53 protein-coding genes (2 of these 53 running past the window's edge) are annotated in these 55,156 nt (G+C 67.8%); 21 read left to right on the forward strand and 32 right to left on the reverse strand.

Annotated features, from left to right (window positions below; all coding sequences use genetic code 11):
* Window positions 1–472: the 3' portion of an alpha/beta fold hydrolase gene (locus tag QFZ65_RS00570; RefSeq protein WP_306907404.1), read on the forward strand. The gene continues 362 nt to the left of window position 1, outside the view; 472 of the gene's 834 nt are visible here — the last part of the coding sequence; its start codon lies off the left edge, out of view; it ends in the stop codon at window positions 470–472.
* A gap of 11 nt (window positions 473–483) precedes the next feature.
* On the opposite strand, the gene QFZ65_RS00575 is transcribed toward QFZ65_RS00570, so the two are convergent.
* The 15 genes from QFZ65_RS00575 to dacB form a co-directional block, all read right to left on the reverse strand.
* Window positions 484–1,983, reverse strand: coding sequence for an MDR family MFS transporter (locus QFZ65_RS00575; protein ID WP_306907406.1), 1,500 nt, complete (start codon window positions 1,981–1,983; stop codon window positions 484–486).
* Window positions 1,984–2,097: 114 nt separating this feature from the next.
* Window positions 2,098–2,997 (reverse strand): pantoate--beta-alanine ligase, encoded by a 900-nt coding sequence (panC, locus tag QFZ65_RS00580; protein ID WP_306907408.1) that lies wholly within the window; start codon window positions 2,995–2,997, stop codon window positions 2,098–2,100.
* 26 nt (window positions 2,998–3,023) lie between these two features.
* Window positions 3,024–3,932 carry a Rossmann-like and DUF2520 domain-containing protein gene (locus tag QFZ65_RS00585; protein ID WP_306907409.1) on the reverse strand — a complete coding sequence of 303 codons (909 nt, stop codon included), beginning with the start codon at window positions 3,930–3,932 and terminating at the stop codon, window positions 3,024–3,026.
* The gene (locus QFZ65_RS00590) at window positions 3,925–5,529 is read right to left on the reverse strand and encodes a PH domain-containing protein (RefSeq protein WP_373427547.1); all 1,605 of its coding nucleotides are present in this window, start codon (window positions 5,527–5,529) and stop codon (window positions 3,925–3,927) included. The genes QFZ65_RS00585 and QFZ65_RS00590 overlap by 8 nt, the downstream gene beginning before the upstream one ends.
* 10 nt (window positions 5,530–5,539) lie before the next feature.
* Window positions 5,540–6,052 (reverse strand): PH domain-containing protein, encoded by a 513-nt coding sequence (locus QFZ65_RS00595; RefSeq protein ID WP_306907411.1) that lies wholly within the window; start codon window positions 6,050–6,052, stop codon window positions 5,540–5,542.
* Entirely contained in the window at window positions 6,033–6,557 is a 525-nt protein-coding gene (locus tag QFZ65_RS00600; RefSeq protein WP_306907412.1) for a DUF3180 domain-containing protein, read from the reverse strand. Before QFZ65_RS00600 ends, QFZ65_RS00595 begins: the two co-directional genes overlap by 20 nt.
* Window positions 6,554–7,093 (reverse strand): 2-amino-4-hydroxy-6-hydroxymethyldihydropteridine diphosphokinase, encoded by a 540-nt coding sequence (gene folK / locus QFZ65_RS00605; RefSeq protein ID WP_306907413.1) that lies wholly within the window; start codon window positions 7,091–7,093, stop codon window positions 6,554–6,556. Before folK ends, QFZ65_RS00600 begins: the two co-directional genes overlap by 4 nt.
* A complete protein-coding gene (gene folB / locus QFZ65_RS00610) occupies window positions 7,090–7,449 on the reverse strand; it encodes a dihydroneopterin aldolase (protein ID WP_306907415.1) in 360 nt (119 codons plus the stop codon). Before folB ends, folK begins: the two co-directional genes overlap by 4 nt.
* A 14-nt stretch (window positions 7,450–7,463) precedes the next feature.
* On the reverse strand, window positions 7,464–8,387 hold the full coding sequence (gene folP / locus QFZ65_RS00615) for a dihydropteroate synthase (protein ID WP_306907416.1): 924 nt from the start codon (window positions 8,385–8,387) through the stop codon (window positions 7,464–7,466).
* Between the two features lie 9 nt (window positions 8,388–8,396).
* Entirely contained in the window at window positions 8,397–9,044 is a 648-nt protein-coding gene (gene folE / locus QFZ65_RS00620; protein ID WP_306907417.1) for a GTP cyclohydrolase I FolE, read from the reverse strand.
* Between the two features lie 9 nt (window positions 9,045–9,053).
* Window positions 9,054–11,123: an ATP-dependent zinc metalloprotease FtsH gene (ftsH, locus tag QFZ65_RS00625; RefSeq protein WP_306907419.1), complete on the reverse strand. Its 2,070-nt coding sequence runs from the start codon at window positions 11,121–11,123 to the stop codon at window positions 9,054–9,056.
* Between the two features lie 207 nt (window positions 11,124–11,330).
* Window positions 11,331–11,882, reverse strand: coding sequence for a hypoxanthine phosphoribosyltransferase (gene hpt / locus QFZ65_RS00630; protein WP_306907421.1), 552 nt, complete (start codon window positions 11,880–11,882; stop codon window positions 11,331–11,333).
* 29 nt (window positions 11,883–11,911) lie between these two features.
* Window positions 11,912–12,949 carry a tRNA lysidine(34) synthetase TilS gene (gene tilS, locus QFZ65_RS00635; protein WP_306912461.1) on the reverse strand — a complete coding sequence of 346 codons (1,038 nt, stop codon included), beginning with the start codon at window positions 12,947–12,949 and terminating at the stop codon, window positions 11,912–11,914.
* A gap of 98 nt (window positions 12,950–13,047) precedes the next feature.
* Entirely contained in the window at window positions 13,048–14,163 is a 1,116-nt protein-coding gene (locus tag QFZ65_RS00640; RefSeq protein ID WP_306907424.1) for a zinc-dependent metalloprotease, read from the reverse strand.
* A gap of 167 nt (window positions 14,164–14,330) precedes the next feature.
* Window positions 14,331–15,842, reverse strand: a complete 1,512-nt coding sequence (dacB, locus tag QFZ65_RS00645; RefSeq protein ID WP_306907425.1) for a D-alanyl-D-alanine carboxypeptidase/D-alanyl-D-alanine-endopeptidase — start codon at window positions 15,840–15,842, stop codon at window positions 14,331–14,333.
* A 141-nt stretch (window positions 15,843–15,983) separates the two neighbouring features.
* On the opposite strand from dacB, the gene QFZ65_RS00650 reads away from it, so the two are divergent.
* The 3 genes from QFZ65_RS00650 (at window position 15,984) to QFZ65_RS00660 (ending at window position 18,744) form a co-directional block, all read left to right on the forward strand.
* Window positions 15,984–16,475: an inorganic diphosphatase gene (locus QFZ65_RS00650; RefSeq protein ID WP_306907427.1), complete on the forward strand. Its 492-nt coding sequence runs from the start codon at window positions 15,984–15,986 to the stop codon at window positions 16,473–16,475.
* Between the two features lie 131 nt (window positions 16,476–16,606).
* Entirely contained in the window at window positions 16,607–17,932 is a 1,326-nt protein-coding gene (locus tag QFZ65_RS00655; RefSeq protein ID WP_306907430.1) for a carboxylesterase family protein, read from the forward strand.
* A gap of 56 nt (window positions 17,933–17,988) precedes the next feature.
* Complete coding sequence (locus tag QFZ65_RS00660; RefSeq protein WP_306907431.1) at window positions 17,989–18,744, forward strand: DUF429 domain-containing protein; 756 nt, start codon at window positions 17,989–17,991, stop codon at window positions 18,742–18,744.
* Window positions 18,745–18,798: 54 nt separating this feature from the next.
* On the opposite strand, the gene QFZ65_RS00665 is transcribed toward QFZ65_RS00660, so the two are convergent.
* Complete coding sequence (locus tag QFZ65_RS00665) at window positions 18,799–21,204, reverse strand: phosphoketolase (protein ID WP_373427622.1); 2,406 nt, start codon at window positions 21,202–21,204, stop codon at window positions 18,799–18,801.
* 245 nt (window positions 21,205–21,449) lie between these two features.
* On the opposite strand from QFZ65_RS00665, the gene QFZ65_RS00670 reads away from it, so the two are divergent.
* A complete protein-coding gene (locus tag QFZ65_RS00670) occupies window positions 21,450–22,049 on the forward strand; it encodes a hypothetical protein (protein WP_306907436.1) in 600 nt (199 codons plus the stop codon).
* Between the two features lie 70 nt (window positions 22,050–22,119).
* Here the strand turns inward: QFZ65_RS00670 and QFZ65_RS00675 are convergent, their stop codons facing one another.
* Together QFZ65_RS00675 and serS are read right to left on the reverse strand one after the other, a co-directional pair.
* Window positions 22,120–22,989, reverse strand: coding sequence for an HAD family hydrolase (locus QFZ65_RS00675; protein WP_306907438.1), 870 nt, complete (start codon window positions 22,987–22,989; stop codon window positions 22,120–22,122).
* 95 nt (window positions 22,990–23,084) lie between these two features.
* A complete protein-coding gene (serS, locus tag QFZ65_RS00680) occupies window positions 23,085–24,365 on the reverse strand; it encodes a serine--tRNA ligase (protein WP_306907439.1) in 1,281 nt (426 codons plus the stop codon).
* A 78-nt stretch (window positions 24,366–24,443) separates the two neighbouring features.
* Between serS and QFZ65_RS00685 the strand changes: the two genes are divergently transcribed.
* Entirely contained in the window at window positions 24,444–25,505 is a 1,062-nt protein-coding gene (locus QFZ65_RS00685) for a diacylglycerol kinase family protein (protein WP_306907440.1), read from the forward strand.
* Here the strand turns inward: QFZ65_RS00685 and QFZ65_RS00690 are convergent.
* From QFZ65_RS00690 to QFZ65_RS00700, 3 genes are all read right to left on the reverse strand, one after another.
* Window positions 25,502–25,738, reverse strand: coding sequence for a hypothetical protein (locus QFZ65_RS00690; protein WP_306907442.1), 237 nt, complete (start codon window positions 25,736–25,738; stop codon window positions 25,502–25,504). The genes QFZ65_RS00685 and QFZ65_RS00690 overlap by 4 nt on opposite strands.
* Before the next feature lie 95 nt (window positions 25,739–25,833).
* The gene (pheA, locus tag QFZ65_RS00695) at window positions 25,834–26,814 is read right to left on the reverse strand and encodes a prephenate dehydratase (protein WP_306907444.1); all 981 of its coding nucleotides are present in this window, start codon (window positions 26,812–26,814) and stop codon (window positions 25,834–25,836) included.
* A gap of 18 nt (window positions 26,815–26,832) precedes the next feature.
* On the reverse strand, window positions 26,833–27,159 hold the full coding sequence (locus QFZ65_RS00700) for a rhodanese-like domain-containing protein (protein WP_306907446.1): 327 nt from the start codon (window positions 27,157–27,159) through the stop codon (window positions 26,833–26,835).
* 330 nt (window positions 27,160–27,489) lie between these two features.
* On the opposite strand from QFZ65_RS00700, the gene QFZ65_RS00705 reads away from it, so the two are divergent.
* Both QFZ65_RS00705 and QFZ65_RS00710 read left to right on the forward strand, forming a co-directional pair.
* On the forward strand, window positions 27,490–28,602 hold the full coding sequence (locus QFZ65_RS00705) for an alcohol dehydrogenase catalytic domain-containing protein (protein WP_306907448.1): 1,113 nt from the start codon (window positions 27,490–27,492) through the stop codon (window positions 28,600–28,602).
* Between the two features lie 179 nt (window positions 28,603–28,781).
* Complete coding sequence (locus QFZ65_RS00710; protein WP_306907449.1) at window positions 28,782–30,251, forward strand: peptide MFS transporter; 1,470 nt, start codon at window positions 28,782–28,784, stop codon at window positions 30,249–30,251.
* Window positions 30,252–30,312: 61 nt separating this feature from the next.
* Here QFZ65_RS00710 and QFZ65_RS00715 read toward each other — a convergent pair whose 3' ends face one another.
* From QFZ65_RS00715 to uxaC, 4 genes are all read right to left on the reverse strand, one after another.
* Entirely contained in the window at window positions 30,313–31,290 is a 978-nt protein-coding gene (locus QFZ65_RS00715; protein WP_306907451.1) for a sugar kinase, read from the reverse strand.
* The gene (locus QFZ65_RS00720) at window positions 31,287–31,802 is read right to left on the reverse strand and encodes a bifunctional 4-hydroxy-2-oxoglutarate aldolase/2-dehydro-3-deoxy-phosphogluconate aldolase (RefSeq protein ID WP_306907452.1); all 516 of its coding nucleotides are present in this window, start codon (window positions 31,800–31,802) and stop codon (window positions 31,287–31,289) included. The genes QFZ65_RS00715 and QFZ65_RS00720 overlap by 4 nt, the downstream gene beginning before the upstream one ends.
* Complete coding sequence (locus tag QFZ65_RS00725) at window positions 31,799–33,325, reverse strand: UxaA family hydrolase (RefSeq protein WP_306907453.1); 1,527 nt, start codon at window positions 33,323–33,325, stop codon at window positions 31,799–31,801. Before QFZ65_RS00725 ends, QFZ65_RS00720 begins: the two co-directional genes overlap by 4 nt.
* 116 nt (window positions 33,326–33,441) lie before the next feature.
* Window positions 33,442–34,872, reverse strand: a complete 1,431-nt coding sequence (gene uxaC / locus QFZ65_RS00730; RefSeq protein ID WP_306907454.1) for a glucuronate isomerase — start codon at window positions 34,870–34,872, stop codon at window positions 33,442–33,444.
* Window positions 34,873–35,111: 239 nt separating this feature from the next.
* On the opposite strand from uxaC, the gene QFZ65_RS00735 reads away from it, so the two are divergent.
* From QFZ65_RS00735 to QFZ65_RS00760, 6 genes are read left to right on the forward strand one after another with little or no spacing between them, the layout of a single operon-like run.
* A complete protein-coding gene (locus tag QFZ65_RS00735) occupies window positions 35,112–36,170 on the forward strand; it encodes a LacI family DNA-binding transcriptional regulator (RefSeq protein WP_306907457.1) in 1,059 nt (352 codons plus the stop codon).
* Window positions 36,157–37,383, forward strand: coding sequence for an extracellular solute-binding protein (locus QFZ65_RS00740; RefSeq protein ID WP_306907459.1), 1,227 nt, complete (start codon window positions 36,157–36,159; stop codon window positions 37,381–37,383). Before QFZ65_RS00735 ends, QFZ65_RS00740 begins: the two co-directional genes overlap by 14 nt.
* Window positions 37,380–38,513 carry an ABC transporter ATP-binding protein gene (locus QFZ65_RS00745; RefSeq protein WP_306907461.1) on the forward strand — a complete coding sequence of 378 codons (1,134 nt, stop codon included), beginning with the start codon at window positions 37,380–37,382 and terminating at the stop codon, window positions 38,511–38,513. Before QFZ65_RS00740 ends, QFZ65_RS00745 begins: the two co-directional genes overlap by 4 nt.
* Window positions 38,510–39,433 carry an ABC transporter permease gene (locus tag QFZ65_RS00750; protein WP_306907463.1) on the forward strand — a complete coding sequence of 308 codons (924 nt, stop codon included), beginning with the start codon at window positions 38,510–38,512 and terminating at the stop codon, window positions 39,431–39,433. Before QFZ65_RS00745 ends, QFZ65_RS00750 begins: the two co-directional genes overlap by 4 nt.
* Window positions 39,433–40,311: an ABC transporter permease gene (locus QFZ65_RS00755; protein ID WP_306907465.1), complete on the forward strand. Its 879-nt coding sequence runs from the start codon at window positions 39,433–39,435 to the stop codon at window positions 40,309–40,311. The genes QFZ65_RS00750 and QFZ65_RS00755 overlap by 1 nt, the downstream gene beginning before the upstream one ends.
* Before the next feature lie 49 nt (window positions 40,312–40,360).
* Window positions 40,361–41,860, forward strand: coding sequence for a mannitol dehydrogenase family protein (locus QFZ65_RS00760; RefSeq protein ID WP_306907467.1), 1,500 nt, complete (start codon window positions 40,361–40,363; stop codon window positions 41,858–41,860).
* 66 nt (window positions 41,861–41,926) lie between these two features.
* Here QFZ65_RS00760 and QFZ65_RS00765 read toward each other — a convergent pair whose 3' ends face one another.
* Window positions 41,927–42,436, reverse strand: coding sequence for a DUF4190 domain-containing protein (locus tag QFZ65_RS00765; RefSeq protein ID WP_306907469.1), 510 nt, complete (start codon window positions 42,434–42,436; stop codon window positions 41,927–41,929).
* A 133-nt stretch (window positions 42,437–42,569) separates the two neighbouring features.
* On the opposite strand from QFZ65_RS00765, the gene pgm reads away from it, so the two are divergent.
* Window positions 42,570–44,243: a phosphoglucomutase (alpha-D-glucose-1,6-bisphosphate-dependent) gene (gene pgm / locus QFZ65_RS00770; protein ID WP_306907471.1), complete on the forward strand. Its 1,674-nt coding sequence runs from the start codon at window positions 42,570–42,572 to the stop codon at window positions 44,241–44,243.
* A 3-nt stretch (window positions 44,244–44,246) separates the two neighbouring features.
* Here pgm and QFZ65_RS00775 read toward each other — a convergent pair whose 3' ends face one another.
* On the reverse strand, window positions 44,247–45,410 hold the full coding sequence (locus QFZ65_RS00775) for a diguanylate cyclase (protein ID WP_306907473.1): 1,164 nt from the start codon (window positions 45,408–45,410) through the stop codon (window positions 44,247–44,249).
* A gap of 365 nt (window positions 45,411–45,775) precedes the next feature.
* Window positions 45,776–46,381 carry a malonic semialdehyde reductase gene (locus QFZ65_RS00780; protein WP_306907475.1) on the reverse strand — a complete coding sequence of 202 codons (606 nt, stop codon included), beginning with the start codon at window positions 46,379–46,381 and terminating at the stop codon, window positions 45,776–45,778.
* Between the two features lie 207 nt (window positions 46,382–46,588).
* Here QFZ65_RS00780 and QFZ65_RS00785 point away from each other — a divergent pair, with 207 nt between their 5' ends.
* Complete coding sequence (locus tag QFZ65_RS00785) at window positions 46,589–47,944, forward strand: uracil-xanthine permease family protein (protein WP_306907476.1); 1,356 nt, start codon at window positions 46,589–46,591, stop codon at window positions 47,942–47,944.
* 123 nt (window positions 47,945–48,067) lie between these two features.
* Here the strand turns inward: QFZ65_RS00785 and QFZ65_RS00790 are convergent, their stop codons facing one another.
* The gene (locus QFZ65_RS00790) at window positions 48,068–48,484 is read right to left on the reverse strand and encodes a hypothetical protein (RefSeq protein WP_306907478.1); all 417 of its coding nucleotides are present in this window, start codon (window positions 48,482–48,484) and stop codon (window positions 48,068–48,070) included.
* Window positions 48,485–48,562: 78 nt separating this feature from the next.
* Window positions 48,563–49,462, reverse strand: coding sequence for an SDR family oxidoreductase (locus tag QFZ65_RS00795; RefSeq protein ID WP_306907480.1), 900 nt, complete (start codon window positions 49,460–49,462; stop codon window positions 48,563–48,565).
* A 214-nt stretch (window positions 49,463–49,676) separates the two neighbouring features.
* Here QFZ65_RS00795 and QFZ65_RS00800 point away from each other — a divergent pair, with 214 nt between their 5' ends.
* Both QFZ65_RS00800 and QFZ65_RS00805 read left to right on the forward strand, forming a co-directional pair.
* The gene (locus tag QFZ65_RS00800; protein WP_306907482.1) at window positions 49,677–50,177 is read left to right on the forward strand and encodes a DUF6328 family protein; all 501 of its coding nucleotides are present in this window, start codon (window positions 49,677–49,679) and stop codon (window positions 50,175–50,177) included.
* Window positions 50,174–50,884, forward strand: a complete 711-nt coding sequence (locus QFZ65_RS00805; protein ID WP_373427548.1) for a DUF6766 family protein — start codon at window positions 50,174–50,176, stop codon at window positions 50,882–50,884. Before QFZ65_RS00800 ends, QFZ65_RS00805 begins: the two co-directional genes overlap by 4 nt.
* A gap of 4 nt (window positions 50,885–50,888) precedes the next feature.
* On the opposite strand, the gene QFZ65_RS00810 is transcribed toward QFZ65_RS00805, so the two are convergent.
* On the reverse strand, window positions 50,889–52,013 hold the full coding sequence (locus QFZ65_RS00810; protein WP_306907484.1) for a glycerate kinase: 1,125 nt from the start codon (window positions 52,011–52,013) through the stop codon (window positions 50,889–50,891).
* A 96-nt stretch (window positions 52,014–52,109) separates the two neighbouring features.
* Here QFZ65_RS00810 and QFZ65_RS00815 point away from each other — a divergent pair, with 96 nt between their 5' ends.
* The 3 genes from QFZ65_RS00815 to QFZ65_RS00825 all read left to right on the forward strand — a co-directional run bounded on the left by QFZ65_RS00815 (window position 52,110) and on the right by QFZ65_RS00825 (window position 54,352).
* Window positions 52,110–52,889, forward strand: coding sequence for a histidine phosphatase family protein (locus tag QFZ65_RS00815; protein WP_306907486.1), 780 nt, complete (start codon window positions 52,110–52,112; stop codon window positions 52,887–52,889).
* Entirely contained in the window at window positions 52,867–53,784 is a 918-nt protein-coding gene (locus tag QFZ65_RS00820; protein WP_306907487.1) for an NAD(P)H-hydrate dehydratase, read from the forward strand. The genes QFZ65_RS00815 and QFZ65_RS00820 overlap by 23 nt, the downstream gene beginning before the upstream one ends.
* Before the next feature lie 112 nt (window positions 53,785–53,896).
* Window positions 53,897–54,352: a hypothetical protein gene (locus QFZ65_RS00825; protein ID WP_306907489.1), complete on the forward strand. Its 456-nt coding sequence runs from the start codon at window positions 53,897–53,899 to the stop codon at window positions 54,350–54,352.
* Window positions 54,353–54,382: 30 nt separating this feature from the next.
* On the opposite strand, the gene QFZ65_RS00830 is transcribed toward QFZ65_RS00825, so the two are convergent.
* On the reverse strand, window positions 54,383–55,156 hold the 3' portion of the coding sequence (locus QFZ65_RS00830; protein ID WP_306907491.1) for a glycerophosphodiester phosphodiesterase. The gene runs 27 nt beyond the window's last position; only the last 774 of its 801 coding nucleotides appear in the window; its start codon lies off the right edge, out of view; the stop codon is at window positions 54,383–54,385.

The following is a 55,156-nucleotide window of genomic DNA, read 5'->3' on the forward strand; positions in this document are numbered from 1 at the left end:
GTTCGACCCCGCCGTTTCCGTCAACCACAGCGTCACGGCGGACTGGACCCCGGAGTATGAGCGGGCGACGGCCGCGGGCGACGACGACCGTGCCCTGGCCGTCCTGCTCAGGGGCCTCGAGACCGGCAGCGCCCTGTCCCGGATGCCGCTGTCCATGCTGACCCTGGCCAACAAACTCTCCGCCGGCACCCCGATCGGCAAGCAGATGCGCGAGCTCATGCAAACCGGCGTCCGCGAGATTAAGGCGATCATCGCCGCAGACATGCCTGCCGAGCCGTTCCTCGAACTCCCCCTCGAGACGCTGATCATCGTGGGCGAGAGGAGCCCGGCGTACTTCGGCGTTGCGTGCGCCCAGATCCACGACGTCCTCTCCGGCTCGAGCTACACCATCCTGCCCGGCATGGGCCACGACGGCGTCAACAAGGCACCGGACAAGCTGATCACGGAACTGAGCGAGTTCTTCGCGGGCTAGTGCACCGCCGGCTAGTGGACTTGGGCCGGGTGCTCCGCTGCGGCGGTCTTGCGCATCAGGGCGGACAGTACGACGGCGGCCACGGCAATCGCCGCCGCTGTCAGGAACGCGGCGTGCATGCCTGCGACCATGCCCGAGCTGGCGGCGACCACCGCGTAGATGGACACCAGCAGAGCCGTGCCGGCAGCACCGGCGACCTGCTGTAGCGTGCTCATGATGGCCGAACCGTGCGAGTAGAGGTGCGGGGGCAGCGGGTTCAGTCCGGTGGTGAACGCAGGGGTGAAGAGCAGCGCCAGCCCCAGGCCCAGGCCCACATGCAGTGCCACGATCCAGGCCACCGGCGTACTCGCGTCCAGCAGGGCGAACTGGAACAGGGACAGCACCAGCAAAACCGATCCTGCCAGGGTCAGCGGCAGCGGTCCCACCTTGTCGAAGGCGCGGCCGATGAACGGGCCCAGCAGGCCCATGGCCAGTCCGCCGGGAAGCAGCACCAGGCCCGTCTCGAGTGACTTCAGTCCGCGGACTTCCTGCAGGTACAGCGGCAACAGGATCACGGCGCCGAACAGGGCGATCATGGCGACGACCAGCAGCAGGACCGAGACGGTGAACATGCGGAAGTTGAAGGCGCGCAGGTCCAGCAGGGGCGCCGAGGACTTCTGCAGGCGCAGCTGGCGGAAGACGAAGGCCACCATGGCTGCCGCTCCCACAACCAACGCGACCACGGCCGGCGAGCCGGGCCCGCCCTGGCCTCCGCCGATCTGGCTGAGGCCGTAGACCAGGCCACCGAAGGCCGGAACAGTCAGGACTACGGACAGGGCGTCCAGCCGGCTCTTCTCCGTTTCCCCGACGTTGGTCAGGTACCGGGCACCGATGGCGAGGGCCGCCAACGCAATCGGCAGCACGAACACGAACATGAAGCGCCAGGAAAAGTGCTCGAGGATGGCGCCGGAGACCGTGGGGCCCATTGCCGGTGCCACCGAGATGGCGATGCTGACGTTGCCCATCACGGCACCGCGGCGGGCGATCGGGACCAGGGTGAGGATCGTGGTCATCAGCAGCGGCAGCATGATGGCGGTGCCCCCGGCCTGGACAATCCGGGCGAGGAGCAGGATCTCAAAGCCCGGGGCCAGGGCCGCGAGCAGCGTTCCGCCGGCGAAGAGGCCCATGGCCAGCAGGAAGACGGCCCTGGTGGACAGCCGCTGCAGGATGAACCCCGTGGTGGGAATGACCACGGCCATGGTGAGCATGAAGCCGGTGGAGAGCCACTGTACGGTGGGCGCGTCCACGCGCAGGTCCACCATCAGCCGCTGCAGCGCCACGTTCATGATGGTCTCGTTGAGGATGACGACGAACGTAGCCACCAGCAGCGTGACAATGATGGTCACTGATTCACGGGACATCTTGTCGGCGGGCCTGCCCGCTGCGGGCGCCGCCGGGGAGGCGCCCGCGGCCGGTATCTGGGCGGCCGGGGCCGGTTCCCGGGAGGTTTTGGAGGAGACGTTTGATGGCATGGGGTTCCCTTAGGAAGATGTGATGGGTCCGGCGGGCGCTGCCGATGCTGCTGTTGCCAACCGGCGATTCCGCGAAGTAATTCCCGCGGAATAAAACTTTCTCGTTCCGGCGGCTCAGGAATCCAGCAGGACGTTGTCTATCAGGCGCACGGCGCCCACTTTTGCGGCGATTAAGGCCAGCGCCTGGCCCCGGAAAGGCGTGTACTTGCAGTTCTCCGCCAGCGGTTCGAGGGTGAGCGGATCCACGACCTCGAAGTAGTCCAGCTGCACGAGCGGCTGCGACTCCACCAGCGCCTGGGCGGATTCAAGGTCCAGCGGCTCGCGGGCGTTGGCCTGGTCCTCGATCAGCCGCAGCGCCCGGGACAGCACCAGCGCGGCGTCGCGCTCCTGCTCTGAGAGGAAGCGGTTGCGGCTGGAGAGGGCGAGCCCGTCGGCGGACCTCACGATCGGAACCGGGACGATTTCCACCGGGAAGTTCAGGTCCGCCACCATGCGCCGGACCAGGACCAGTTGCTGGGCGTCCTTCTGGCCGAAGTACGCCCGGTAGGCGGGCAGCACTCCGCCCCGGCCCGCGCCGGGCATCCCGTAGTGCAGCAGCTTGGCCACCACGGTGAGGGCGCCGTCGAAGTGTCCGGGACGGGAGGCACCCTCCCATTTCCCGGCGAGCGGCCCGGCCGTGACCCGCACCATCGGCTCCCCGTCGGGGTAGACCTCGCCGACCTCCGGAGCGAAGACGAGGTCCACGCCTTCAGCCTCGAGGAGGGCCAGATCGGCGTCCAGGGTCCGGGGGTACCTGTCCAGGTCCACCGCCTCGCCGAACTGCAGCGGGTTGACGAAGATGCTCACCACCACCACGTCGTTCTGCGCGACGGCGGTGCGCGCCAGCTGGGCATGTCCCGCGTGCAGGGCCCCCATGGTGGGGACGAGGCCCTGCGAGCTGCCCTTCTTGAGCGCCAGCAGCCGGGCGCTTTCAGTCCGGAGCTGCGCGGATGTGGTCACCAGTTGGATCGCCAAGTCGAATCCTTTAATAAGAGTGCGTGTTAAGAGTGCGGGCCGTTCGTATCCGGGCCCTCGAGGGCCCGGCCGATGCCGTTGACCTGGTCCGGTTTCAGCATGCCCCGGTTCCCGGCCCGCCGGGCCGTTGCCCGGGCCATGGCGAGGTATGCCTCCAGAATATCGCCGCGGGAACCGGTGTCCTGCTCCCGGAGGGCCTCGGCGTGGGCCGCGACGGTGCCCACGTCACCGCGCGCCACCGGACCGGTCAGGGCGGATTCGCCCGAGGCCAGCGCGTTTTCCAGCGTCGCGCGCAGGAGCGGGCCCAGCATGCGTTCCGGAGCCTCGACGCCGACTTCGCCGAGAAGCTGCGAGGCCTGCGCCACAAGGGTGACCAGATGGTTGGACCCATGCGCGAGGGCCGCGTGGTAAAGCGTGCGGTCGGCTTCGGCAATGACGACCGGTTCGGCGCCCATCTCCACGACGAGGGCCTGCGCAATGGGGAGCATGGCGGTGTCCGCGGTGACCCCGAAGCTGCAGTCCAGCAACCTCGTGAGGTCCAAGCTCATGCCGGTGAAGGTCATCGCGGGGTGGAGCGCCAGCGGCACGGCCCCGGCGGTCCGGATGGGGTGCAGGATGCCGACGCCGAAGCGGCCCGAGGTGTGTGCAACGAGCTGCCCGGGCTGCCAGGCGCCGAGTTTCGCGAGCCCCTCCACCAGCGGGCCGAGCGCGTCGTCGGGAACCGCCAACAGGACCAGTTCGGCGCGCTCGACGATGTCCTGGATCTCCAGCACCGGGACGCCGGGCAGCAGGGTCTCCGCGCGTTCCCGGCTGGCGTCGGAGACCGCGGACACGCCGATGACCGCGTGCTCCGCGCCGCGCAGCGCGGCACCCAGGACGGCGCCGACCTTGCCGGCACCAATGATTCCGACGCCGAGGCGTCCTGGCTTAGCCATGCTGGGGGCCTTCCTTCCGGACGGGTTTTTCGATGACCGGTTCTTCAATGACTGGTTCGTCGCTGGATGTGGTGTCTGCGGGATGCGGCAGGAGCGGTGCCACCTGCTCCAGCCAGTGCTCGCTGGTCTGGTTCTTGCGTGCGGCACGGGCACGGGCCGCTTGCGCGTCAAGCAGCACCTTGCCTTCCGGGAGCCCGGCCTGGATCACTTTCGGGGAGACGGGGCCGGCCGTGGTGTGCAGGACAAGGTCCACGACGCCGAACCGCCGGGACAGCGGACCCCGCTGCAGGGCCATGGACTGCGTGCGCTGGTGCGGAACCATGACGAACTGCCGCCACCACCGTCCCGACCGGATCAGCAGCGCCGTGTCGGTGGCGGTGAAGCCGTTGCGCCGCCAACCCAGCGGGGCCAGCAGCCGCGCGCGGCGCGGAGTGGTGATAAAGCCGCCGTCGTCCGCTGTCCCCGGCGCACCGCCGGCACCGGAGGCGTCGGCCAGTCCATGCAGACCGGCGATAAAGACGCGGACCGGATCCGGGGTCCCGGGGTCCGGCAGGACCAGGGAGAGCATCTTCATCACATCATCGAGAGTGCCGACCGGCATGAGGGTGGTCCGGGACGAGCTTCCGCCGTCGGCCGGTGCCGCACCGTAACCGGCGACGTTGACCTGGATCCGGTACCAGCCGAAAACCCGCCAGAGCGGAGGCTGGCTCACCTTCATGGCCTGGATCCGGCCCGGCGGCAGGGTCTGCGCCTGGGTGTCCAGCAGGCCATACCGCAGCCGGATGCCGTCCGGGGAGATGGCGGCAGTGAAGTTGTAACCCTTGCTGAACGAGCTCCAGTACGCGGCGGCCAAGCCCAGCCCGGCCGGGATCAGGTAGAGGTAGAAGCTGTGGTTCTCTGTCACGGCCGAGAGCGCCACCGATGCCGCGGCGCCGAGCACGATTGCGACGCTTTGCTCGCTCAGCAGCAGCGAACCGACCAGGCGGGGCGGAGGTACAGTCAGCACCGTGTACTCGGGAGCCTCGGCCGGGGCGGTCCCGGGGTGCGCCGGATCGGGCACCGCTCCGGCGGCGCGCGCCAGGATGGTTGCCCTGAGCTGGCGTGCCTCGTCGATCCGCAGATACGCCAGCCGCACCGCTGACTCGCCGGCGTCGGCCACCTCGAACTTCAGTTCTGCCAGGCCGAAAATCCGCGCCAGCAGCGGCTGCACGATGTCGATCGCCTGGACCCGGTCAAGCCTCGCCTGGCGCTGCTGTTTGACGAGGAAGCCAGTGTTGACCCGCACATAGCCTTCGGCGACCTGGTAGCGGGTGAAGTACCAGCCCAGGATGTAGCCCGCCACCGTCAGGAGCAGGATGGCTGCGCCACCGAGCAGCAGCCAGGGTGCCCGGCCGGCGACCCGTTCATCGATCAGGGGACCACCCTGGAGCACCCGTTCGAAGGTGTCCCGGCCGACGAAGAACCCGATGGCGGCCAGCGCCACCCAGCCGCGCACGAAGGGCGAGGCGGGGTGCACGCGCTGCCAGCCGGTTTCGGTGCCTGCCGGCGCAGGACCGGGGGCCGCCGCGGGGGCCGCGCTGGTACTGTCCGGTTTCACGGAGCTTCCGTCACAGCCCGGCCAGCCGGGCTTCACCGCGCGCGGACAGCTGCTCACGGAGCCGTGCGCCCTCCGCGGCCGGGAGGCCGGGAATCTCGGCACTGGTTCCCCCAGAGGCGGTGTGCAGTCTTACGGTGCAGAGGCCGAGCCCGCGTTCCACCGGACCGGCGCCGATGTCCACGTACTGCATGCGCCCGTAAGGGACCACGAGGAGGCGCTGGAAGAAGATCCCGCGCCGGATCAGCAAGTCATCCTCGCGTTCGGCATAGCCGATCGCCCGGACCTGCCGCGGAATGAGCAGCAGCCGCCAGAGCGCCAGAAGGCCCGCCACCGCCGGCACGGCGGCGGCGAGCCACAGCGGGTAGCCCTGCCACCAGCCGCTGAGGACCAGGACCAGCGGCATTGAGAGGGCAGCCAGCACGAGCAGGTTTCCGAGGGCCCAGCCCGCGATCCGCACCGTGATGTAGCGCGGCGATACCGGGAGCCAGATGATGCCGGGAGGGTCAATCGCCTCGGTAGGCATATTCACCCTCCGCCTTGGGCCTGCCGCGCTTCCCCTGCACTCCCTGTCCGCCGTCGGCGTCACCGTCCTCCGGCGGAATGCGGCAGAAGCGCTCCACCACCAGGCCCACCACCACCATGATCAGGCCGCCGCCGGCCATTGCCAGGGCCTGCCAGGTCAGGTCCTCGGTGCTGCGGACGTTCCAGAGCCGCAGCTGGTCCAGGAAGATCCCGGCGTGCCAGCCCAGCAGGACGCTTCCGGTGTACGCGCAGGCCTGGGCGAGGACCAGGGTCCAGGCGGCCAGGATCGGGTTGATCATCTTCTTTTTCTTGCCGTTGCGCCAGCGCAGCACGCGGATGCCCAGCATGAGGGTCAGGACCACGATCACGCCCATGGTCACGAGCCCCGTCAGCGGCAGCACCGGGGTGGAGAGACCGTAACGGGCGGTCAGCAAGGTGGCGAGATAGCCCGCGAGGGCCACGCCCACGCCGATGACGAGGAGGAGCCAGGGGTTGATCGGCTTCATGGCCGTTCCACCGTTCCGGCGGCATCATGGACGTCCTGGAAACCGTCGAAGGGGGTCAGGCCTGCGAAGTCCGGTGCCTTGAGCGCCAGCTCGCCCACGCGTTCGCCGTTCAGTTCGGCGGCGCTGTCGATCAGGGACCACGGGTACAGCACGAACGCCCGCTCGGCCGCCCGCGGGTGGGGCAGGGTCAGTTCCGGGTCGGAGCTGACCAGGTCACCGTAGGTGATGATGTCCGCGTCCAGCGTGCGGGGGCCCCAGCGGACCTCCCGCACCCGCAGGTGCTTCTGCTCGACCGCCTGGCAGTGCCGCAGCAGGTCCAGCGGCGGCAACGTGGTTTCGACCGAGATCACCATGTTGAGGAAGTCCGGCTGGCCTGGCGGACCGCCCACCGGCTTCGTCTGGAAGAGCGGCGAGATGGCCAGGAGCCGGACCTCCGGCGGGTCGACCAGATCGGCGACGGCGGCCGAGAGGGTGTCGTTACGCTCTCCAAGGTTGCTTCCAAGCGCAATCACGGCACGGGTGAACAGCTCGTTCATGTCCGCTCCCTGCGCACGCTGACCGAGACGTCGCCGAAGTCGACCGCGATGGGGGCCTTGGGCTTGTGCACGGTGATGTCCACGGCGGCGACATCGAACCGGCGCAGCACATCGTCGGCGATCCGCACGGCCAGGGCCTCGATCAGGTTCAGCGGATCCCCCGTGATCCAGCCGCGGATGCAGTCCGCCACCTCGCCGTAGTGGGCGGTGTCGAGGACGTCGTCAGTAGCGGCCGCCTTGCTGAAATCCAGGTGCAGCACCGCGTCCACCACAAACGGCTGGCCGTCGCGGCGCTCGAAATCAAACACACCGTGATGGCCGACGGCGGTGACGCCGGTCAGCGTGATCTGGTCCATGGTCGCCGGCCGGATCAGTTGTTGCCGGGCCGGGCCGGCGCCATGCGCGCCGCGACCTTGACGGCGTCGAGGCTGGGGCCGACGTCGTGCACGCGCACCGCCCAGGCGCCGCGGAAGGCGCTGATGGCAGTCACTGCCGCGGTGGCGGCATCACGTTCGGCCGGCGGTGCGGCCTTGCCGGCAACCGTCAGCAGGCTGCCGAGGAAACGTTTGCGGGAGGCGGCTACGAGCACCCGGTGACCCAAGCCGTGCAGGACCTCCAGGTTCCGCAGCAGTTCCCAGTTCTGCTCTTCATTCTTCGCGAAACCCAGGCCCGGGTCCACGATGATCTGCTCCGGGACGGCACCGGCCGCGTACAGCCTGTCGCGAACGCCGGCCAGTTCGGCTGCCACCTCTTCAGCCACATTGCCGTAGTCGGCCAGGGAGTCCATGGTGCTGGCGTCGCCGCGGCGGTGGGTCAGGATGTAAGGGGCTTTGCTGCGGGCCACGAGCTCGGCCATCTCCGGTTCCATGGTCAGCCCTGAAACGTCGTTGATGATCGCGGCGCCGGCGTCGAGCGCCGCGGCCGCGGTGGCCGTGTGCGTTGTGTCGATGCTGACCAGGGCGCCGGCCTTGACCAGGGCCGCGATGACCGGCAGCACGCGCCGGAGTTCCTCTTCGACGCTGACTTCGTCTGCGCCGGGCCGCGTGGACTCTCCCCCGACGTCGATGATGTCCGCGCCGCCGTAGAACATCCGCAAGCCGGCGGCGATGGCGGTGTCCGTTGAGGCGTGCTGCCCGCCGTCGCTGAACGAATCGGGCGTGACATTCAGGATTCCCATCACAAGCGTGCGGTCCGTCGGCAGGTCCTTGAAGGCCGCCGCCGGACGCGCTTTGCGCAGCACAGGCAGGGGCGAGGTTGCCGGGCCGGTGCCTGGGGATGCGGCTAGGGAATCCATAGTCTGTACTTACCTTCCGATGATGAGGCTCATGGCCTCGGCACGGGTAGCCGGGTCATGCAGCTGCCCGCGCACCGCGCTGGTGACGGTCTTGGCGCCGGGCTTGCGGATGCCCCGCATCGACATGCAGAGGTGTTCGCATTCGACGACGACGATCGCGCCGCGCGGCTTGAGGTGGGTGACGAGCGCTTCGACGATCTGCGTGGTCAGCCGCTCCTGCACCTGCGGGCGGCGGGCGTACATGTCCACCAGCCGGGCCAGCTTGCTCAGGCCGGTGACCCTACCGTCGTGGGACGGGATGTAGCCAACGTGGGCCACGCCGTGGAACGGCACCAGGTGGTGCTCGCAGGTCGAGTAGAACGGGATGTCCTTGACCAGGACCAGTTCCTCGTGGTCCAGCTCGAAGGTGGTGGCGAGGATTTCGGCAGGGTCGTGGTGCAGCCCCGCGAACATTTCGTTGTAGGCCTTGGCCACCCGCTTCGGGGTGTCCAGGAGGCCGCTGCGGTCAGGGTCCTCGCCGATGGCCAGCAGGATCTCCCGCACGGCCGCCTCGATCCGTGGGCGGTCCACCTTGGTGCCGGCGTGTTTGTCGGATGCCTCCGCCGCCGAAGCGGCGGAGGCGGGTTCGTCGTCGTCGTCTTTAAAGAATGAAGTCACAGAAGAAGCCTAGCCGGGACGGCCGTCCGGTCCGAGATCCATTCCCGGACCCTGGAAAGGCTCCTGCCCGCTGGGAACACCCTGGGCGTGCGGCGGCAGGGCGTCCAGCGGTTCCTCGAGCCGGGCCTCCGTGGCCTCCTCCTGGGCTTCACGCTCGGCCTTTTCGCGGCGGGACTCCACCGGGCCGGCCTCCAGGACGGGGCGGGTCTCCTTGGAGAGCCAGACCTCACGGAAGTCGCGTTTGCGGATATTGCTGAAGACCTGGGCGATTTCGGCCTGGTTCAGCGTTTCGCGTTCAAGCAGCTCCAGCGCGAGCTCATCGAGCACGTCCCGGTTTTCGGTGAGGATGGCGTAGGCCTCGTCATGCGCCCCGTCGATCAGGCGGCGGACTTCCTCGTCGACGATGTAGGCGATCTGGTCGGAGTAGTTGCGCTCGTGTCCGGCGTCGCGGCCCAGGAAGGGCTCGCCGCCGCCCTGGCCGAGGCGCACGGAGCCGACGCGTTCGCTCATGCCGAACTCGGTGACCATCTTGCGGGCGATGCCGGTGGCCTTTTCGATGTCGTTGGAGGCGCCGGTGGACGGATCGTGGAAGACGAGTTCTTCCGCCACGCGGCCGCCCATGGCGTAGGCCATCTGGTCGAGGAGTTCGTTGCGGGTTACGGAGTACTTGTCGTTCTCCGGCACCACCATCGTGTACCCGAGGGCGCGGCCGCGGGGCAGGATGGTGATCTTGGTGACCGGCGCGGAGTTGCGCAGGGCCGCTGCGACCAGGGCGTGGCCGCCCTCGTGGTAGGCGGTGACCTTGCGTTCGTGTTCCTTCATGACCCGGCTGCGCTTCTGCGGTCCGGCCATGACCCGGTCGATGGCTTCGTCCAGCGCGCGGTCGTCAATCAGGTTCGCGTTGGAGCGGGCGGTCAGCAGGGCGGCCTCGTTAAGCACGTTGGCCAGGTCGGCGCCGGTGTAACCCGGCGTCTTCTTGGCGACGGCCTTCAGGTCGACGCCGGAAGCCATCGGCTTGCCCTTCGCGTGGACCTTCAGGATCTGCTCGCGGCCGATCAGGTCGGGCGCCTCGACGCCGATCTGGCGGTCGAAGCGGCCCGGGCGGAGCAGGGCGGGGTCCAGCACGTCGGGGCGGTTGGTGGCGGCGATCAGGATGACGTTGGTCTTGACGTCGAAGCCGTCCATCTCAACCAGCAGCTGGTTGAGGGTCTGCTCGCGTTCGTCGTTGCCGCCGCCGATGCCGGCACCGCGGTGGCGGCCGACGGCGTCGATCTCGTCCACGAAGATGATGGCGGGCGCGTTGGACTTGGCCTGTTCGAACAGGTCGCGGACACGGGAGGCGCCCACGCCGACGAACATTTCGACGAAGTCCGAGCCGGAGATGGAGAAGAACGGCACGCCGGCCTCACCGGCGACGGCGCGGGCCAGCAGGGTCTTGCCGGTCCCGGGCGGACCGTAGAGGAGCACGCCCTTGGGGATTTTGGCGCCGACGGCCTGGAACTTGGCCGGCTCGGCGAGGAATTCTTTGATTTCTTCGAGCTCTTCGACTGCTTCGTCGGATCCGGCCACGTCGGTGAAGGTGACTTGGGGCATGTCCTTATTAACCAGTTTGGCCTTGGACTTGCCGAACTGCATCACCTTGGATCCGCCGCCCTGCATGCGCGAAAGCAGGAACCAGAACAGCACGCCGAGCAGCAGGACCGGGATCAGGAGGGAGAAGAGCCCGGAGAACCAGTTGTTTTCGAGCGGCTGGTCGGTGAAGCCGCTCGGTGGCTGGGCATCCGTGACCGCCTTGACGACGTCGTCGGCGCGGGCGTTGACGTAGTAGAACTGGACGTTCTTACCCTTGTCCTGGCCGTCGATCTGCAGGTTGTCCTTCAGGACCAGGTCCACACGGTTTTCCGCGTCAAAAATCTTCGCCTGTTCGATCTTGCCGCCGTCGTTCAGCAGCGCCAGACCCCTGTCCGTGTCGATCCGGGCGGAGCCGCCGGGGGCCAGGGTGGCAAAGGCCAGCAGGAGCATGCCGATAACAACGACAATCCAGATGCCGGGGCCCTTGAAGAAACTCTTAGCTTTCATCTGTTCGGGGCTTGCCCCGTCCCTCCTGGTAGTGCTGCACGGGCGACCGATCTGCGCGCGTGTGGTCCTGCGTCAGCTTCTAGCTATACACCGTCCCCGTTGCTCACGCACGATGCACACCAAAAGTTCCCTGTGGGCGTAGCGGCGCCGCCCTGCGGCCTTGGCGCGGCAGGGCCAAGCGCGCGCCTTGCGGGCGCGGGCGCCGTCCTACTCGTAGACGTGGGGCGCGAGCGTTCCGACGAAGTCGAGGTTGCGGTACTTCTCGGCGTAGTCCAGGCCGTAGCCGACCACGAATTCGTTGGGGATGTCGTAGCCGACGTACTTGACGTCGATCTTGACCTTGGCTGCCGTGGGCTTGCGGAAGGCGGTGCAGATTTCCACCGAGGCCGTGCCGCGTGATTCGAGGTTGGTCTTGAGCCAGGACAGCGTGAGGCCCGAGTCGATGATGTCCTCGACGATCAACACGTCTTTGCCCATCAGGTCGGTGTCGAGGTCCTTGAGGATGCGGACGACGCCGGAGGACTGGGTCCCGGACCCGTAGGAGGAGACGGCCATCCAGTCCATCGACACGTGGCTGTGCAGGGCGCGGGCCAGGTCAGCCATGACCATGACGGCACCCTTGAGCACGCCGACGATCAGCAGGTCGCGGCCTTCGTAGTCCTTGTCGATCTGGGCAGCGAGTTCGGTGATCCGTGACTGGATCTGCTCCTTGGAGTACAGAACGTGCTTGAGGTCTGCCTGGACGTCGGTTGAATCCACCAATAACTCCTGTGTAGATGCGGGGGCAACTATGTTTGGGGCCGTTTTTGAGGCCGGAATACAAGCTTCCCACAGCGGGCGCCCTCGCGGGGAACATCGGCAGGAGCGGACCCGCCCTCGGCCAGCAGCTCGGCGAGGGACAGGCGGTAGACGTTCACGCCGCCCGGCAGCTGCACCGGACCGGCCGATCCTTGGCGGCGCAGCAGTGCTTCCGCGGCCAGCAACCGTTGGTAACTCGGCTGCTGGCCTCCGACGGCGGCGGCCGCCTTGGCGATCACCCGGAACCTCACGGCCGGGGCCAGCCCACGCAGGGACGTCTCCGGGAGGCTGATTTCGTCTCCGGACTGCTGCCGCAGACGGCCAAAGGCGTCCTCCGCCACTGCCTCGAGGTAGTCGGCATCGAGCTGCAGGATGGCCGCGGTCCGGGCGAGTGATTCCGCGACGCCCGGTCCCAGCTTCTCCTCCAGCATCGGCAGCACCTCAACCCGGGTCCGCGATCTGGCAAAGGCGGGGTCGGCGTTGCTTGGATCGTGCCACGGTTCCAGGCCCTCGACGTCGCAGATCTCCAGGGTGTCGGCGCGCCGGAGCCCCAGAAACGGCCGGAACAGGCGCCCGCGGTCGGGCCGCATCCCCGCCAGGGACCGGGTGCCGGAGCCGCGTGCAAGTCCCAGCAGGACCTGCTCGGCCTGGTCGTCAAGGGTGTGGCCGAGGAGGATAACGCCGGCATCGAGCTCATCGGCCGCCGCTTCGAGCGCGGCGTGCCGGGCCTCCCGGGCGGCCGCTTCGGGGCCCATGCCGGTGGCCGCGACGTCGACCGTCCTGATCAGGACCGGCGCGATTCCCAGCTGGCCCAGGGTGGCCGCAGTTTTCTCGGCGATCTCTGCCGAGCCGTGCTGCAGCTGGTGGTCGACGACGACAGCGCCCACCGAGACGGGGTGCCCGTCGACATGCCCCCGGCGGGCGAAGTACGCGGCGACGGCGGCCAGGGCCAGTGAGTCCGGTCCGCCGCTGCAGGCAACCAGAACACGTTCGGGGTAGCCTGCGCCGGCCAGGGCGTCCTGCAGCATTTTCCGCGCGGTGCCGACCACCGGCACCAGGCGCCCGGGCCGGCGTCGTCCGGTTGATGCCGTTCCCGTCGGGACCGCTCCCGTTGGTGCCGCCACGTCTACTGGAGCCCCATCCGTTCGAGCCACAGCTTCGAATCGTGGATTTCCGGCTCCGTGGGCAGCTGCTCCGCGGAATCCCAGACCCTGTTGAAGCCTTCCATCCCGGCCACGGCCACGACTTCCCGGACAAACTTCGCGCCGTCGCTGTATTGGCGCATCTTCGCGTCCAGGCCGAGGAGGTTGCGGATGAACTTCTCGATCACGCCCCGGTCCTTGTCCCGGGCGTTGAAGCGTTGCCGGATCGTCTTGACGGACGGCACGATGCTGGCGTCGACGGCGTCCATCACCACGTTCGCGTGGCCCTCCAGCAGGCTCATCAGCGCAGTCAGCCGGGAGAGCGCGGCCTTTTCCTCCGGGTTCTGCAGCAGGTCCAGAATGGCCCCGCGGCTGGGGCCGGTGCCGGCTGTAGAGCGGTCCCGCAGCGACTTCGCCGCAGCGGTGGCACGCTCCATCAGGGAATCGACGTTGCCGAGCAGTTGGCCGCTGAGGTTTTCTATTTCGGCCAGCATGTGGTGGCGCAGCCAGGGCGCCGCCGCGAACTGCACCCGGTGGGTTTGCTCGTGCAGGCACACCCAGAGCCGGAAGTCCTGCGGCTCGACGTTCAGTTCACGTTCCACCGAGATGATGTTCGGTGCCACGAGCAGGAGCCGCCCGGCAGGAGGGGCGGAGGAGTTCTCGGCGAGGGCGGAGAACGGATCGTACTGGCCGAGGACCTTGCTGGAGAGGAACGCCAGGATGGCCCCGAGCTGGCTGCCGGTGATGGCGCCGCTGACGGCGATCGCTCCGGGGTTCATTGAGCCGTGCCGGCCCTCGAGCAGTTTTTCCATGGCCGGTTCGAGCATGACGGCGAAACTCTGCGTGTTGGCCTTGGCCCAGGAGGCCCGGTCCACCACGAGGACGGAGGAGTCCCGCAGATCCCGGGCCGCTTCAAGGCCGGTGATGTCGTGGACGTGCGGCACCGAAATGTCCGCCGCCAGGCGCAGGCTCTCTACCGCGGCACCGATTTCGGCCGACCCCAGCGTGGGGCCTGGGGGCGTCAGCCGTGCCGCGGTGGAAGCGGCAAGCTCCCAGTTGATCAGGGCTTGGGCAGACATCTCGCTCGCAGAGGACTCCATAAGGTCCATCACATCACAGGCGCCTGACTGTCCGCCTTAAATTCGTCGGGCGGCGAACGGACAAGGAACTACTAGACGCTTCCAAACACCGAGTGGGCAGGGAACCATCGAAAACGGCGCGGCCTGCCCACGACGGAAGCGGGGAACCGTCGAAACGGCGGGTCGGGTCAGCGGCAGCCGCACCCGGCGAGCACCGAGGCCGTCCGGTCCAGGACCGCCTTGTTCGCGGCCCCCGGAGTAAGGCCGTTGCCGATGAACGAGAACACGAGCAGCCGGCCGTCGGCGTCCACCACGTAACCGCTGAGGGCGAGGACGGTGTTCAGCGTGCCCGTCTTAGCCCGGACCAGCCCGGCTCCCCGCGCCGCCGGGCCGTCCAGGTAGCGGTCCCCGAGCGTTCCGGTGAGCCCTGCGATGGGGAATCCGGCCAGGGCGGCCCGGAGCCTGGGATCGGTTCCCGAGGTGATGCTGCGGACCACCTCGGCCAGCAGGCGGGCGGAGACCTGGTCGCCCAACGTCAGGCCGGACACATCAGCGGCACGCAGCATGGCCGTCCCGACGCCCAGGTCCTCGAGCTGCTGCAGCACGGCCGCGACAGCGCCGTCGTTGCTGGCCGGTTTGCCGCTGGCCAGGGCGGTCATCCTTCCGATGACTTCGGCAAGGTAGTTGTCCGAGGTCTGCAGCAGCAGGTCCACTTGCTGGGCGACCGTGGCCGATTGGACCTCCGCCAGTACCTTGGCGCCCGGCGCGGCACCATCGCCTGCGCCGACCACGCCGGCTGCGCCGGAACCCCGGGCGACGCCGGGTGCCACCGTGAGCCCGGCCCGTGCTCCCGCCGCCGCGAGTTGCGCCGAGAACGTCTCGGCCGCGTGCAGGGCGGCGTCCTGCGGGCGGGGGCCGGTGGTCTTGGCGGGGTCGAACCGGGCCGAGTTCAGGGCCAGCGGGAACAGCGGGGCGGTTTCACCGGCTGCGACATCCTGCAGGCTCCAGGCCGGATTGAGGGCGGGGCCGGTGAAGAGCGAGTCATCCAACAGCACCGTCACGGGTCCGGAGATGCCGTCCTGCTGCAGGGCGCGGACAGTCGACTGCGCCAGGGTCGCCAGTCCCGCGTGGCCTAGGACGGCATCCGGCGCGGATTCGCCGGCGCCGAGAAGGACATCTCCCCCGCCGGTGAGGACCACCGTTCCGGGCGCGGAACTGGCCAGGACCCTGGTGCTGAATCGCCGGTCCGGGCCAAGGGCGCGCAGTGCCGCGGCAGCCGTCAGAAGCTTCATGTTGGATGCGGGAACCATGGCCTCGTCGGCGCCGCGGTCAAACAGCAGCTTTCCAGTGGCGGCGTCCTGCACCACCCCCGCGAAGGTTCCCGCGCCGTCCGCCTTGAGGGTTTCATTCAATTGCGCCGTGAGGACACCGGTTTCCGGGACGGGAGCGGCATCGCTGAGCGGTTGGATCCCGGCGGGATTGCCAGTCCGGTGGGCCAGGGTGGAAGGAAGCTGCTGCCACGGCGGAACGGGCGGCTCCTCCTCGCCGGACCGGCTGCCGCCGGAAAGGGCGGGGGCGATGACCAGGCCTGCGGGAACGGCGAGCGCGAGCAGCAGAAGCGTCAGGAACAGCAGCGGCAGGACCCGCCGCGGCCGGCCGGCCGCCTGCTCGGTGCCTGCACCGCTGGTTTTGCGTTTCATGCTGCTGTGGGTCCTTCGGTCCTGAAATGTCCCTATAAGTTCCTGAAACCAGGGCCTCTCGCTATATCCTCAATAGTAGTCGGCGGCACCTTCAGTCCTTTCTGTGTGCCGCGCACCCCAGAATCCGTCGAGGAGCATTCCATGAAGCATGACGTGACCATCGAGATCCCCAAGGGATCTCGCGTCAAGTACGAAGTCGACCACGAAACCGGCCGCGTCCGCCTGGACCGCGTCCTGTTCACCTCCATGCAGTACCCCACCCACTACGGGTTCTTCGAGAACACGCTGGGTGAGGACGGCGACCCGCTGGACGCTCTGGTTCTCCTCCAGGACTTCGACCTGCACCCCGGCGTGATCGTTGAAGCCCGCCCCATCGGCGTGTTCAACATGACGGACGACGGCGGCGGGGATGCCAAGGTCCTCTGCGTCCCGGCCGACGCCCGCTTCGACCACATCAACGAGATCAGCGACGTCAGCGAATTCCTGATCAAGGAAATCGAGCACTTCTTCACCCGTTACAAGGACCTGGAGCCGGGCAAGTGGGTCAAGGCCGAGGGCTGGGGCGACCGCGCCGCCGCCGAGGCCGAACTCGAGGCTTCCATCAAGCGCTACGTGCCCTCAGCAGGACACTGATTCCTTTTCCTACACCCCGGGCTTACCGGGGAGGGAAGTAGTACGACGGCGGGTGCCCGGTTCGGAAGAACCGCGCACCCGCCGTCGTCGTTTGTCATTGGAGCCCCGAGAATCTGTGAAATCGTTGCCCTATGAACGCCGAGCCTGACTTCAACCCGCCCTGCGGCCCGATCCGCGGATGGCGGGACGGCGACGTGCTCCGCGCCACCGGAATCCCCTACGCCACCGCGGGGTGGTTCCAGGCACCGGCGAGCGCGCCTGACTGGACCGCGCCGTTCAGCGCCACGTCGCTGTCCCCGGCCTGCCCGCAGGCACCCGTGCCGTTCCTGGATGACGTACTGGGCACCCGTTACGGCGAGCTGCCCGGCAGCGAGGACTGCCAGTGCCTCTCCATCACCCTCCCGGTGGACCTGTCGGACAACGAACGCGTCCCCGTCATGGTGTGGCTGCACGGCGGCTCCTATACTTCCGGCTCCGGGGACCTGGCGATCTTCGATGCCAAGGCCCTGGTGGCCGAAAACCGGGTCATCGTGGTTTCCGTGACGTACCGCCTGGGCCTTTTCGGCTACCTCGCCGCGGGCACCGGCCGTCCGGCCAACCTCGGCCTCCTGGACCAGCTCGAAGCGTTCCGCTGGGTCCAGCGCAACATCGGCGCCTTCGGCGGCGATCCGGACAACGTCACGGCGTTCGGGCAGTCCGCGGGCGGTGACGCCGTCGCGCACCTGATGGCGACGCCCGAGGCCCCCGCCCTCTTCCAGCGCGCCATCATCCAGAGCGCACCCCTGGGCATCGCCAGGGGCAGGGACAAGATGAACGCCGCCATGGGCATCGCGGCGGAAAGCGTCACCGAGAACACGCCCGCCATGGACGTCGTCGCGGTCGAGGACACCGTTGCACAGGCGGCCCGCAAGTTCGGGCTGATGGCGGCCATGCCGTTCGGCACGCAGTATGGACACGCGCCGCTGCCGGCAGAAGCCGGAATCGATGCCGCCTGGGATGCCGTGGCCCCGGAAATCGAGGTCCTGATCGGGCACACGTCCGATGAAGCGCGCCTGTTCATGCCACGGAGCCGCTTTGTCGGCCGCCTGGCCACGGTCCCCGTCCTTGGCACCGCCGTCGTGAAAGCCCTCAACTGGGCCGTGACGGAAGCCGTCTATGGGAAATCCGCCCGGAGGTTTGCCCGCCGGCACGCTCGGGCCGGGGGCACGGCGTACAGCTACGTGTTGACCTGGGGTGCGCCGGGAAACTTCTACCGGGCCGCGCACACCGTGGATCTGCCGCTGCTGTTCGGCGACCAGCGAACCTGGGAAGGAGCCGGGCTGCTCGAGGGTGCCACGTGGGAGGAAATCAATGCCCGGGGCCGGGCCCTCCGTGCGGTCTGGGCGCGGTTCGCGTCCGGCGAGGGCCTGGAGGGACAGGGCGGGATCCCCGGCGCACTCAAGTACCGTGCGGTCTGAGTGGGCGGACGCTACATTGCTCGCATGCTTCTGACCCCGTTCCCGGGCGAACTCCCGTGAGGACTCTGGGCGTTGACCTGGCCGCCGCCACCAAGAAAACCGCGGTGGCCGTCCTGGAATGGACGGGCACGGCTGCGCGTTTGGAGCACCTGGCCCTGGACGTGGACGACGACGAAATCCTCCGGCTCTTCGGCAGCGCCGGCATGACAGGCGTCGACTGCCCCGTCGGCTGGCCGGACGCCTTCCTCCCCTTCCTGGCCGGGCACCTGAACTTCGATGCGCACCCCGTGCTGGACCATGACGGGATCGCGGGCCGCCGACTGCTGGCCTACCGGGACACGGACAGATTCGTCACCGCCCGTACCGGCCTGATTCCGCTTAGCGTGTCCGCCGACAGGCTGGCCCATCCGGCGATGCGCTGCGCCGTACTCCAGGCGAAGATCGCCCGGGACGTGGGACCGCAGCCCAGGGACGGCAGCGGCCGGCTGGCCGAGGTCTACCCCGCCGCTTCACTGAAGTTGTGGGGTTTGCTGGCGCGCGGCTATAAGGGCCGGGGCGCAACGGAAGCGGAGCGGCTGGCCCTGCTCCTCGACGGCCTGGCGCGGGCAGCACCCTGGCTGGATCTGGCCGGATCCGCAGACCGGCTGGCCGCCTCAGACGATTTGTTCGACGCCCTTATCGCCTCCCTCACCGCGAGGGCGGTCGCACTGGGAAGGACCCTGCGGCCCGAAGTCAGCCACGCCAAGGCCGCGCTCTCCGAGGGCTGGATCCATCTGCCTGCGGGAGGCCTGTCCGAGCTCAACGGCGTCTAGCGGCCGGCACGGCTACGCCCCGACTACGCCCCGGACTCGGACCGGCCGGCACGGCTACTCGGAATGCAGCGACCATGTCCGTATTTCTGCTGCGTCCTCGCCGTGCTCCCGGGTGTGGGCCCGGGCGCGTATCCGGCTGTCCTGGAGCGCCTGCCGCAGCAGCGAATGCTTCTCGGCGAACCCGGGAACCCGGTCGATCGCGTCGATAGCAAGCTGGAAGCGGTCGATGCCGTTGAGCATGGCCATGTCGAAGGGAGTGGTGGTGGTGCCCTCCTCCTTATAGCCGCGCACGTGGAGGCCCTCCCGGTTGGTCCTGCGGTAGGTGAGCCGGTGGATCAGGGCGGGATAACCGTGGTACGCGAAAATCACGGGCTTGTCCGCCGTGAAGATGCCGTCGAAGTCCCGGGACGACAGGCCATGCGGGTGTTCGCTGGCATCCTGCAGGCGCATCAGGTCCACGATATTGACCACGCGGACCTTCAGACCGGGTGCTCCCTGCTTCAACAGTTCCGCGGCGGCGACGGTTTCGACGGTGGGGACGTCGCCCGCGCAGGCCAGGACGACGTCGGGTTCCTCCCCGGGCACCTCCGAGCCGGCGAACCGCCAGATCCCGAGTCCGCGCTGGCAGTGCTCTGAGGCCTCCGCCGGGCCAAGCCAGGCGGGCGAAGGCTGCTTGCCGCTGACAACGATGTTGACGTAGTCGCGGGAGTTGAGGCAGTGCTCCATCACTGCGAGCAGCGTGTTGGCATCCGGCGGCAGGTACACCCGGATGACCTCCGCCTTTTTGTTGACCGCGTGGTCGATGAAGCCGGGATCCTGGTGCGAGAAGCCGTTGTGGTCCTGCTGCCAGACGTGGGATGACAACAGGTAGTTCAGCGAGGCCACCGGCCGCCGCCAGGGCAGCTCGCGGGAGACCTTGAGCCATTTGGCGTGCTGGTTGAACATGGAGTCCACGATGTGGATGAACGCCTCGTAACAGTTGAAGACGCCGTGGCGTCCCGTCAGGAGGTAACCCTCCAGCCAGCCCTGGCAGAGGTGCTCGCTGAGGACCTCCATCACCCGGCCGGCGCGGGCAAGGTGCTCGTCCAGATGGTCGATCCGGTACTGCCACACCTTGTCCGTGACCTCGTACACGTCCTGCAGGCGGTTGGAGGCGGTCTCATCCGGGCCGAACAGCCGGAACGTCTCCGGGTTCAGGCTGATTAGGTCGCGGAGCCAGGAGCCCAGGGTGATCATAGGGCTGATGCGTTCGGCGCCGGGCTCCGGGACGTCGACGGCGTGCCGGGCGTAAGCGGGCTGCTTAAGAGGGCGCAGCAGCAGCCCGCCGTTGGCGTGCGGCGTCGCGCTCATCCGCAGCCCGCCGTCCGGAGCGTTGACGGCGATGTCCGGGTTCAGCCTGCCCTGTTCATCGAAGAGCTCCTCGGGCCGGTAGGACTTCAGCCATTGCTCCAACTGGGCAAGATGTTCCGTGTTGGTGCGGACCTCGTTTAGCGGAACCTGGTGGCTGCGCCATGTTCCTTCCACCTGCTGCCCGTCGACCTTTTTCGGTCCGGTCCAGCCCTTGGGTGAACGCAGCACGATCATGGGCCAGCGCGCCGCGCCGTCCCCCGCGCCGCCTTGAGTGTCGCCGCTGGCACCGCCGGTGCCCCCGGCACCGCCGTCGCTCCGGCGCTCTGCCTGGATCGCCCCGATTTCCGCCAGGCACTCGTCCAGGGCTTCGGCGAAAGCCCTGTGCGCGGCCGCGGTGTCGTCCGGGTCGGACACGGTCACGAAGTGCGGTTCATGCCCGTAGCCGCGCAACAGCTGCTCCAGCTGGGCTTCGGGCATGCGGGCCAGGATGGTGGGGTTCGCTATCTTGTAGCCGTTCAGGTGCAGGATGGGCAGCACCGCGCCGTCCGCTGCCGGGTCCAGGAAGTTGTGCGAGTGCCAGCTTGCGGCCAGCGGACCCGTTTCCGCTTCGCCGTCTCCGATCACCACCGCGGCGACCAGCCCGGGGTTGTCGAAAACAGCCCCGTAGGCGTGCGCCAGCGAATAGCCGAGCTCGCCTCCTTCGTTAATGGAACCCGGGCTTTCGGGCGCGGCATGGCTGGGGATCCCGCCGGGGTAGGAGAACTGCCGGAACAGCTCCGCCATGCCGTCCTCGTCCTGGCCCACCCCGCCGTAAATCTCCGAATAAGTACCTTCAAGCCACGCGTTGGCCACGACGGCGGGCCCGCCGTGGCCCGGTCCGGCGATGAAGAGCATCTCCTGCCGGTCACGGCGGATGGCGCGGTTCAGGTGGGCGTAAATGAAGTTCAGCCCGGGCGTCGTGCCCCAGTGGCCGAGCAGCCGTGACTTGGTGTCCGCAGCACTGAGGGGTTCCCGCAGCAGCGGGTTGGAACGGAGGTAGATCTGCCCGACGGACAGGTAGTTGGCGGCCCGCCACCAGCGGTCCACCAGCTCGAGCGCGGCGTCGTCCAGGGAACCCGGGGACGGGGCGCTCTGCTGCCCTTCCCCGCCGCCGGCCTGTCCCGGCCGGCCATCCTTTCCCAGGTTCTTTTCCGTTTCGCTGGTCACGTCGCTGGTCACGGCTGTCCTCGCTTTCCTCCGCCCCCGGCGGCGGCGTGTCCTCCATCGCAACACGTCCCCGGACGCGACACAAGCCCGCGGCGGCTCCCCCGGACCCCGTTTGCCTCCGGATTACCAGCGGGTAGTGTTTGATCAGTATGTTCACGCTGACCATCAACCAAACCGACAGCCGGCGCGACGGCGACCGCGTGCCGCAGCTCCTCAAGGACCTGCGGCACATTCCGGCGCGCCTCGATTTCGACCGCTCGGTGGAGGACGAGGTGCAGGGCATTGTCGACTCGGCGCACCAGGCCGTCGAGGCGGCGATGATCGCGCTGCGCAGCGGCAGCTGGTACGTCGGGATCGGCGTCGGCCCCGTAAACGAACCGCTGCCGAACCAGATCAAGGACGCTTCCGGTCACGGCCTGGTCTACGCCCGGCGCGCGGTGGACCGGCTGCGCAGCGGCAAGGACCGGGTCCCGGTGGCCGTCGAGGGCCCGCTGGCTGACCTCGCCGCCGAATCAGAGGCCGTGCTGCGGCTGCTGGGCCACATCGTCCACGACCGGAGCCAGGCCGAATGGCGGGTCCTGGACCTGCTGACCCCGGGCGTCCGCGGGCAGCAAAAGGCCGTCGCAGAGGAACTCGGCATCACCACCCAGGCGGTCAGCAAGGCCGTTGCCCGGGCGCAGTGGAACGAGGAGCATGCGGCGCGGCCCGCGGCGGCCCGCCTGCTGGGCTTGATCCTCGAGGTCCGCTAGTCCTTCGCGCACGCCAAGCGCGCGTCCCGGCGCCGGAAGGGAAGCCCGGCGAGGGAAGCCGGCGCCCTTATTACTGCAGGAGGCTCCGCAACACGTGGGCGGCGCCGTCGTCGTACACGGAATGGGTGACTTCGTCCGCGGCGGCGATGACTTCCTCCGGCGCCTGGCCCATGGCCACGCCCCGGGCGGCCCAGGTGAGCATCTCGATGTCGTTGCGGCCGTCGCCGACGGCGACCGTGCGGTCCGCCTCGATGTCCAAGGTGCTGCGGAGGTGCTCCAAAGCGGTGGCCTTGGTGACGCCGGCGGCGGCAATGTCCAGCCAGGCCGTCCAGCCGACCGAGTAGGTCACGCCGGCCAGGCCGATGTGGCGGATGGCTGTGTTGAATTCCTCGGGTGTGTTCTCCGCGCTGAACACCACCACGCGAACGGCGGTGGCCTCCAGCATGGTCTGGAAGTCGACGCCGACTGCCTCCACGCCGAAGCTGGCGTCCTGGAACCGTTCGGTGGAGAGGAAGTTTCCTTCTTCATCCTCAAGGGCGTACTTGGCCGAAGGAAGCCGCTTCCGCAACGCGCGGAGCACGGGGCCCGGGTCGAAGGTGGCCTTGTGAATGACCTCATAGCCTTCGGCCAGGCTGGAGTCGAGCCGCAGGGTGACCCCGCCGTTCGAGCAGACGGCATAGCCGTTGTCGATGCCGATGTGCTCGATGATCGGCAGCGTGGCGTTGAGCGAACGTCCCGTGGCGATGGTGACGTGGTGGCCTGCAGCCACGACATCCTGGGCCGCTTCCCGGACGGGAACCGACATGTGGCCGTCGTGGTCGACGAGGGTGCCGTCGACGTCGAGCGCGACCATCAGCTTGTGGCCGTTGGTTGAGTTGTTCTGTTCTTGTTCTCGCCGGTCATCGTTGCCGGCGACTGAGGCTTCAGTCAATGTTGTCATCTTTCTAGTAGAGCAGACGCCTCCGGGGCCCGCTAGGATCCACGCCACAGGCACGGTGAATGGATCGTGAACGTTCCGCGGCGGTTCCGCCGCTCCTAGAGGACGGGGAGGACCGTCATCCCGCCGAGGTACTTCTGCAGCGCCGCGGGGACGTTGACCGAGCCGTCCGGGTTCTGGTGGTGTTCGAGGATGGCCACGATCCAGCGGGTGGTTGCCAGGGTTCCGTTGAGCGTGGCGACGGCGCGGGTGCCTTTGGGCACGCCCTCCTCGTTGACGACGCGTTCGCGGATGTTGAGCCGGCGCGCCTGGAACGTCGTGCAGTTGGAGGTTGAGGTCAGTTCGCGGTAGGCGCCCTGGGTGGGGACCCAGGCCTCGCAGTCGAACTTCCGGGCAGCGGAATTGCCCAGGTCGCCGGCGGCGGTGTCGATCACGCGGTACGGCAGCTCGCACTTGGCCAGCATGTCCTCTTCCCAGGCCAGCAGGCGGGCGTGCTCCGCGGCCGCCTCTTCCACGGTGGTGTAGACAAACATCTCCACCTTGTTGAACTGGTGGACGCGGATGATGCCGCGGGTGTCCTTGCCGTGCGAGCCGGCTTCCCGCCGGTAGCAGGAGCTCTGCCCGGCAAAACGGATCGGCCCGGCGGAGAGGTCAAGGATCTCATCCGCGTGGTAACCGGCCAGGGGCACTTCCGAGGTGCCCACCAGGTAAAGGTCGTCCTCGGCGAGGCGGTAGATCTCGGCGTCGTGCTTTACATCAAAACCGGTGCCCTGCATCGTTTCCGGCCGGACGAGGGTGGGGGTGATCATCGGAATGAACCCGGCGTCGATAGCCTGCTCCATGGCCATCTGCAGCAGCGCCATTTCCAGCCGGGCTCCGACGCCGCGCAGGAAGTAGAACCGCGAGCCGGACACTTTGGCGCCGCGCTCCATATCAATGGCGCCGATCAGCTCGCCGATCTCCAGGTGGTCCTTGGGCTTGAAGTCGGGAAATTCGCGGGGCGCGCCCACCGTCTTCAGGACGACGTAGTCATCCTCGCCGCCCGCGGGGACGCCGTCCTCGATGAGGTTCGGGATCGCCCGGACCAGCCCTTCCTGTCGGGCCTGTGCAACGTCGGCCTCGGCGGAGGCTGCTTTTACTGCTGCCGCCAGGACCTTGACCTCCGCCAGCAGGGCCTGTTTCTCCTCGCCCTTGGCTTGGGCCACCTTCTTGCCGAAGACGTTCTGCTCAGCCCGCAGGTCCTCGAAGTGGATCAGGGCGGCGCGCCGGGAGGAGTCCGCGGCGATGATCGCGTCCACCACGGATTCATCGGCGCCGCGGGCGCGCTGGCTGGCACGGAACTTGTCCGGATTTTCGCTGAGGTCTTTTACGTCGATCACCAGACAAGACTAACCAATCCGGTACACATTACTTGGCAATCAGGCCGGAGGGCAGCGGCGGGTTAGTGTTGGAGCACAATGCGCGACTGGCTGCTGTACCTCATCATTGCTGGAGTCCTGGCGTTCGCCTTCTCCAGCTGGTGGGGGGTGCGCAGGCTCAAGGCCAGGCACACCCGCAGCGCGGTTTGGGAGCAAACCCACAGCCCCGGCATGGGCGAGCAAAAAGTGGCGGTCGTATTGAACCCCATCAAGGCCAAATCCGCCGAGGCCCGGGTCCTGATCGAAAATGCGTGCGCCGCAGCCGGCTGGGAACCTCCGCGCTTTTTCGAGACGACGGCGGAGGACCCCGGGTTCTCGCAGGTCAGGGCAGCGGCGGACCTCGGGGCCGACGTCGTGCTGGTGGGCGGCGGCGACGGGACGGTACGCGTGGCGGCCGAGTACCTCTCCACCACGGACATCGCCATGGGACTGATTCCGCTCGGCACGGGCAACCTCCTGGCGCGCAACATCCACCTGGACGTGAACGACCTGTCCGGCAACGTGCAGACCGCCCTCTTCGGCCACCAGCGGTTCATCGATACGGCGCGGATGCGGGTGGCCAACTCGCGGACGGGGAAGTCGGCGGAACATACCTTCTTGGTGATCGCCGGAATCGGTATGGACGCCGAGATCGTGGGCGACACCAACGACGGCCTGAAGAAGGCCGTGGGCTGGCTCGCCTATACCGAGGCCGGAGTGCGCCACCTTCCCGGGCGCCGGAAGAAGGTTTCCATCGCCCTCGATGACCAGCCGGAACAGGGCCGGAAAATCCGCAGCGTGCTCTTCGCCAACTGCGGGCTGATTCCCGGCGGGATCGACTTCATCCCGGGGGCCATGATCGACGACGGAATGCTGGACGTGGTGGTGATGAGCCCGCGCAGCGCAATTGGCTGGCTGGCGATGTATACGAAAATCGTGCTCAAGCACAAGCGGAACCTGCCGGTGATGACCTACTACCGCTCCGGCAAAGTCACTATCCGGAGCGCGGAACCGATGGCCACCCAGATCGACGGCGATCCTTCGGGCGAGGCAACTACCGTGACGGTGCAGGTGGCACCGGGTTCACTGCTGGTGCGGGTCAAGGACGGCGCGGGAGACTAGGCGCTGGCTTTCTTTTTCGATTCAGCCCTTGCAGCATCTGCGGACTTCTTGGCCTCCGCGGCGGCCTTGGCGGCGCGGGCCTCGGACTGCTCGCGGATCATGGCCTGCTCTTCCTCGAAGCGCAGCCGGTCAGCACGGTCGGCGTCGTCGCCGTCCCAGTCCTGGTTATCAGCCCTCGGCTTGGGGTTCACAATCATTCCCTGGCCGTCGTTTTCGGTGCTGGTACCTGACATGACCTGCTCCCTCCGTTAGGGGACTTCCCCCAATATGGATCAGGCAAGCATACGCACTGTTGGGTAGGCGTGGAAGTGCCCGGAGGGGCATTCGGCTACGCTCTGGGCGAAGCGTTGCCGGTATATTCCGGAACCACAGATGCTCCCCCAAGAATATCTTTTACCCATGCATGTGCGGCCCGGAATGCCTGATCGGAGGTGTGCGGGGACACGGCTGTCCGTTGCCCGTCCGCCCGGCCGTAGGAACCAAGGAACCGGGTCGCCGGGCTGATCCGGTGCAGCCCCGCAAGTGCATCTGCGACCCTGGCATCGGCCACGTGGCCGTCCGCGTCGATACTGAAGAAGTAGTGCCCAAGGTACTGGCCGGTGGGCCGGGATTCGATGCGGCTGAGGTTGACGCCCCGCGTAGCGAACTGGTCCAGGATCTCCATCAGGGCACCCGGGCGGTCCTCCGGCAGCGGCACCACGACGGTGGTCTTGTCCGCACCGGTGGGTTCCGGCAGCGACCCGGGCCGGCCCACCAGGACAAAGCGGGTCACGGCGCCCGGGTTGTCACCGATGTTCTCGGCGAGGACGGCCAGCCCGGCCTGCTCACTGGCGACGATGGGCGCGCAGATCGCGGCGTCGTAGTGCGGGTCTTCGTCAAGGAGGCCCATCGCAGCCGCGGCCGTCGAGGAGCCGGGGATGTATTCCGCATTGGGAATATTGGCGTCGACCCAGAGCCGGCATTGCGCCCAGGCGTGGCCGTGGGTGGAGATGCGGCGGACGTCCTCGATGCGGATGCCGGGGCGTGCCACCAGCACGAAGCTGATCGGGACCAGGGCCTCGCGGAGGATGCGCAGCTCCTGGCCCGTGGCAATCGCGTCGAGGGTTGCCGTGACGCCGCCTTCCACCGAGTTTTCGATCGGCACCATCGCCGCATCAGCCGAACCGTCCCGCACCCTGTCCAGCGCCGAGTTCACGTTGGACGCGGGGATGCGCTTCGCGTCCCGCGCATCCGGCACCTGCATCAGTGCGGCCTCGGTGAAAGTTCCCTCGGGCCCGAGGAAGGTGTAGGTAACGGGGGAAGCGGGCATCGGCTCTTCTCTCTTCGCTTACAGGACTACCGGTTTGAGCCCATTGTCGGCCACCAGGGGCTTGCCGGTTTCCAGCCACTGGTCCATCCCGCCGGCCACGTTCAGCGCGGAGTATCCCTGGCCCACCAGCCATTGGGCGGCCCGGAAGGAGCGCCCGCCGGTGCGGCAGATGACGTACAGGTCCTCGTCCGGGTCCAGTTCCTCGAGCCGGGCCGGGAGCTGGTCGAGCGGGATGTGCAGGGCGCCTTCTGCGTGGCCAGCCACCCATTCGTAGTCCTCGCGGACATCGAGGACAGTGGCCCCCTCGGGAATAGCAGACACGGTGACAGTGTCGAAGTCGCTCATGATCGTCCTTTCCGCGGAACTCTGGATCTGCCTCCAGCGTATCGCCAGCCGCGGGAAGCGCACCCCACGGGCCTGCACGTTACGCCTCCGGGATAAGAGTCCAACGGGGCATGCCCTCCCCTGGCCGCGGGCACTGGACATAGTGGCACCCAGTCCACCAGCGGGCCGGAAAAATGGACATGCTCACCCGCGGTCGGCAGGATGCCCGGGCCAGCTCCATGTCCCGGGCCCGTCACCGGGCAGTCCAGGGCAGGGGCTCTGCCAAATGGACGCTGGGACAGGTGACGACTAACGTTCACACCAACCACCAAGGGGCGACGAGAGGGATCGATGAAGATCACGGGTGCAGTTCTTGAGGAGATCGGCCGGCAGCGGCCGTTCGCGGACTCCAGGCCGATCAGCATTTCCGAGCTGGAGCTGGACGGCCCCGGACCCACGGAGATCCTCATCCGGCTCGAAGCCGCCGGCATCTGCCATTCGGACCTGAGTGTTGTGGACGGCAACCGGGTGCGCCCGGTGCCGATGCTGCTCGGCCATGAGGCGGCAGGACGCGTCGTCGAGGTCGGCTCCGCGGTCACGGACCTCCAGCCGGGCCAGCGCGTGGTCATGTCCTTCCTGCCGCGCTGCGAGGAATGCGGAAACTGCGCCGCGGACGGCCGGCTTCCGTGCACCGCAGGATCGAAAAGCAACAATGAGGGAACCCTGCTGCACGGGTCGGTCCACCTGGGCCGCGGTGGCGAAAAGGTGCACCACCACCTGGGTGTCTCAGGATTTGCCACCCATGCCGTGGTGGACCGGGCCTCGGCTGTTCCGGTCGGCGACGACATCCCGGCGGACATCGCCGCAGTACTCGGCTGCGCCGTGCTCACCGGCGGCGGCGCCGTCCTGAACGCAGCCCGCCCTGGCCCGGAGGACAGCGTCATGATCGTGGGGCTGGGCGGCGTCGGCATGGCCGCCTTGATCACTGCCATCTCCCAAGGAGTGTCCCGGATCGTCGCCGTCGACACCCTCGAGGAGAAACTCGAGCATGCCCGCCGGCTGGGCGCCCACGAGGCGTTCACCCCGCAGCAGGTCCTCGAGGACGGCATTAAGGCCCGGTACGTCATCGAATGCGCCGGCAACCCCCGCGCCTTCGAGACCGCCTTCGCCGCCACCGCCGTCGGCGGAACAACAATCACCGCCGGCCTGCCCTCGCCGGAGGCCCGGGCATCGATCTCGCCCCTGACCGTAACTGCGGAAGCGCGGACCATCGTCGGCAGCTACCTCGGCTCCGCGGTGCCGTCCCGGGACATCCCCAAGTACGCCCAGCTCTGGCGCGAAGGAAAGCTGCCGGTCGAGGAACTCATCTCCAAGCGGATCAGCCTGGCCGAGATCAATGAGGCCATGGACCAGCTCGCCGACGGAAAGGCCGTTCGCCAGGTCATCATGTTCGACGCCGAGTAGCCGGCCCAGTCACCGCCGCCCGGTTCGGTTGCCCTGTCACTTGTAGTTGCTAAACCCGGGCTGAAGCGACGCCAACTGATAGGGCAACCGGGGAAACAGGTGCGACACATTGCGGACATGACTTGCCTAGACCCTCCGCGGATGTGACAATCCCGGGCCGCGGTGTCAGCATTAAGCAAATGAGCACAACTCATTTACCCGATGCCCCCGCTAAAACGCCGGGCGATACGTCCTTTTTCGGCCACCCAAAGATGCTGGCCAGCCTTTTTTCCGTAGAAATGTGGGAGCGCTTCTCCTTCTACGGCATGCAGGGAATCCTGCTCTATTACATGTACTTCACGGCCACCGAGGGCGGCCTGGGGATTGAGCAGGGCCTCGCCGCAGGCCTGGTCGGCGCCTACGGCGGCGGCGTCTACCTCTCCACCATCCTCGGGGCCTGGCTCGCGGACCGGCTCTTCGGGTCTGAGCGCGTGCTGTTCGGCTCCGCCGTCATGATCATGGCCGGCCATGTCGCCCTTGCCCTGGTCCCGGGCATCCCGGGGCTGATTGCAGGCCTGGTGCTGGTGGGCGTGGGCTCCGGCGGGCTTAAAGCCAATGCCACGGCCCTCGTCGGCAGCCTCTACGGCGCAAAGGATGAACGCCGTGATGCCGGCTTCTCCATCTTCTACATGGGCATCAACGCTGGCGCCCTCATCGGCCCGCTCGTGACGGGCTGGCTGCAGGAAAGCCAAGGCTTCCACTGGGGCTTCGGCGCTGCCGCCGTCGGCATGGCCCTGGGTCTGGCGATCTACGCCGCGGGCCGCAAAAAGCTCCCCGAGGAAGCGCACCTGGTCCCCAACCCCCTGCCCACCGCCGAGCGCACCCGGTACGGCCTGATCTTCGCCGCCATCGCCGCCGTCATCGCCGTGCTGCTTGCCACCGGCGCCGTGCATGCAGGGAACCTGGCCATGTCCATGGCGTACGCCGCCATCGGCGCGTCCGTGCTGTACTTCGCCCTGATCTTCAGCAGCAAGAAGGTCAATGGCACCGAGCGCCGCCGCGTGGCCGCCTTCATTCCTCTGTACATCGCTTCGGCCGCCTTCTGGGCCCTGTTCCAGCAGCAGTTCACCTTCATCGCCGTCTATTCCGAGGAGAAGCTGGACCGCAACCTGTTCGGCTGGGAAATGCCCGCGGCCTGGGTGCAGTCCATCAACCCGGTGTTCATCATCATCTTCGCCGGTGTGATGGCGGCCCTGTGGACCCGGCTGGGACACAGGCAGCCCGGCTCGGCGCTGAAGTTCTCCGTCGGCCTTTTCGTGATGGGCCTGGCGTTCCTGGCTTTCATTCCCCTCGCCGGGGAGGGAAAGACCCCGCTGCTCGCGCTGGTGGGAATCCTGTTCCTGTTCACCCTGGCCGAACTGTTCCTCTCCCCGATCGGCCTGTCCGTGACCACCAAGCTGGCTCCCAAGGCGTTCCACACGCAGATGGTGGCGCTGTTCTTCCTTTCGGTGTCCCTCGGAACCACGCTGGCAGGCATCCTGTCCGGCCTGTACAACCCGAAGGACGAGCTGCCGTACTTCATCGGCATCGGCGGAACGGCCATGCTGCTCGCCGTCGGCCTCGCTGCAGCCTCGCCGGCGATCAGGAAGCTCATGGGCGGCGTGCGCTGAGCCGACGGGCATACTTCTTCGGTACCCGGGCCGACATCCGGCCCGGGTACCGAAGAAGCCTTTAGCGGCTCACAGGTTCCGCGGCATCCAGCAGCGGGAGTTCGCTGCGCCGCGGCATCCCCTCCCAGTCGCCGGATACCAGGCAGGCGTAGGCGCCGGTCTTCACCGCCGTCAGGAGGCGTTGCTGCACGGGTTCCCCGTTGAGCAGTTCCGCGAGATAGCCGCCCACGAAGGCGTCACCGGCCCCCACCGTGTCCACCGCGCGGATGGGAATGGCCGGCTGGCGGTACTCCATGCCGTCAACGAGGGCCGCGCACCCGTCCGCCCCAAGCTTGATGATGACCTGGGACGGTCCCAGCTCTGCCACCCTGCGTGCCAGCTCCCGCACATCCCCGGCTGGTCCCACGGCGATGGCGGCCTCGTCGTCGCCGGCGAAGACAACGTCAGCCTGGCTGACCAGGCGCCGGAAAACGTCCGACGCCTCTTCCTTGGACCACAGGGCGGACCGGTAGTTAAGGTCAAAGGACACCAGGGTGCCGGAGTCCTTGGCGCAGTCGACGGCGTACTGCGTTGCCTTCGCCGCCGAATCTGACAGCGCCGGCGTGATGCCGGTGATGTGCAGCAGCCGGGCCCGCGAGATCTTGTCCGCGGGGATATGCTCGGGCGCCAGCCCTGAGCCTGCGCTGCCGGAACGGTAATACCAGACCTTTGCCGTTTGGTTGGTCCGGCGTTCCTTGATCATTAGCCCTGTCGGTGCGCTTCCGTCGCGGGTGCAGACCACGTCCAGGCCCTCCGCCAACAGCTCGCGGACCACCAGGTCCCCCAGGCTGTCCGCGCCGGCGCGCCCCACCCAGGTCACGGTCGTTCCGAGCCGGCGGAGCGCGATGGCGACGTTGCTTTCCGCTCCCCCGATCCCCAGGCCCAGCGAGTCCGTGAAGGCCAGGGGGCCGGGGGTGGCGGCCTTCATCAGGGCCATGGTCTCGCCGAGCGTGACCACTTCACTGGCTCCGTCGTGGCCGTGGCCCGCCTGCGCGTTCATCCGAGCCCCCGGGCGGCGAGCGCCTCTGCCACGACGCTGCTGACCCGCACCGCCCGGGCGGTGTAGCCCGGTCCGACGGTCGAGGCCGGAAACACTTTCACGGCGGTGGCCCCGGCACGCCATCCGCTGAGCAGTTCGATGGGCGTCAAACCGCCCGGAAACACCGGGATGCCACGGGCGACGGCGGCACGGACTATGCCCGCGTCGGTCACCGGAGTGACGAGCAACCGTGCCCCGCAGTCAAGCGCCCGTTCGGCCTCCGCCGTTGTGGTGATGGTGCCGACGCCGAGTTCCACGTCGGCACCGAACTCCCCCGCGAGACGTGGCAGGAGATCAAAGACTCCCGCCGTGCTGAGCGTCAGTTCGATTGACCGCACGCCACCCTCCGCCAGGGCTGAGATGACGGGCGCATACTGGTCGGCATGCCGCGCCCGGAGTACGGCCACCACCGGGTTGCGCACGAGGATTTCGCTGGCCGAAGGCCGCGGCATGACCGCCGTGTCGGTGCTCATGTCACGGTCCCCAGCTGCCAGGGCACGAACTCCTCTTGCCCGAGGTCGAGTTCCTCGCTGACGGTCTGCTCGCCCGACGCCACCGCGAGGATCCGGGCGAAGATCTGCTCGCCCACCTCCTGGACCGTGGCGTCGCCGTCCACAATCACGCCGCAGTTCACGTCCAGGTCCTCCGGCATCCTGTTGTACAGCTCGGTGTTGGTGCCCAGCTTGATGCTGGGCACCGGCTTGCAGCCGAACACGGAGCCACGGCCGGTGGTGAAACACACCACGTTGGCGCCGCCAGCCACGATGCCGGTCACCGAGACGGGATCGTAGCCGGGAGTGTCCATGAAGACGAGACCGCGGTTTGTGATGGGTTCGGCATAACCGTAGACACCGGACAGTTCGGCCTGGCCGGCCTTGGCGACGGCGCCCAGGGACTTCTCGAGAATGGTGGTCAGGCCCCCGGCTTTGTTTCCCGGCGACGGGTTGTTGTCCAGGCTTCCTCCGCCGGTGGTGGCGTAGTCCTGCCACCACGCAAGCTGGTCCAACAGCCGCTGGCCCACCTCGGGTGCGACCGCACGCCGCGTCAGCAGGTGCTCGGCGCCGAAAACCTCGGGCGTTTCGGCCAGCACGGAAGTGCCGCCGTAGGCCACGAGCAGGTCGGAGGCGACGCCGAGGGCCGGGTTGGCGGTGATGCCCGAGTACCCGTCCGAACCGCCGCAGTTCAGGCCCAGTACCAGCTCGGAAACATCGACCGTCTCCCGCTCAAGCTCATTGATGGCCGGCAGCATTTTCTGGATCAGGGCCACACCGGCCTTGACGGTGGCCCGTACTCCGCCCGAGTCCTGGATGGTGAGCCGTTCGATGAAGCCGGCCGAAGTGTCGGCGTCGAGGAAGCGTTCCGTCTGCAGCATCTCGCATCCCAGCCCCAGCACCAGGAGCCCGGCAAAGTTGGGGTGATGGGCATAGCCGCGGAGCGTGCGGACCAGCACCTCCGCGCCGGAACTGCCGAGCACCATGCCGCAGCCGCTCCCGTGCGTGAGCGCGAAGACGCCGTCCACGTTCGGGAACGCATCCAGCGCGGCCCCGCGGAACTGGTCCGCTATCATCCGCGCCGTGCTCGCCGAGCAGTTGACCGACGTCAGGATCCCCACATAGTTGCGGGTCCCCACCTTCCCGTTGGCGCGGCGATAGCCCTTGAACGTCGGCCGCTCACCCGCCGGTGCCTGCGGAGTGATGCGGGAGGTCCCGAAGGCGTAGTCCTGCTGGACCTGGTCCATGCCGAGGTTGTGGGTATGGACATGGTCCCCGCGCCGGATCGTGGTCAGGGCCCGGCCGATCGACTGCCCGTACTTGTGCACGGATGTTCCGGCGGGCACGTCGGCGAGCGCGATCTTGTGTCCCCGGGGCACGTTGGCCCGTACCTCCAGTCCAGGTCCCGCTTCGGCCGCCAGGACCGTGCCGGCGGTGAGGTCGCGGGTGGCGACGGCGACTTCGTCGTTTGCGGCCAGCCGGAGCGTGCAGTTTTCAAGTGTCATCAGCGCAGGTGTTGTTTGCACGGTCAGGCACCCCGCCCGTGCGCCGGACAGCCGATGCGCGCGGCGCCGCCGGGCAGGACTCCGAGTGTAGGTATCGTCATGGCGTTCCTTCGGGATCAGTTGCGGGCTGCATACGACTGCAGCGGAATGTTGTAGGTGAGGTCGACGGCGGTCTCCGCCGCCTCCGCCAGGCCGAGCCGCCCTTCGGCGACGAGCCGGGCGAGGTAGCCGGCGTCGATCCGGCGGGACAGGTCGTGGCGGGCCGGAATGGAGGCGAGCGCCCGGGTGTCGTCAACGAAGCCGCTGGTGTTGTAGAACCCGGCGGTTTCGACGGCGGACTCACGGAAGCGCCGCATCTGTTCCGGGCTGTCCAGGAACCACCAGGGGGCCCCGAGTTTCATGGCCGGATAGCTGCCGGCGAGGGGCGCGAGCTCGCGGGAATAGACAGTCTCGTCGGTGGTGAAGGCGATGAAACGGAAGTCCTTGTTCATGCCGAAGCTGTCCAGCAGGGGCCGCAGGGAACGTGTGAACTCCACGCTGACCGGAATGTCGAAGCCCTTGTCGGGCCCGTAGGAGTCATAGATGCTCTGGCAGTGGTTGCGCAGCACCCCGGGGTGGAGTTGCATTACCAGGCCGTCCTCCACGGACATCCTGGCCATTTCGTACAGCATGCTGCCCGAAAAGGCCTGGGCTTCCTCAGGGGTCACTTCTCCGCGGATTGCTGCCGCAAATATGCGCTGTGCCTCCGCCTGCGGCAACGGTGTTGTGTCCGCCAGCAGGTGTCCGTGGTCGGTGGCCCGGGCACCGACGTCGACAAACGCGCCGCGGCGCTGCCGGAGGGCCGCCAGGAAGCTGCCGTAGTCCACCACTTCCACCCCGGAAACCTCGGAAAGCATCCGGATTTCGTCCTGCCACCGGGGATGGTCGACGTGCAGCAGCGAGTCCGGGCGGAACGTCGGGACGATCCGGCCAGGTCCCAACGCATCACTAAGTTTGCGGTGGGCGGACAGGTCCGACAACGCGGAATCGGTTGTGGCAAGAATTTCCACGTTGAAGCGGTCAAGAATCGACCGCGGGCGGAAGGGCTCGGTCTGGAGCAGGGCGGAGAGCTTGTCGTAGAGGACATCGGCATTCTCAGCGGACGGCTGCAGCGGCGTCTCGAAAACCACCGCGAGCTCGTGCTCCAGCCAGTAACGCGTGGGCGTCCCGCGGAACAGCTTCCAGTTCTCGCAGAAACGCCGCCAGATCAGGCGGCCGTCCTGCTCCGCCAGGGACGCGTCCTGCCGGTCGGCGACCCCGAGCTCCGCCGGCGAATAGCCCTGGGACACCAGCATCCGCACCAGATAGTGGTCCGGGATCACCAGCAGCTCCGCCGGATTTCCGAAGAACTGGTTGTCCACGAACACTTCGGCCTCGACGTGGCCGTGCATGGACACGATCGGCAGGTCGGAAACGGCGCTGTAGAGCTCCCGCGCGATGGAGCGCGTTGCGGGATCGGCAGGAAGGGCGCGGTCCGGATCGATGGCCCATGCAGTGGCGTCACTCATGAATTTGCCTCTCCTTTGAAACAAAATGCAACAACATTCAGCGTTTGAACTAAGAACAAATATGCACGGGGGCTTTTGATAAAGCAACGGAATTCCAATATTTTTCCGGAATCCCGAGCGCCAGCCGCACCGAAGTTAAATGATTTTTGGCCGACCTGTTGACAGACTGTTGCAAACGGTTGCAGGATGTGACCGACCGCACATGGCGGCGACCGACGACGATGTTAGGTGAAGTGCGCATGAAGGGATCCATTACGGTCCGGGACGTGGCGAAGGCGCTGGGCGTCTCGCCGTCGACGGTGTCACGGGCACTGTCATCCTCGGATCTCGTCGCTCCCCGCACCCGCCAGCAGATCGTCGACAAGGCCCGCGAGCTGGGCTACACCCCGAACCACGCCGCCCGCGGACTCGCCACCGGCCGGAAAGGCACCCTCGGACTGGTGGTGCCGGACCTGGAGAACCCGTACTTCGCCTCGGTCACCAAAGGGGTGCAGGCGCGGGCACTGGCGGCGGGCTACTCGGTCTTTGTGGCCGATTCCGATGAGGACAGCCGCGTGGAGCGGGAACTGGTGAGCAAACTCAAGCCGCAAGTTGACGGGCTCATCCTGTGCTCGTCGCGGATGTCCGACACGGACCTGGCATCGCTGCTGGGAGGCGCCCCGGTCCTGCTGATCAACCGCCGCATGGAGGGTCTTCCCGACATCACCGTGAACGACCAGGAGATCGTCCGCCAGGCGCTGGAGCACCTGCACGCCCTGGGACACCGGAAGGTCGGCTATGCCGGCGGCCCTACCGGTTCATGGTCGGACCAGCAACGCCGCCTCGGCATTGAGCAGGCCCTGCCGGGCCTTCCCGGCCTGGACGTCATCTCCTTGGGATCTTTCGCGCCCGTCTTCGGCGGCGGCCAGTCCGCCGCGGACCTCGCCGTCGCGGCGGGCCTCACCGCCGTCCTGGCCTACAACGACCTCATGGCCCTGGGCATCGTTGCCCGCCTGCATGCCCGGGGCATCAACGTTCCGGACCAGATGAGCGTGGTGGGCATCGACGACATCAACGCCGCAACGCTCATCTCGCCCGCACTGACCACCGTCCGCGCACCGTTGCGCAAGGTCGGCAGTGCCGCCGTCGACCGGCTGGTCGACATTCTGGATCCCCACTCGGTACCCCGCGCCGCCGGAGACCTTCCAATCGAAATCGTTGTCCGGCAATCCACATCTGTAGTTCCCTCCGCTATCCGCGAGCGTCCGTCCGGCAACGTTGCCGGACGCAATGAAAGGAAGTCCCATGCGAGCATCTAGAAGAGTCCAGTGGGCAGCAACCCTCGGCGTCGCCGGGCTGCTGGCCACAGGTTGCGGCGCCCCCGGGAGCGATAACGCCTCGGCCACGACGCTGTCCGCCGGCAGTGTTCCGGAGAAGCCCTCCAAGGCCGTCACCCTCAACATCCTCGACGTCGCCGGCAACAAGCAACTGACCGGCGCCATCTTCGACCAGTTTGCAAAGGACCACCCGGACATCATCTCCTCGGTGACCTGGGAGACGGCAGGTGCCCCGGACATGGCCGGCAAGGTTAAGGCCCAGCAGCAGGCCGGAAACCTGAAGATCGACCTCGTGCTGACCGGTACCGACGGCCTTGCCGCAGGCATCAGCGAGGGTCTTTTCGCTCCGGTGGCAAAGGATTACAAGGACCGCCTGGGCAACATGGCGAACTACCAGGAGCCCGCGGCGGCGATGCAGAAGCTGGCCGAGGACCAGGCCGTCGAACTGGTCTACTACCCCTCCGGGCCGCTGCTCGAATACAACCCGGAGAAGGTCCCGAACCCGCCCACCACGGCGGAGGAGCTCCTGGCCTGGGCCAAGGAACACCCGGGCCGCTTCGGCTACGCCCGTCCGGCCAACTCCGGCCCCGGCCGGACGTTCCTCATGGGCCTGCCCTACATCCTCGGCGACTCCGATCCGAAGGACCCGGTGAACGGCTGGAGCAGGACCTGGGATTACCTCAAGCAGCTTAACCAGAGCGTCTCCTCCTACCCGACCGGCACCGGCGTCACCATGAACAACCTGAAGAACGGCACCTGGGACATGGCCCTCACCACCACGGGCTGGGACATCAACCCCCGCGCCCTGGGCCAGGTTCCGGAGAACTTCAAGACGCAGGCGCTCAAGAACTTCACCTGGGTCACGGATGCGCAGTACGCCGCCGTTCCCAAGGGCGTTTCCGCGGACAAGATGGCGGCAATCCTGCAGGTGCTGCAGTACGCACTGACCCCGGAACAGCAGGCCAAGACGTTTGACACCGGCTACTTCTACCCCGGCCCGGCCATCAAGGACGTCACCGTTGACCTCGCTCCGCAGGCCAGCAAGGACGTCATCCAGAAGTTCGGCCGGCCCGAATACGACGCCCTCATCAAGGACAACCCCAAGGCCACCCCCATCGATGCCGCTGCACTGGTGAAGGCCTTCGACACCTGGGACACGCAGGTGGCCACCGGAAAGGTTGAGCAGAAGAAATGAGCATTCACGCCACGAGTTTTGAGACCCTCGAGCTGGAGAATGTGGCTCGGTCATTCGGCGGGCAAAACGCGCTCCGGAACCTCAACCTCTCGATCCGCAGCGGTGAGTTCATCGCGCTGCTCGGACCCTCGGGCTGCGGCAAGTCGACGGCGTTGAACTGCCTGGCGGGGCTCCTGCCGCTGACCGGCGGCCGGATCCTCATGGACGGCAAGCAGATCGACCAGCTGCCGCCCGAGAAGCGCGGCTTCGGCATGGTTTTCCAGAACTATGCCCTCTTCCCGCACCTCACCGTGGAGAAGAACATCGCGTTCGGCCTGGAAATGCGCAACGTCCCCAAGGCGGAGATCAGGAAGCGGGTGGCCGAGGCGATCGAACTGGTCCAGCTCGGGCCGCACGCGTCGAAGCTTCCCGGCCAGATGTCCGGCGGCCAGCAGCAGCGCGTGGCAATCGCCCGCGCGGTGGTGCTGCGCCCGCCGCTGGTCCTCATGGATGAGCCGCTGTCCAACCTGGACGCGAAGCTGCGCCTGGAGATGCGCACCGAGATCCGCCGCCTCCACCAGTCGCTGGGCCTCACCACCCTCTACGTGACGCACGACCAGGAGGAAGCGTTGTCGCTGGCGGACCGGCTCGTGGTCCTGCGCCTCGGCGAGGTGCAGCAGGTCGGCACGCCGCAGGAGCTCCACGAACACCCGGCCAACTGGCACGTCGCGGACTTCATGGGATACCGCAACCTGCTTGAGGGCGTCGTGGAGCGGGTCCACGGCGGCGCTGTCACCGTTTCGGTCCTCGGCACCACGGTGACCGGTTCCGCAAAGGACCCGCTCCGTGCCGGCGACGCCGTGAAGATCGGCCTGCGGCCGGAGGACTTCGACATCGCCCCGGCAGGCACGGCGCCCGCCGGCCTCGCCACCATCGACGCCACGGTTGAGGTGGTGGAATACCAGGGCCGCGAGTTCGCCGTCGAGGCGAGGTCCGACGCCGGCAAGCCCCTGCACGTGCGCACCGCGCACTATGTGGAAGCCGGCCAGCGCGTCACGCTCACGGCGTCGCAGGACCGGGTGCTGGTCTTCCCCGCCGATCTGGCGCCGGCGATGAAGGCCGCCCCTGAACTTGAGGGGGCGGCGCTGTGACCATCACCGGGCAGCGCCCGGGCCGGGCGAAGCAGGAAACAGCCAACCGGCCCGCGCTCTCCCACCGGCTGGCGGAGCGCGGGATCGACAAGCTCCTGCTCCTGCTGCTGCCTGCGTTGCTGTTCGCGCTGGTGCTGTTCGTCTACCCGTTCGTCTACGGCCTGGGCCTGTCGTTCCAGCCGAAGACCGGCGGACTGTTCGGTGCGTACGTGAAGTTCTTCACGGACCCATCGGTCCGGGGGCTGGACTCGATCTGGGTGACCCTGCAACTGGCCCTCCCGGCCGCCCTGCTGAACGTCCTGGTCTCGGTGCCGATCGCCTACAAAATGCGCGGGAAGTTCCGCGGCAAGCGGGCGCTGACCACCGTCCTGGTCATCCCGATCACACTCGGCACCGTCCTCACCGCCGAGGGCCTGCTGAACTTCTTCGGCCAGCGCGGCTGGCTGAACCGCTTCCTGGGCCTTCTGGGCTTCGAACCGCTGCAGCTGGTCCAGAACTACTGGGGCGTGCTCTGGTCGCTGATCATCTCCGGATTTCCCTTCGCATTCCTTCTGATCCTGTCCTACCTTTCCGGCATTGATCCCTCCCTTGAGGCGGCAGCCCGGACCCTGGGTGCGGACTGGAAGCAGCGCTTCCGCCGGATAACCCTGCCGCTCCTGGCGCCCGGCCTGGCGATCACGTTCTGCCTGACCTTCGTCCTGGCCTTCAGCGTCTTTCCATCGGCCATCCTCGTCGGCGACCCGTCCGGGTCCACCCGGGTCATCGCCTATGTGGCCTACAACGCCTGGGGACAGCAGTTCGACTACCCGCTCGCGTCCGCCGCGGCCATCGTCATGGGCGCCGTGGAACTGATCGTCATCGTCCTGGTGCTGATCTGGCGCTCCCGCATGTACAAAGGATCCACCGGAGGTAAGGGCTGATGAGTGTTGCACTGAAAACGAAGTCGGGCGCCGCGCCGGCCGCCGCCAAGCGGCCGCTGGCCGCCTCCCCGGGCACCTTCCTGATCTGGGGAAGCATGGCCGTCTTCCTGTTGCTGCTGCTCGGTGTTGTGTCCTCCGTTGTGGTCAACTCCTTCGCCAAGGAGTGGTTTGATACCTGGCTGCCCGCCGGCTACACGCCCGCCTGGTACGCCGACGCCTGGAAGGAGTACGACCTCGGCCAGGTCATCGGCACCACCCTGACCGTCTCCGTCGCCGTCGTCGGAATCTCGGTCCTGATCGGGGCACCGGCCTCCTACGTGCTGGCGCGGCGCAATTTCCCGGGCAAGAGCATCATGATGCTTGTCTTCCTGCTGCCGATCATGATGCCTCCCATCACCTACGGCATCCCGCTGGCGACGTTGCTGACGTACTACCACCTTGCGCCCGGCCTGACCGGCGTGATCCTGGCCAACCTGGTCCCGTCCATCCCGTTCGTCATCCTGACCATGACGCCGTTCATCGAGCAGATCAACCCGTCCATCGAGTCGGCAGCCCGGATGTGCGGGGCCAACATGCTGCGGCTCTTCACGAGGATCCTCGCTCCGCTCCTGGTACCGGGCATCCTCGCCGCCGCGGTTCTGGTCCTGGTCCGGACGGTGGGCATGTTCGAACTGACGTTCCTGACCTCGGACTCCACCTCGGACACCCTCGTCGTAGCCTTGTTCACGGCCATGACAGGGGCCGGCATCCGTGCCCAGCAGTCCGTCGACGCGATGGCAGTCGTGTACATGCTCATGATGATGGTCCTGCTGGTCGTGGCCCTCCGGTTCGTCAATCCGACCCAGCTTGTTTCCCAGGTCCGGGAAGACACCGACTGACCGCCGGGCGGCCCTCAGCGCCGCCCTCCCCGCCGCTGAAAGGCCAAGAATGTCTGCAATCACCCTTACCGGCCGCCTCTCGCTAGCCACTTTGGCTGCGACGGCGGAACGCCCCGGAGTGTCCGGCCCCGCTGTGGATCCCCGCGCCCTCAGCACCGGCATTGTCCACTTCGGGGTGGGCGCCTTCCACCGGGCGCACCAGGCCGTCTACACCGAGGACGCCGCCGCGGCCACTGGGGACACCCGGTGGGGAATCCTTGGCGTCACGGGCCGTTCGGCACGGGTGGCGGAACAGCTCGGCCCGCAGGACGGCCTCTATTCGGTGCTGACCAAGGCCCGGGACTCCGCCTCCCTGCGTGTCATGGGGTCGATGCGCAGGGTGGCGTTCCCGGGAACGGATACCGAGGATGTGTTGCGGACCCTGGCAGCGGAGAGCGTCCATCTCGCGTCCCTCACCATCACGGAAAAGGGTTACCCGCGGACGCTCCGGGGCGGGTTAGATCTCGGCAACGCGGGTGTGGCGGCCGACGTCGAGGCCCTTAAGGCCGAACTCTCGGGCCAGGGTACTGCCGGCGCTGCCCGCACGCCCCTCGGCCTGCTGGCGCGGGGGCTGGCGCGGCGCTACGCCGCCTCGGGCGCTCCGTTCGCGGTGGTGTGCTGCGACAACCTGGTGTCGAACGGCGGCGTTACCCGCGGCCTGGTCATGGCCCTGGCGGAGGCGGCGGGAGCGGAGGGGATGCTGGAATGGCTGGGCACGGCTGTCACGTTCCCCTCCACCATGGTGGACCGGATCGTCCCGGCGACAACCGAGGCGAACCGCCGGGAAGCAGAACAGGTCCTGGGGGTCCGGGACGAGGGCCTGGTGGTTGCCGAGCCTTTCGGGCAGTGGGTGATCGAGGACAATTTCGCGGGGCCGCGCCCGGCGTGGGAACGGGCCGGGGCGACGCTGACGGACGACGTCGGCGTGTTCGAGGTCGCCAAGCTGCGGATGCTCAATGCCACCCACTCCCTGCTGGCCTACCTCGGGGCCCTGCGGGGGTACCCGACGATCGCTGAGGCGGTTGCGGCCGGCGGACTGGTGGAGGAGGCACGCCGCCTGCAGCGCGACGACATCATCCCCACGCTCGATGCCCCGCCGGGAATGGACCTGGCCGAATACGGCGAATCGATCCTGGACCGGTTCGCCAATCCGAATCTTGGGCACACCACCATCCAGGTCGCCATGGACGGTTCCCAGAAGCTGCCGGTCAGGATCCTCGGGACGGTGGCGGACCGCCTCTCCGCCGGCGAAGTCCCGCGTTCCGGTGCCCTGCTTGTCGCCGCCTGGATGGTTTTCGTCTACCGGGGTCGGGACGCGAACGGCCGGCCCCTGGTTCTGGACGACCCCATGGCGGAGGCGCTGCGGGAAGCGGCGGCCGGCTCAGAAGCCGGGCTCGCCGACCGGCTGCTGGCGGTCAGGGAAATTTTCCCGGCGGAGGTCGCGGACCACACTGAGTTCCGGGCTGCCGTAACCGAGGCGGTCCGGCGGTTGCTGTCAGAGGTTCCGTAGGCCCGGAGGCACTGCCGGGTCACTGCTGGCTCACGCGCGCTCACTGCTGGCCGGCTGGGGCGCCAGCTACACGCCGTAGCCGCTGTAGCGTGCACTGCTGAACACGATCCCGAGTATCACGATGACCAGGATGGTGAGAGCGATCCCCACGTAGCCGAGCACCAGCCCGGCTATGGCCAGCCCGCGGCCTCCGGGCTCCCGCGCCAACGCCATGTGTCCCAGGATGACGGCGGCGATCTGCGGCAGCAGGAAGAACCCGAAGCCCACAAGCGCCGCGATCCCGCAGCAAAGGCTGGCGATGCTCAGGACTTTGGGCTCTGCCGGAACTCCGTAGTAGCCCGGCTGGCCGTAGGCGTTGTAGCCCGCGCGTCCCGGGCCGGGAGCGGTGTACTGCTGGCCGGCCTGCCCGTAGGGGCTGTAGCCCGGGCCGGCCTGGCCGGGCACCGGATATTGGCCCGGGTGGCCGTAGGCCGGGCCGTAGGGGCTGGGAGGCTGCTGGCCGTGCCCTTGAGAATACGACGGCGGCTGCTCACCGTGCTGCCGGTCGTCCTGGCCCGAAGTCGGCTGATCAGTCATGGAAGTCCCCTTTTTAGTCCCTCAATCCAGCGTACCGCCGCCTGTTTGGGAATGATCGGGAATTTCGGCGTCACAGGGCCCCGAATGTGGACAAATTCTGTTGTGCTCCCCTCTCGTCTGGCATGCTAATGCCATGGCTAGCCGCGCGGGCACTGTTGCCCAACCCCAAGACCTTGTTGACCTCACTGCGCTTCTGGATGCGTACTACGACGTTTCGCCGGACTTAAGTGACCCCGGGCAACGCGTAGTGTTCGGCACCTCCGGCCACCGCGGCTCCAGCCTGAAGTCTTCCTTCAACGAGCCGCACATTGTGGCCATCACCCAGGCGATCGTGGAATACCGGGCAGGCCAGGGCATCACCGGGCCCCTGTATCTGGCCAAGGACACGCATGCGCTGAGTGAACCGGCCCAGAACTCGGCCCTGGAGGTGCTCGCGGCGAACGGCGTGGACGTGCTGGTCGACGCCCGCCACGGTTACACGCCCACCCCGGCGCTCAGCCACGCCATCCTCACCCACAACAGGAATTCCGCTCCAGGGGCGCCGCAGGCCGACGGCATTGTGGTCACGCCCAGCCACAACCCGCCAGGCGACGGCGGTTTCAAGTACAACCCCCCGCACGGCGGCCCGGCCGACTCCGATGCCACCGGCTGGATCGCCAACCGCGCCAACGAACTGCTGGAGAACGGGCTGCGGGGCGTCAAGCGTATTCCGCTCGCCGAGGCCCTGAACGCCGGCACCACGGGCAAGTTCGACTTCCTCAGCAGCTACGTGGACGACCTGCCGTCGGTACTGGACCTCAACGCAATCCGCGAGGCCGGCGTCAGGATCGGCGCCGATCCGATGGGCGGGGCGTCGGTGGATTACTGGGGCGAGATCGGCGAGCGCCACCACCTGGACCTCACCGTGGTGAATCCGACGGTCGACCCGCAGTGGGCGTTCATGACGCTTGACTGGGACGAGAAGATCCGGATGGACTGCTCGTCGCCGTCGGCGATGGCATCGCTGATCAACCGCATGGCTGCTGGTGCGGACGGGTCCGCCTTGTTCGACGTCGCCACCGGCAACGACGCCGACGCCGACCGGCACGGCATCGTGACCCCGCTTGTCGACGGACACGGCGGCCTGATGAACCCCAACCACTACCTCGCCGTTGCCATTGACTACCTCTACCGCAACCGCACCGGCTGGAACCCGCAGTCCGTAATCGGCAAGACGCTGGTGTCGTCCTCCATCATCGACCGGGTGGCGGAGAACCTGGGCCGCAAGCTGGTCGAGGTCCCCGTGGGCTTCAAGTGGTTTGTCCCCGGCCTGCTGTCGGGTGAGGGGGCTTTTGGCGGCGAGGAGTCCGCCGGCGCGTCCTTTAACAAGTTGGACGGCAGCGTGTGGACCACGGACAAGGACGGAATCCTGCTGGCGTTGCTGGCCTCGGAGATCACCGCCGTGACCGGCAAGTCGCCGTCGCAACTCTACAAGGGCCTCACCGACCAGTTCGGCGATCCCGTCTACGCACGAATCGACGCCGCGGCCAGCCGGGAGCAGAAGGCAGCGCTCGGCAAGCTGTCATCCTCGGATGTCACCGCAACGGAACTGGCCGGCGAGACCATCACCGCCAAGCTGACTGAGGCGCCCGGCAACGGCGCGGCAATCGGCGGCCTGAAGGTTGTCACCGACAACGCCTGGTTCGCGGCCAGGCCTTCCGGCACCGAGGACGTCTACAAGATCTACGCCGAGTCCTTCAAGGGCCCTGAGCACCTGAAGCAGGTCCAGGCGGAGGCCAAGGCCCTCGTCGACGGCGTGATCTCCTAGCCCTCAGGCGGTCTTTTCCTCGAGGTGGCTGGCGAGCACGGAGCGGTCCCTGCCAAGCGATTTCGCCTGGTAGAGGGCCGCGTCGGCCGCGGCCACCATCTTGGACAGTTCCGCGCGCCCGTGGTTGGTGGCCGCGATGCCGTAACTGACGGTGGGAAGGCGCGGGACGCTGGCCGACGTCCGCCTCTCCAGGCGGCGGCTGATCTCGGCCGCGATTTCGCTGGCCACCTCGGGGCGGACTCCGGGGAGCAGCAGGATGAATTCCTCGCCGCCGTAACGCCCCACGAGGTCAGTGGCGCGGACCGTGGCCCTGCAGGCGTCGGCGAAAGCCTGCAGCGCCGAGTCGCCGGCCGAGTGGCCGAACTCGTCGTTGATGGCTTTGAAGTGGTCAAGATCGGCCAGTACCAGGGAGCCCGTGGTCCGGACCCTGTTCAGGCGGCGGAGCTCGTGCTCGGCGAGCTCCAGGAACGCCGCACGGTTCAACAGGCCGGTAAGGCTGTCGAACGTTGCCCTCGCCCGCAGATCCTGGTTCAGCTGCTCGTTGCTGAGTTCGGCCATGGTGAAGGACGCAACAACCAGGATTATGGCCGAGAACAGGGTCGTCGGGACCGAGCCGAACACCGAGAGGAACACCGGCCCGTCGGCCCCGTCCGCCACGAAGGCCACCAGGCGGGCCCCGTAGAACACCGCCAGGATGCCGGACCCGACGGCGAGGGTCCGGTGGGCGCGGGAAAAGTTGCTGTCGAGCAGGAAGAGTTCCCGGCAGGCGAGTCCGATCAGGACGCCCATGGATGCCAGATAGAAAGGACCTCCGGCCCAGACGTTGGTGGCCGGATGGTCCACCGCGGAGGTCAGGGCCGTGACGGCGGGCGCGGCCGCGAGAAGCCATGGCCTGGGCACCGTGGTGCGCAATGAACGGGCTCCGGCCCAGATACTGGCCGCCCCGGCTACCAGGAGGACGTTTCCGGACGGATTGGCCCATACCTGATGGACGGTGCCGTCGAAGAGGTACGCTGCGTTGCCGGCCAGGAACAGGAGCAGGGCCATGCACCACCAGCCGCTGTAGGCGGAGCGGGTCCGGCGGAACGTGATGAAGTAGAAAAGCAGAAGCAGGGTCAAGTCAACCACCGCCAAAGCGACCCGCAGGGTTGCGGTGTCAAGCATCATGTTGTGGCCCCCAGTCCGCACCCCATACCCGAAAATCGTGCACGCATCATCGCGTCAGCCAAGTATCGCACCCGCCGACGGATTCGCCGCCGCGTGCCCGCGATATGACTCCTTAATCGCCTCCGGAACGGCCGCTGCACGCACCCGTACCACCTTGCGCCAGGGGCGCTGCCGGCGGCCCTGTTTGGCGGGCCGTGTGCGGTCTAGACTGGAAGTGGTCCCGGATGCGGCCTTGCGCTCACCCGCAGAATTGCGTCCCGAGTGCCTCCGGCCTGTCCCCCATGGTGCCGGAGGCACCTCCGCGAGTCCTGCCGGTGCCGGAGGCACCTCCGCGTCAGACCGTGCGGGAGGCAGCGCCAGAAGCGTCAGACCGTGCGGACGACCTCTTCGTACGCGAATTTCGGCTTGGCCGGTCCCCACGCTTCGGCGGCGGGCTGGCCGATGTTCACCACCAGGAAGCTCTTCTGGCTGCCGTCGGGGAAAAAGGCTGCGTCAATGGCCGCGAAGTCCGCACCCGTCATGGGTCCGGCGGACAAGCCAAGCGAGCGGACGGCAAGGATGAAGTAACCGGCCTGCAGGTGGGCATTGTTGTTGCCGGTGGCTGCGGCCAGGTCCGGGGCGGCGTCGTACATTGCCTTGGGGGCGTTGTATCCGGGCAGGAAAGCGTCCCACTGCTCCTGCCACGACGTGTCGTAGCTGAGGATCGCGACGAGCGGCGCGGATTCGGTTTTGGCCCGGTTGCCGTGGGACAGGGCATTGACGAGCGTGCCGCGGGCCTGCACGGACCGGACGTACGTCACGCGCAGCGGCTGCGAATTGAACGCCGTCGGCCCGTACTTGGTGAGCTCGTAGATGGCGCGGGCCTGTTCCTCGGTGACGTCGCCGGTGAAGGCGTTGGCCGTACGGGCCTCGGCAAAAATAGCGTCCACCGCGGCGGCGTCAATTACTGCTTCCTCATGGGCGATCGTCATTGGGATCCCTTTCGCTGGCCTGCCCGGGGTGCCGGGCGATTGCACTGTCCATGGTTGCAACTTCAACGGACGCTGTCTGCTTCCCGAGACGTCCCGTGACCTCCCGCACAGCCCCGCCGTAGCCGAAGCCTGCCGGAAACAACCGCGCGGTAAGGTTGCTCCGGAAGATTCCTTCCCGCCCCACACATCCCCTGAAAGGCTCAGGCAATGAGCATGCTCGGTACCAAATGGACGCTCCACGGCAACGGCAGATCCATCCGGCCCGGCGAGGTCGTCAAGCCCGGCGAGCGGCTCGCGTGGCCCCTGACCATCGGCGTCGGCATGCAGCACGTCGTGGCCATGTTTGGCGCCACTTTCCTGGTTCCGATCATCACGGGCATGCCGCCGGCCACCACGCTGTTCTTCTCCGGCATCGGCACGCTGCTCTTCCTCGTGTTCACCAAAGGCCAGGTTCCCAGCTACCTCGGCTCCAGTTTCGCCTTCATCGCCCCGATCATGGCCACGCAGCAGCAGTTCGGCGTTGCCGGAGCCCTCGGCGGCGTGGTGCTGGCCGGCGTCGGGCTTGCCATCATCGGCGCCGTGGTGCAGAAGTTCGGCGCGGGCTGGATCAACCGCCTGATGCCGCCCATCGTCACGGGTGCCATCGTCGCGCTGATCGGGCTCAACCTCGCACCCGCGGCCAAGAACAACTTCGACGCCGCCCCGGTCACCGCCCTCATCACGCTGGCCACGATCATCCTGGTCAGCGTCGGCTTCCGCGGTATCCTCGGCCGGCTGAGCATCCTCGTCGGCGTCGTCGTCGGATACCTTGTCGCGATGATGCGCGGCGAGGTGGACTACTCCAAGATGGACGGTGCCGCGTGGATCGGGCTGCCGCACTTCCAGACGCCGGAGTTCCACCTGGGCGTCGTCGGCCTCTTCGTGCCGGTGGTACTGGTGCTTGTTGCCGAGAACATCGGCCACGTAAAGTCCGTTTCGGCCATGACCGGCCAGAACCTCGACGGCGTCTCCGGCCGTGCGCTGATGGCCGACGGTGCGGCGACGGTCCTTGCCGGCATGGGCGGCGGCTCCGGCACCACCACCTATGCGGAGAACATCGGCGTCATGGCGGCGACAAAGGTCTACTCGACCGCCGCGTACTGGGTGGCCGGCCTCTTCGCCGTGCTGCTGAGCTTCTCGCCGAAGTTCGGTGAGCTCATCGCGACCGTCCCCGCCGGTGTGCTGGGCGGCGCCGCAACCATGCTCTACGGCATGATCGGCATCCTTGGCGTGAAGATCTGGGTCCAGAACAAGGTGAACTTCTCCAACCCGGTGAACCTGACCACCGCCGCCGTCGCGCTCATTGTCGGCATCGCCGACTACACCTGGACCATCGGGGAACTGAAGTTCACCGGGATTGCCCTGGGTTCGGCGGCGGCTCTGGTGATTTACCACGGGATGAAGGCGATCGCCAACGCCCGCGGCACTGTCGCGGAGCCCGAAACCGAAGAGCCTGCGGCTGTGGCGGCAGGGAGGGCTGCGGCCAACGCAGCCGCGCGGCGCGCACCGAAGAAGCGCCGCTAGCGGCGCCGGCCCTAACATGGCCGCTGGCTCAACGAAAGGCCAGTTCAACAAAAAGGCCGGCATCCAGCCACCGGGGGGTGGCAGGATGCCGGCCTTCCGCATTGTGCGGTTGGCGACGCCGGGTCAGCCGGCGTCGAACGATGCCTCGTCGTCACCGCTGTCGTTCGGCGACTTGCTCTCCGGCAGGTCCGTGCCGGAACCGTCCGGCAGCCCGCTTGCATCCTGGCCCGGCTCCGAGGAGAACGGCCGGCCGGAATCCGGATCCTCGGTGTTGTTTTCATCGATGTCGGCCTCCGAGGAGGGCACTGCGACCTCTGGCTCCTCCGACGAGGGCTTGTCGTACGCGGTGTCCGCACCGGCGTTTTCTGAACTCATCTGTTCCTCCGTTCCTCCGGAGCTTCCCGCTCCGGGTTGTCCTGCATTGTCCTGGTCTTGCGCGCCGGACTCCTCGGCGCCCCCGCCGGGCAGTTCCTGCTCCACGCTCGGGGTCCCGTAGCCGCCGGCTTCCTCGACCGGGTCCTGCTGGTTGTCCTGACTCATGACATTCCTCCTGCTGTTGGAATCGTGGTGAACCTGACGTGCTGGATGCCCCGGCGAAGGGGCGCGGATGCGGTTGCCTCAAAGGCCCTTTCCGCCGGTGACCGGAAGCACCGCGCCGGAAATGTAGGAGCCATGGTCCGAGGCGAGCAGCACGTATGCCGGTGCCAGTTCCGCCGGCTGGCCGGCACGCTGCAGCGGGGTGTCCTGCCCGAAGCTCGGCAGCTTGTCCGGCCACTCGGTCGCCGGGATCAAAGGCGTCCAGATGGGCCCGGGCGCCACGGCGTTCACCCGGATCCCCTTTGGCCCGAGCTCCTGGGCCAGGGCCTTGGTGAAGGCGACCTGCGCCGCCTTCGTCATGGCGTAGTCGATAAGTTCCGGCGACGGGTTGAATGCCTGGATGGACGCCGTCGTGATGATCGAGGCGCCGGCTTTCAGATGCGGCACCGCCGCGCGTGCCGTCCAGATCAGCGAGTACAGGTTGGTCTGGAAGACCCGGTCGAACTCCTCGGTGGGCAACGACTCGAAGCTGTCGCGGTTTTTCTGGTACGCCGCGTTCAGGACCAGCACGTCCAGGCGGCCGAACTCCGCCACGGCGTCCGCCACGATCCTGCCGGCAAAGTCCTCGCTCCTGCCGTCGCCGGGGATCAGCAGGGCCTTACGGCCCGCCTTCCGGATCCACTCGGCGGTGTCCTGGGCGTCCTCTTCCTCTTCGGGGAGGTAGGAGATCGCGACGTCGGCGCCTTCCCGGGCGAAGGCAATGGCGACGGCCTTGCCGATTCCGGAGTCCCCGCCCGTGATCAACGCAGCCTTGCCCTGCAGCGCCTCACTGCCCCGGTAGCTTTCTTCACCATGGTCAGGGGCGGGTTCCATGGGCGCGGTAAGGCCCGGCTGTTCCTGGACCTGCTCCGGAAAGGAGCCGGAGTAATAGCCACCGCGGGGGTCCTGCGGCTGGTCCTGCTGCTTGCTCGAATCACTCATGGTCCACCTACCCAACATGTCGGTTTCAGTGATATTTCCGCGGCCTCCGGCGCGTACCGGCTCCTCGAAACTATCCCAGCGAAGTAAACAGTTCCACCCTACCTGCAAAATAATCAGCAGACTTAGTACTAACTTGTATTTAGTAAGTCTCAAGCCTAGGTTGACTCTTAAGTGCCGCCCGCAGTCCGATCCGCATTCACCGGAGGTTCACCCAGTGTCCGATCCAGCAGCTCCCGCGAGGAACGGGAGGAACGAGTCCGTCGAGGAACAGATGGACCGTAACTGGATCGAACTCCTGCAGGAACTCCGGGTTCTGCAAACAGGCGTGCAGCTCCTGGCGGGCTTCCTCCTGACCCTGCCGTTCCAGGCAAGGTTCCAAACGCTGGACGACTTCCAGGTCAATCTGTATCTCGCCAATGTGGCACTGGCTGCGCTCACGACCGCGCTGATCCTGCTGCCCGTGAGCGTGCACCGCCGCCTGTTCCGCCTGCGCCTCAAGGAGACGCTGGTGTCCAGCGCCGACCGGATCGCGAAGGTGGCCCTGGCCGGCGTCGGACTCCTCAGCGTCGGTACCTCAGCGCTGGTCTTCGATGTCACGGCCGGACGGACGGCGGGGCTTACCGCCGGAGCCGCGCTGCTGGCGGCCCTGCTGGTCCTCCTCGTCTACGTGCCCGTCAGGCTCCGTCAGCGGGCAACCCAAAGGAAAACGACATGACAAGCGCTACAAGTCACCACCGCAGCACATCTCCGGGAGGAACCATGGGCAAGTGGGTGAAGGAACACGGCCTGATGCTGGCGAACATCGGCCTCTTCCTCGTGCTCTTCGGCGGGATGGTCTTCAGTGGCGCCGCCGACTACAGCGAGGACCAGGTGACCCACGGACAATCGGCCGTTTCGGTGCTTGAGTACCTCGGGACCGGCTCGTTCCTGGAGGCGACCTTTGAAAACTGGGAGTCCGAGTTCCTGCAGATGGGCATGTACGTCATCCTGACCGTCTTCCTGTTCCAGAAGGGATCCTCGGAGTCGAAGCCGATGGACAAGGACTTCCCGCAGGACCAGGACCCGCGGGATCTACCCCTCAAGGCCAATACACCATGGCCGGTGCGGCGCGGCGGCTGGGTCCTCAAGCTCTACGAGCACTCCCTGTCGCTCATGTTCCTGCTGCTGTTCCTGATGTCCATCGCCCTCCACGCCGTGGGCGGCAGTGAAGCGTACAGCGAGGAACAGCAAAGCCACGGGCAGCCGGCGGTCACGGTGCTGCAGTACCTCGGATCCAGCCGCTTCTGGTTCGAATCCTTCCAGAACTGGCAGAGCGAGTTCCTGGCCGTCGCCGTGCTTGTGGGTGCCTCCGTCTATCTCCGCGAGAAGGGCTCTCCGGAATCCAAGCCGGTGGCCGAGCCGCACTATGAGACCGGAAGCTGAGGTTCTAGGCCCCTTCCAGAACCTGGCTGGTGGCCCGGATGAGGTACTTTGCGGCGTTCGCGACGGCGTCGGCCGGGCTTTCCGCGAGGTCCAGCAGCTGCGCGGCGGCCACCACGCCGTGCGGGGCGAGGTCCTCCGGGGTGACCAGGATGCGTCCGGCCACGACGATCACGGGGATGCCGAGCTCGCGGGCGGCATCGGCGAGCGCGATCGGCGCCTTACCCGTGAGCGACTGCGAATCCATCGAACCCTCCCCGGTGATCACCAGGTCCGTCTGGGACAGTTTTCCGGCGAGGCCGGTGAGGCCCGCCACCAGCTGGAAGCCGCCTTCCAGCCGTGCGTTGCCGAAGGCCAGGAACGACGCCGGGAACCCGCCCGCCGCGCCCGCCCCCGGGATGTTGACCTCCCGGCCGGTGGCCTGGCGCAGCACGGATGCCCAGTTGCGGAGGCCGGCGTCGAGCAGCTCCACCGCGTCCCCGTCGGCGCCCTTCTGCGGGCCGAACACGTGCGCGGCGCCGTCCTCCCCGTACAGCGGGCTCTGCACGTCCACGGCGATGCGGAACGTGACCGCAGCGAGCCGGGGATCCAGTCCGCTGACATCCACGGCGGCCACGTCGGCAAGCGAGCCGCCGCCCAGCGGCACCACGTTCCCGGCAGCGTCCAGCGGCTTGAGCCCCAGGGCACGGAGCGCTCCGCTGCCCCCGTCGCTCATGGCCGAGCCGCCCAGGCCCAGCACGATCTCGGTGGCACCGGCGTCCAAGGCGGCGGCAATCAGCTGGCCGCACCCGTAACTGTGGGCGCGAAGGGCGTTGGCCGGGGTGGGCTCCATCTGGGCCAGACCGGACGCCTGGGCGGTTTCAATGACAGCGGTGGCTGCCCCGGAGGCATCCTTGCGGATGGCCCACGCAGCGCCGACGGGAGCCAGGATGGGCCCGACGACCGCGTTGAGCCGCTCCTCGTACCCGGCCGCAACGGCTGCCTCGAGGGTTCCTTCGCCGCCGTCGGCGACCGGAAACTGGACGGTCTCGGCGTCGGGATAAACCCGCAAAGCACCTTCGGCCATGGCAGCGGCGGCTTCGAGTGCCGTGAGCGAACCTTTGAACTTGTCCGGGGCGATGAGGATGCGCATGGTCCTATCCTGCCAGCCCGGCCGGGACGGCGACGACAATGAGGAATACCGGTAGTAACGTGACAGCGACGCAGCATCGGACAGCAGGGGGCACGAATGAATGACAACGGACAGACAACCGGTCCGGGACGCGGGGTGCCGGGCGTGGCGCAGCTCCTGCTGGTACGCCATGGCGAAAGCGAGGGGAACGTCGCCGCGACACTTGCGCACGAAACCGGCGCACACGTCATCCCGGTCCCTGCCCGGGACGCCGACGTCGAGCTGTCCGACACCGGGCGCGAACAGGCATTGGCGCTGGGGCGGCTGCTGGCAGGTTTTCCGGATGAAAGCCGCGCCGCCGTCTGGTCCTCGCCCTATCTCCGGGCGCGGCAGACGGCGGAACTGGCCGTCACCACCGGCGGCTGGCAGACGCCGGTCCTGGTTGACGAACGGCTCCGTGACCGCGAGCTCGGCATCCTCGACATGCTCACCTCCCTCGGCGTGGAAGCACGGCTCCCCGAAGAAGCGGAGCGGCGGCGGTGGCTGGGCAAGTTCTACTACCGCCCGCCCGGGGGCGAGTCCTGGGCCGACGTCGCCCTGCGCCTGCGGTCCCTGCTTACCGACCTCGACCGCCGGCACCCCGGCCAGAGCGTGATGCTGGTCTGCCATGACGCCGTGATCCTGCTGATCCGGTACATCCTCGAAGGACTGACGGAACGCGAACTCCTGGACATCGCAGCTGCGTCCAGCATTCTCAACGCCTCGGTCAGCCGCTTCGTCCGCCCGGACGGCACCGGCCCCTGGCAGCTGGAAAGTTTCAATATGGCCGATCACCTGATGAGCGAAGGTGTACCGGTGACCCAACACTCAGGAGATGCCAATGTCCAACCGCGCTGAACTCGTTACCCCGACACTGCTGAGGGACTGGCGGCTGCCCGGCGGCGGGTCCGGCAAGGATGACCGCGGCACCGTGCTGGTGGTGGGCGGTGCCAGGACGACTCCCGGGGCCGCGCTGCTGTCCGGCGTCGCGGCGCTCCGGTCCGGCGCAGGCCGGCTCACCATGGCCGTGGCCGAGTCCGTGGCGGTACAGCTTGCGGTGGCGCTCCCCGAGGCCGGGGTGCTTGGCCTGCCGGAAACCCCGTCGGGGTCCGTCGCTGGTTCCGCGGCCTCCGCCCTCACCGACAAGATGGCGTCCGCGGACGCGGTCCTCGTCGGGCCCGGCCTAGACGACAAGGACGAGTCGGTCGACCTGCTCCGCGGGATGCTCACCATGCCCGCGGACGGCACGCCGCCGGCCATCATCCTCGATGCCTACGCTTTGGGCTGCCTGCCCGAGCTCGAGGGTGAGCTGGAACCATGGGCGGACCGGCTGATCCTCACCCCCAACGTCAAAGAGGCCGGCATCCTGCTCGGCCGGGACGTGGACGACCTGCACCCGGATGTGCAGGAACTCGCCGACAAGTACCACGCGGTGGTGAGCTGCCAGGGCGTTATTGCGGCTCCCCGGAGTGCCGGCAAGGCGGAGGCCTCCGGCGGGGGTGACGGCGCGGGCCGCTGGGAAATCACCACCGGGCACAGCGGACTCGGCACGTCGGGCAGCGGGGATGTGCTCTCCGGAATCATTGCGGGCCTTCGGGCACGCGGAACCACCGACGCCCAGGCCGCCTGCTGGGGCACCCATCTGCATGCTGCCGCCGGCGACCGGCTGGCCAGCCGGCTGGGAGGCCTGGGCTATCTCGCGCGCGAACTCACCGATGAGCTTCCGCCGCTGATGATGGAGTTGGCCAACTGACCCCTGCGCCCCGCGAGGGAGACGGGCTCTGGACTAGCCGTCAGCAGGCTGATTAGGCTGGAGGAGCAGGGCCGGTGGCACGGCCGCACGGTGTCGACCTAAGGAGACGGCGATGGGTATCGGAGACAGCATCAGCAAGGCGGCGGAAAACGCCATGGAGAATCTGGGCGGCACCGCGAAGAAGTTCGACGACGGCCACACCCCCGATCCTGATAACCCCCGCGACGACGTCCAGGTGCATTCGTCCATCAGCGAGGGCTCCAACGCGCTCGACGGCGAGACCCGCGACGCCGGCACCAGCTCCTCTCCCGGAGCCGGTCCCAGGCCTGGTTCGAACAGCGAACCGGGCACCGACCCGTCACGGGCGACCCCCGGCGACCCCGCCGGCTCGCCGCTGGACTCCCCGCCGCCGGCCCCCACCGAAGAGCCCGGCGGAACTCCTCCGCTGGATGATCCACACGACGTCCCCGGCCCGGGCGGCCTGCCGGATTCGGATCCGGGAGACCTCCGCGCAGACCCTTCCGAGGGCACCGAGGATCCGGGCGCCGGCAGCATGGGCCGCGGCTAGGGCTCCTGTGACCCCCGGTTCCGGCGGGGCTTAGTTCCGCCAGGCGCCGCGCTCCTGCAGCACCTCTTTGAGCAGGTCGGCGCGGTCGGTGATGATCCCGTCCACCCCCAGGTCCAGCAGCCGGTGCATCTCGGCCGGGTCGTTGATGGTCCAGACGTGCACCTGCAGGCCGTTCCGGTGGGCCCGCTCGACAAAACCGGGCGTCACCACTGTCAGGGCCCGGAAGCGGACCGGCACCTGCAGGGCCTGGACGCCGCGGAACGCCCTGCGCGCCACAAGCCGCAGCAGCGGGCCGGGCAGAACGGGGCCCAGCAGGACGAACAAGCCGGTGGAAAAGAGCCCCGCGGAGCCTGCGGCCGGACGGCTGAGCTGCTTCAGCACGGCCCGGCGCCGCCGGTCGGAAAAGCTGGCAACCAGCACGCGGTCATGGAGCCCGTACCGCTCGATCGCCTCAGCCAGGGTGGCCACCGAGTTCCAGTCCTTGACGTCCAGGTTCAGCCGGACATCCGGAAACGCGGTTATGAGTTCCTCAAAGAGCGGGATCGGCTCGGCTCCCCCGATCCGCGCCCGCGCGACCGTAGCCGCAGAAAGCTCCGCGATCCGCCCCCTGCCGTCCGTGACCCGGTCCAGCGCCTCATCGTGGAACAGCAACAGGACGCCGTCGGCCGTGGTGTGCACGTCAGTCTCAAGGTGCCGGAAGCCGAGCTCGACGGCGGCGCTGAACGCGGCCATGGAGTTTTCCAGGCCCTCGCGGGAGAAGCCGCGGTGGGCCAGGGCCAGGGGTCCGTCGGAGGCACCGCCGGC

Source organism: Arthrobacter sp. B3I9 (assembly GCF_030816935.1).
Taxonomy (GTDB): domain Bacteria; phylum Actinomycetota; class Actinomycetes; order Actinomycetales; family Micrococcaceae; genus Arthrobacter.

What these genes read in the sequence shown, in the direction of transcription:
- QFZ65_RS00575 (WP_306907406.1), bottom strand. Translation starts at nt 1,983, where the DNA reads ATGCCATCAAACGTCTCCTCCAAAACCTCCCGGGAACCGGCCCCGGCC.
- QFZ65_RS00585 (WP_306907409.1), bottom strand. Translation starts at nt 3,932, where the DNA reads ATGGCTAAGCCAGGACGCCTCGGCGTCGGAATCATTGGTGCCGGCAAG.
- QFZ65_RS00595 (WP_306907411.1), bottom strand. Translation starts at nt 6,052, where the DNA reads ATGCCTACCGAGGCGATTGACCCTCCCGGCATCATCTGGCTCCCGGTA.
- QFZ65_RS00600 (WP_306907412.1), bottom strand. Translation starts at nt 6,557, where the DNA reads ATGAAGCCGATCAACCCCTGGCTCCTCCTCGTCATCGGCGTGGGCGTG.
- folK (WP_306907413.1), bottom strand. Translation starts at nt 7,093, where the DNA reads ATGAACGAGCTGTTCACCCGTGCCGTGATTGCGCTTGGAAGCAACCTT.
- folB (WP_306907415.1), bottom strand. Translation starts at nt 7,449, where the DNA reads ATGGACCAGATCACGCTGACCGGCGTCACCGCCGTCGGCCATCACGGT.
- folP (WP_306907416.1), bottom strand. Translation starts at nt 8,387, where the DNA reads ATGGATTCCCTAGCCGCATCCCCAGGCACCGGCCCGGCAACCTCGCCC.
- ftsH (WP_306907419.1), bottom strand. Translation starts at nt 11,123, where the DNA reads ATGAAAGCTAAGAGTTTCTTCAAGGGCCCCGGCATCTGGATTGTCGTT.
- tilS (WP_306912461.1), bottom strand. Translation starts at nt 12,949, where the DNA reads ATGCTGCAGGACGCCCTGGCCGGCGCAGGCTACCCCGAACGTGTTCTG.
- QFZ65_RS00640 (WP_306907424.1), bottom strand. Translation starts at nt 14,163, where the DNA reads ATGGAGTCCTCTGCGAGCGAGATGTCTGCCCAAGCCCTGATCAACTGG.
- dacB (WP_306907425.1), bottom strand. Translation starts at nt 15,842, where the DNA reads ATGAAACGCAAAACCAGCGGTGCAGGCACCGAGCAGGCGGCCGGCCGG.
- QFZ65_RS00650 (WP_306907427.1), top strand. Translation starts at nt 15,984, where the DNA reads ATGAAGCATGACGTGACCATCGAGATCCCCAAGGGATCTCGCGTCAAG.
- QFZ65_RS00655 (WP_306907430.1), top strand. Translation starts at nt 16,607, where the DNA reads ATGAACGCCGAGCCTGACTTCAACCCGCCCTGCGGCCCGATCCGCGGA.
- QFZ65_RS00670 (WP_306907436.1), top strand. Translation starts at nt 21,450, where the DNA reads ATGTTCACGCTGACCATCAACCAAACCGACAGCCGGCGCGACGGCGAC.
- QFZ65_RS00675 (WP_306907438.1), bottom strand. Translation starts at nt 22,989, where the DNA reads ATGACAACATTGACTGAAGCCTCAGTCGCCGGCAACGATGACCGGCGA.
- QFZ65_RS00685 (WP_306907440.1), top strand. Translation starts at nt 24,444, where the DNA reads ATGCGCGACTGGCTGCTGTACCTCATCATTGCTGGAGTCCTGGCGTTC.
- QFZ65_RS00690 (WP_306907442.1), bottom strand. Translation starts at nt 25,738, where the DNA reads ATGTCAGGTACCAGCACCGAAAACGACGGCCAGGGAATGATTGTGAAC.
- pheA (WP_306907444.1), bottom strand. Translation starts at nt 26,814, where the DNA reads ATGCCCGCTTCCCCCGTTACCTACACCTTCCTCGGGCCCGAGGGAACT.
- QFZ65_RS00700 (WP_306907446.1), bottom strand. Translation starts at nt 27,159, where the DNA reads ATGAGCGACTTCGACACTGTCACCGTGTCTGCTATTCCCGAGGGGGCC.
- QFZ65_RS00705 (WP_306907448.1), top strand. Translation starts at nt 27,490, where the DNA reads ATGAAGATCACGGGTGCAGTTCTTGAGGAGATCGGCCGGCAGCGGCCG.
- QFZ65_RS00710 (WP_306907449.1), top strand. Translation starts at nt 28,782, where the DNA reads ATGAGCACAACTCATTTACCCGATGCCCCCGCTAAAACGCCGGGCGAT.
- QFZ65_RS00715 (WP_306907451.1), bottom strand. Translation starts at nt 31,290, where the DNA reads ATGAACGCGCAGGCGGGCCACGGCCACGACGGAGCCAGTGAAGTGGTC.
- QFZ65_RS00720 (WP_306907452.1), bottom strand. Translation starts at nt 31,802, where the DNA reads ATGAGCACCGACACGGCGGTCATGCCGCGGCCTTCGGCCAGCGAAATC.
- QFZ65_RS00725 (WP_306907453.1), bottom strand. Translation starts at nt 33,325, where the DNA reads ATGACACTTGAAAACTGCACGCTCCGGCTGGCCGCAAACGACGAAGTC.
- uxaC (WP_306907454.1), bottom strand. Translation starts at nt 34,872, where the DNA reads ATGAGTGACGCCACTGCATGGGCCATCGATCCGGACCGCGCCCTTCCT.
- QFZ65_RS00735 (WP_306907457.1), top strand. Translation starts at nt 35,112, where the DNA reads ATGAAGGGATCCATTACGGTCCGGGACGTGGCGAAGGCGCTGGGCGTC.
- QFZ65_RS00740 (WP_306907459.1), top strand. Translation starts at nt 36,157, where the DNA reads ATGCGAGCATCTAGAAGAGTCCAGTGGGCAGCAACCCTCGGCGTCGCC.
- QFZ65_RS00745 (WP_306907461.1), top strand. Translation starts at nt 37,380, where the DNA reads ATGAGCATTCACGCCACGAGTTTTGAGACCCTCGAGCTGGAGAATGTG.
- QFZ65_RS00755 (WP_306907465.1), top strand. Translation starts at nt 39,433, where the DNA reads ATGAGTGTTGCACTGAAAACGAAGTCGGGCGCCGCGCCGGCCGCCGCC.
- QFZ65_RS00760 (WP_306907467.1), top strand. Translation starts at nt 40,361, where the DNA reads ATGTCTGCAATCACCCTTACCGGCCGCCTCTCGCTAGCCACTTTGGCT.
- QFZ65_RS00765 (WP_306907469.1), bottom strand. Translation starts at nt 42,436, where the DNA reads ATGACTGATCAGCCGACTTCGGGCCAGGACGACCGGCAGCACGGTGAG.
- pgm (WP_306907471.1), top strand. Translation starts at nt 42,570, where the DNA reads ATGGCTAGCCGCGCGGGCACTGTTGCCCAACCCCAAGACCTTGTTGAC.
- QFZ65_RS00775 (WP_306907473.1), bottom strand. Translation starts at nt 45,410, where the DNA reads ATGATGCTTGACACCGCAACCCTGCGGGTCGCTTTGGCGGTGGTTGAC.
- QFZ65_RS00780 (WP_306907475.1), bottom strand. Translation starts at nt 46,381, where the DNA reads ATGACGATCGCCCATGAGGAAGCAGTAATTGACGCCGCCGCGGTGGAC.
- QFZ65_RS00785 (WP_306907476.1), top strand. Translation starts at nt 46,589, where the DNA reads ATGAGCATGCTCGGTACCAAATGGACGCTCCACGGCAACGGCAGATCC.
- QFZ65_RS00790 (WP_306907478.1), bottom strand. Translation starts at nt 48,484, where the DNA reads ATGAGTCAGGACAACCAGCAGGACCCGGTCGAGGAAGCCGGCGGCTAC.
- QFZ65_RS00795 (WP_306907480.1), bottom strand. Translation starts at nt 49,462, where the DNA reads ATGAGTGATTCGAGCAAGCAGCAGGACCAGCCGCAGGACCCCCGCGGT.
- QFZ65_RS00805 (WP_373427548.1), top strand. Translation starts at nt 50,174, where the DNA reads ATGACAAGCGCTACAAGTCACCACCGCAGCACATCTCCGGGAGGAACC.
- QFZ65_RS00810 (WP_306907484.1), bottom strand. Translation starts at nt 52,013, where the DNA reads ATGCGCATCCTCATCGCCCCGGACAAGTTCAAAGGTTCGCTCACGGCA.
- QFZ65_RS00815 (WP_306907486.1), top strand. Translation starts at nt 52,110, where the DNA reads ATGAATGACAACGGACAGACAACCGGTCCGGGACGCGGGGTGCCGGGC.
- QFZ65_RS00820 (WP_306907487.1), top strand. Translation starts at nt 52,867, where the DNA reads ATGCCAATGTCCAACCGCGCTGAACTCGTTACCCCGACACTGCTGAGG.
- QFZ65_RS00825 (WP_306907489.1), top strand. Translation starts at nt 53,897, where the DNA reads ATGGGTATCGGAGACAGCATCAGCAAGGCGGCGGAAAACGCCATGGAG.